This window comes from Streptomyces daghestanicus (assembly GCF_020521275.1).
Lineage (GTDB): Bacteria > Actinomycetota > Actinomycetes > Streptomycetales > Streptomycetaceae > Streptomyces > Streptomyces griseoviridis.
Window position 1 is genome coordinate 1,088,898 of sequence record NZ_BNDX01000016.1, and the last position, 57,106, is coordinate 1,146,003.

51 protein-coding genes, 1 pseudogene and 1 riboswitch (2 of these 53 only partly in view) are annotated in these 57,106 nt (G+C 73.0%); of the genes and pseudogenes, 26 read left to right on the forward strand and 26 right to left on the reverse strand.

From position 1 onward, the window contains the following. The 7 genes from Sdagh_RS31565 to Sdagh_RS31600 all read right to left on the reverse strand — a co-directional run. On the reverse strand, positions 1–189 hold the 5' end (the start) of the coding sequence (locus tag Sdagh_RS31565) for a helix-turn-helix transcriptional regulator (protein WP_190077379.1). Its footprint begins 810 nt before the window's first position; the window shows 189 of its 999 coding nt (coding positions 1–189); the start codon lies at positions 187–189; the stop codon falls past the left edge of the window. A gap of 63 nt (positions 190–252) precedes the next feature. Continuing rightward, positions 253–2,955, reverse strand: a complete 2,703-nt coding sequence (aceE, locus tag Sdagh_RS31570; RefSeq protein ID WP_189413428.1) for a pyruvate dehydrogenase (acetyl-transferring), homodimeric type — start codon at positions 2,953–2,955, stop codon at positions 253–255. Positions 2,956–3,357: 402 nt separating this feature from the next. Next, positions 3,358–3,981 carry a GntR family transcriptional regulator gene (locus Sdagh_RS31580; RefSeq protein ID WP_189413430.1) on the reverse strand — a complete coding sequence of 208 codons (624 nt, stop codon included), beginning with the start codon at positions 3,979–3,981 and terminating at the stop codon, positions 3,358–3,360. Between the two features lie 210 nt (positions 3,982–4,191). Further along, positions 4,192–6,021: a 2-oxoglutarate dehydrogenase, E2 component, dihydrolipoamide succinyltransferase gene (gene sucB, locus Sdagh_RS31585; protein ID WP_190077378.1), complete on the reverse strand. Its 1,830-nt coding sequence runs from the start codon at positions 6,019–6,021 to the stop codon at positions 4,192–4,194. 62 nt (positions 6,022–6,083) lie between these two features. After that, positions 6,084–7,472, reverse strand: coding sequence for a dihydrolipoyl dehydrogenase (gene lpdA, locus Sdagh_RS31590; RefSeq protein WP_189413434.1), 1,389 nt, complete (start codon positions 7,470–7,472; stop codon positions 6,084–6,086). Positions 7,473–7,805: 333 nt separating this feature from the next. Next, positions 7,806–9,353 (reverse strand): leucyl aminopeptidase, encoded by a 1,548-nt coding sequence (locus tag Sdagh_RS31595; protein WP_189413436.1) that lies wholly within the window; start codon positions 9,351–9,353, stop codon positions 7,806–7,808. A 179-nt stretch (positions 9,354–9,532) separates the two neighbouring features. Beyond that, entirely contained in the window at positions 9,533–10,315 is a 783-nt protein-coding gene (locus Sdagh_RS31600; RefSeq protein ID WP_190077377.1) for an adenosylcobinamide-GDP ribazoletransferase, read from the reverse strand. A 60-nt stretch (positions 10,316–10,375) separates the two neighbouring features. On the opposite strand from Sdagh_RS31600, the gene Sdagh_RS31605 reads away from it, so the two are divergent. Beyond that, positions 10,376–11,137: a hypothetical protein gene (locus Sdagh_RS31605; protein ID WP_189413440.1), complete on the forward strand. Its 762-nt coding sequence runs from the start codon at positions 10,376–10,378 to the stop codon at positions 11,135–11,137. 14 nt (positions 11,138–11,151) lie between these two features. Here Sdagh_RS31605 and cobT read toward each other — a convergent pair whose 3' ends face one another. Then, positions 11,152–12,279, reverse strand: coding sequence for a nicotinate-nucleotide--dimethylbenzimidazole phosphoribosyltransferase (gene cobT / locus Sdagh_RS31610; protein WP_190077376.1), 1,128 nt, complete (start codon positions 12,277–12,279; stop codon positions 11,152–11,154). Positions 12,280–12,468: 189 nt separating this feature from the next. On the opposite strand from cobT, the gene Sdagh_RS31615 reads away from it, so the two are divergent. Continuing rightward, positions 12,469–13,194 carry a class I SAM-dependent methyltransferase gene (locus Sdagh_RS31615; protein WP_189413443.1) on the forward strand — a complete coding sequence of 242 codons (726 nt, stop codon included), beginning with the start codon at positions 12,469–12,471 and terminating at the stop codon, positions 13,192–13,194. On the opposite strand, the gene Sdagh_RS31620 is transcribed toward Sdagh_RS31615, so the two are convergent. Further along, positions 13,170–14,369 (reverse strand): bifunctional adenosylcobinamide kinase/adenosylcobinamide-phosphate guanylyltransferase, encoded by a 1,200-nt coding sequence (locus tag Sdagh_RS31620; RefSeq protein WP_190077375.1) that lies wholly within the window; start codon positions 14,367–14,369, stop codon positions 13,170–13,172. The genes Sdagh_RS31615 and Sdagh_RS31620 overlap by 25 nt on opposite strands. A gap of 148 nt (positions 14,370–14,517) precedes the next feature. On the opposite strand from Sdagh_RS31620, the gene Sdagh_RS31625 reads away from it, so the two are divergent. Next, complete coding sequence (locus tag Sdagh_RS31625; protein WP_189413447.1) at positions 14,518–14,730, forward strand: hypothetical protein; 213 nt, start codon at positions 14,518–14,520, stop codon at positions 14,728–14,730. Positions 14,731–14,833: 103 nt separating this feature from the next. On the opposite strand, the pseudogene Sdagh_RS31630 reads toward Sdagh_RS31625, so the two are convergent. The 3 genes and pseudogenes from Sdagh_RS31630 to Sdagh_RS31640 form a co-directional block, all read right to left on the reverse strand. After that, positions 14,834–15,905: pseudogene (locus Sdagh_RS31630) on the reverse strand (S1C family serine protease). Between the two features lie 76 nt (positions 15,906–15,981). After that, positions 15,982–16,737, reverse strand: coding sequence for a class I SAM-dependent methyltransferase (locus Sdagh_RS31635; protein WP_189413451.1), 756 nt, complete (start codon positions 16,735–16,737; stop codon positions 15,982–15,984). 86 nt (positions 16,738–16,823) lie between these two features. After that, on the reverse strand, positions 16,824–17,447 hold the full coding sequence (locus Sdagh_RS31640) for a DUF3043 domain-containing protein (protein WP_189413454.1): 624 nt from the start codon (positions 17,445–17,447) through the stop codon (positions 16,824–16,826). A 270-nt stretch (positions 17,448–17,717) separates the two neighbouring features. Between Sdagh_RS31640 and Sdagh_RS31645 the strand changes: the two genes are divergently transcribed. From Sdagh_RS31645 to Sdagh_RS31665, 5 genes are all read left to right on the forward strand, one after another. Further along, a complete protein-coding gene (locus Sdagh_RS31645; RefSeq protein ID WP_264201202.1) occupies positions 17,718–18,503 on the forward strand; it encodes a PspA/IM30 family protein in 786 nt (261 codons plus the stop codon). A 24-nt stretch (positions 18,504–18,527) separates the two neighbouring features. Beyond that, positions 18,528–18,812 carry a PspA-associated protein PspAA gene (gene pspAA, locus Sdagh_RS31650; protein WP_189413455.1) on the forward strand — a complete coding sequence of 95 codons (285 nt, stop codon included), beginning with the start codon at positions 18,528–18,530 and terminating at the stop codon, positions 18,810–18,812. A gap of 102 nt (positions 18,813–18,914) precedes the next feature. Next, positions 18,915–20,141: a sensor histidine kinase gene (locus Sdagh_RS31655; protein ID WP_189413457.1), complete on the forward strand. Its 1,227-nt coding sequence runs from the start codon at positions 18,915–18,917 to the stop codon at positions 20,139–20,141. Next, complete coding sequence (locus Sdagh_RS31660; RefSeq protein WP_189413458.1) at positions 20,138–20,824, forward strand: response regulator; 687 nt, start codon at positions 20,138–20,140, stop codon at positions 20,822–20,824. The genes Sdagh_RS31655 and Sdagh_RS31660 overlap by 4 nt, the downstream gene beginning before the upstream one ends. Positions 20,825–20,978: 154 nt before the next feature. Further along, entirely contained in the window at positions 20,979–24,098 is a 3,120-nt protein-coding gene (locus Sdagh_RS31665; protein WP_189413460.1) for an efflux RND transporter permease subunit, read from the forward strand. An 88-nt stretch (positions 24,099–24,186) separates the two neighbouring features. Here the strand turns inward: Sdagh_RS31665 and nadA are convergent, their stop codons facing one another. After that, the gene (gene nadA / locus Sdagh_RS31670) at positions 24,187–25,371 is read right to left on the reverse strand and encodes a quinolinate synthase NadA (RefSeq protein WP_189413462.1); all 1,185 of its coding nucleotides are present in this window, start codon (positions 25,369–25,371) and stop codon (positions 24,187–24,189) included. A gap of 292 nt (positions 25,372–25,663) precedes the next feature. On the opposite strand from nadA, the gene Sdagh_RS31675 reads away from it, so the two are divergent. Next, on the forward strand, positions 25,664–26,020 hold the full coding sequence (locus Sdagh_RS31675; protein ID WP_189413463.1) for an iron-sulfur cluster assembly accessory protein: 357 nt from the start codon (positions 25,664–25,666) through the stop codon (positions 26,018–26,020). An 86-nt stretch (positions 26,021–26,106) separates the two neighbouring features. On the opposite strand, the gene Sdagh_RS31680 is transcribed toward Sdagh_RS31675, so the two are convergent. Both Sdagh_RS31680 and Sdagh_RS31685 read right to left on the reverse strand, forming a co-directional pair. Beyond that, positions 26,107–27,501 (reverse strand): hypothetical protein, encoded by a 1,395-nt coding sequence (locus Sdagh_RS31680; RefSeq protein WP_190077374.1) that lies wholly within the window; start codon positions 27,499–27,501, stop codon positions 26,107–26,109. A gap of 82 nt (positions 27,502–27,583) precedes the next feature. Then, entirely contained in the window at positions 27,584–27,769 is a 186-nt protein-coding gene (locus Sdagh_RS31685) for a hypothetical protein (protein ID WP_189413467.1), read from the reverse strand. Between the two features lie 133 nt (positions 27,770–27,902). On the opposite strand from Sdagh_RS31685, the gene Sdagh_RS31690 reads away from it, so the two are divergent. Further along, a complete protein-coding gene (locus tag Sdagh_RS31690; protein WP_189413469.1) occupies positions 27,903–28,877 on the forward strand; it encodes a carbohydrate kinase family protein in 975 nt (324 codons plus the stop codon). Between the two features lie 12 nt (positions 28,878–28,889). Here the strand turns inward: Sdagh_RS31690 and Sdagh_RS31695 are convergent, their stop codons facing one another. Continuing rightward, the gene (locus tag Sdagh_RS31695) at positions 28,890–30,266 is read right to left on the reverse strand and encodes a cysteine desulfurase/sulfurtransferase TusA family protein (protein ID WP_190077373.1); all 1,377 of its coding nucleotides are present in this window, start codon (positions 30,264–30,266) and stop codon (positions 28,890–28,892) included. 259 nt (positions 30,267–30,525) lie between these two features. Between Sdagh_RS31695 and ctaC the strand changes: the two genes are divergently transcribed. The 4 genes from ctaC (at position 30,526) to Sdagh_RS31715 (ending at position 35,004) form a co-directional block, all read left to right on the forward strand. Further along, the gene (gene ctaC, locus Sdagh_RS31700) at positions 30,526–31,485 is read left to right on the forward strand and encodes an aa3-type cytochrome oxidase subunit II (protein ID WP_189413474.1); all 960 of its coding nucleotides are present in this window, start codon (positions 30,526–30,528) and stop codon (positions 31,483–31,485) included. Then, a complete protein-coding gene (gene ctaD, locus Sdagh_RS31705; RefSeq protein WP_189413476.1) occupies positions 31,482–33,215 on the forward strand; it encodes an aa3-type cytochrome oxidase subunit I in 1,734 nt (577 codons plus the stop codon). The genes ctaC and ctaD overlap by 4 nt, the downstream gene beginning before the upstream one ends. Continuing rightward, positions 33,212–33,610 (forward strand): cytochrome c oxidase subunit 4, encoded by a 399-nt coding sequence (locus Sdagh_RS31710; RefSeq protein WP_189413478.1) that lies wholly within the window; start codon positions 33,212–33,214, stop codon positions 33,608–33,610. Before ctaD ends, Sdagh_RS31710 begins: the two co-directional genes overlap by 4 nt. Positions 33,611–33,738: 128 nt before the next feature. Beyond that, positions 33,739–35,004, forward strand: a complete 1,266-nt coding sequence (locus Sdagh_RS31715; protein ID WP_189413480.1) for a L,D-transpeptidase — start codon at positions 33,739–33,741, stop codon at positions 35,002–35,004. Positions 35,005–35,138: 134 nt separating this feature from the next. Here the strand turns inward: Sdagh_RS31715 and Sdagh_RS31720 are convergent, their stop codons facing one another. Next, a complete protein-coding gene (locus Sdagh_RS31720) occupies positions 35,139–35,543 on the reverse strand; it encodes a response regulator (RefSeq protein WP_189413482.1) in 405 nt (134 codons plus the stop codon). A 177-nt stretch (positions 35,544–35,720) separates the two neighbouring features. Between Sdagh_RS31720 and ctaE the strand changes: the two genes are divergently transcribed. From ctaE to Sdagh_RS31750, 6 genes are all read left to right on the forward strand, one after another. Next, positions 35,721–36,341: an aa3-type cytochrome oxidase subunit III gene (gene ctaE / locus Sdagh_RS31725; RefSeq protein WP_189413483.1), complete on the forward strand. Its 621-nt coding sequence runs from the start codon at positions 35,721–35,723 to the stop codon at positions 36,339–36,341. 67 nt (positions 36,342–36,408) lie between these two features. Then, positions 36,409–37,218, forward strand: a complete 810-nt coding sequence (gene qcrC, locus Sdagh_RS31730; protein ID WP_189413485.1) for a cytochrome bc1 complex diheme cytochrome c subunit — start codon at positions 36,409–36,411, stop codon at positions 37,216–37,218. Beyond that, positions 37,215–38,267, forward strand: coding sequence for a cytochrome bc1 complex Rieske iron-sulfur subunit (gene qcrA, locus Sdagh_RS31735; protein ID WP_189413487.1), 1,053 nt, complete (start codon positions 37,215–37,217; stop codon positions 38,265–38,267). Before qcrC ends, qcrA begins: the two co-directional genes overlap by 4 nt. Next, a complete protein-coding gene (gene qcrB / locus Sdagh_RS31740; RefSeq protein WP_189413488.1) occupies positions 38,264–39,901 on the forward strand; it encodes a cytochrome bc1 complex cytochrome b subunit in 1,638 nt (545 codons plus the stop codon). Before qcrA ends, qcrB begins: the two co-directional genes overlap by 4 nt. 130 nt (positions 39,902–40,031) lie before the next feature. Further along, the gene (gene trpD / locus Sdagh_RS31745) at positions 40,032–41,096 is read left to right on the forward strand and encodes an anthranilate phosphoribosyltransferase (protein ID WP_190077372.1); all 1,065 of its coding nucleotides are present in this window, start codon (positions 40,032–40,034) and stop codon (positions 41,094–41,096) included. Positions 41,097–41,195: 99 nt separating this feature from the next. Continuing rightward, positions 41,196–41,312: riboswitch (SAM riboswitch) on the forward strand. Positions 41,313–41,456: 144 nt separating this feature from the next. Then, a complete protein-coding gene (locus tag Sdagh_RS31750; RefSeq protein WP_190077371.1) occupies positions 41,457–42,815 on the forward strand; it encodes an aminotransferase class V-fold PLP-dependent enzyme in 1,359 nt (452 codons plus the stop codon). Here the strand turns inward: Sdagh_RS31750 and Sdagh_RS31755 are convergent. From Sdagh_RS31755 to Sdagh_RS31785, 7 genes are all read right to left on the reverse strand, one after another. Then, positions 42,764–43,975 (reverse strand): glycerate kinase, encoded by a 1,212-nt coding sequence (locus Sdagh_RS31755; RefSeq protein ID WP_190077370.1) that lies wholly within the window; start codon positions 43,973–43,975, stop codon positions 42,764–42,766. The genes Sdagh_RS31750 and Sdagh_RS31755 overlap by 52 nt on opposite strands. Positions 43,976–43,985: 10 nt before the next feature. Next, positions 43,986–45,401, reverse strand: coding sequence for an SLC13 family permease (locus Sdagh_RS31760; protein ID WP_190077369.1), 1,416 nt, complete (start codon positions 45,399–45,401; stop codon positions 43,986–43,988). Between the two features lie 57 nt (positions 45,402–45,458). Continuing rightward, positions 45,459–46,124, reverse strand: a complete 666-nt coding sequence (locus tag Sdagh_RS31765) for a response regulator transcription factor (protein ID WP_189413498.1) — start codon at positions 46,122–46,124, stop codon at positions 45,459–45,461. After that, positions 46,121–47,557, reverse strand: coding sequence for a sensor histidine kinase (locus Sdagh_RS31770; RefSeq protein ID WP_226535999.1), 1,437 nt, complete (start codon positions 47,555–47,557; stop codon positions 46,121–46,123). Before Sdagh_RS31770 ends, Sdagh_RS31765 begins: the two co-directional genes overlap by 4 nt. Next, entirely contained in the window at positions 47,544–47,897 is a 354-nt protein-coding gene (locus tag Sdagh_RS31775; RefSeq protein WP_189413502.1) for a small secreted hydrophilic protein, read from the reverse strand. Before Sdagh_RS31775 ends, Sdagh_RS31770 begins: the two co-directional genes overlap by 14 nt. Before the next feature lie 93 nt (positions 47,898–47,990). After that, on the reverse strand, positions 47,991–48,272 hold the full coding sequence (locus Sdagh_RS31780; RefSeq protein WP_189413504.1) for an Lrp/AsnC family transcriptional regulator: 282 nt from the start codon (positions 48,270–48,272) through the stop codon (positions 47,991–47,993). After that, a complete protein-coding gene (locus tag Sdagh_RS31785; protein ID WP_190077368.1) occupies positions 48,269–49,036 on the reverse strand; it encodes a rhomboid family intramembrane serine protease in 768 nt (255 codons plus the stop codon). Before Sdagh_RS31785 ends, Sdagh_RS31780 begins: the two co-directional genes overlap by 4 nt. 157 nt (positions 49,037–49,193) lie before the next feature. On the opposite strand from Sdagh_RS31785, the gene Sdagh_RS31790 reads away from it, so the two are divergent. The 5 genes from Sdagh_RS31790 (at position 49,194) to Sdagh_RS31810 (ending at position 54,477) form a co-directional block, all read left to right on the forward strand. Beyond that, positions 49,194–49,433 (forward strand): hypothetical protein, encoded by a 240-nt coding sequence (locus Sdagh_RS31790; RefSeq protein WP_189413508.1) that lies wholly within the window; start codon positions 49,194–49,196, stop codon positions 49,431–49,433. A gap of 35 nt (positions 49,434–49,468) precedes the next feature. Then, positions 49,469–50,812 (forward strand): NYN domain-containing protein, encoded by a 1,344-nt coding sequence (locus Sdagh_RS31795; protein ID WP_189413510.1) that lies wholly within the window; start codon positions 49,469–49,471, stop codon positions 50,810–50,812. Between the two features lie 175 nt (positions 50,813–50,987). Continuing rightward, positions 50,988–52,028 carry a C40 family peptidase gene (locus Sdagh_RS31800; protein ID WP_189413512.1) on the forward strand — a complete coding sequence of 347 codons (1,041 nt, stop codon included), beginning with the start codon at positions 50,988–50,990 and terminating at the stop codon, positions 52,026–52,028. A 214-nt stretch (positions 52,029–52,242) separates the two neighbouring features. Next, the gene (locus Sdagh_RS31805; RefSeq protein WP_189413514.1) at positions 52,243–53,256 is read left to right on the forward strand and encodes a C40 family peptidase; all 1,014 of its coding nucleotides are present in this window, start codon (positions 52,243–52,245) and stop codon (positions 53,254–53,256) included. A gap of 33 nt (positions 53,257–53,289) precedes the next feature. After that, on the forward strand, positions 53,290–54,477 hold the full coding sequence (locus tag Sdagh_RS31810) for a hypothetical protein (RefSeq protein WP_190077367.1): 1,188 nt from the start codon (positions 53,290–53,292) through the stop codon (positions 54,475–54,477). A gap of 9 nt (positions 54,478–54,486) precedes the next feature. Here the strand turns inward: Sdagh_RS31810 and Sdagh_RS31815 are convergent, their stop codons facing one another. Continuing rightward, positions 54,487–55,767, reverse strand: a complete 1,281-nt coding sequence (locus tag Sdagh_RS31815) for a glycosyltransferase 87 family protein (protein WP_372478485.1) — start codon at positions 55,765–55,767, stop codon at positions 54,487–54,489. An 80-nt stretch (positions 55,768–55,847) separates the two neighbouring features. On the opposite strand from Sdagh_RS31815, the gene Sdagh_RS31820 reads away from it, so the two are divergent. Continuing rightward, positions 55,848–56,990 carry a glycosyltransferase family 4 protein gene (locus tag Sdagh_RS31820; protein ID WP_190008137.1) on the forward strand — a complete coding sequence of 381 codons (1,143 nt, stop codon included), beginning with the start codon at positions 55,848–55,850 and terminating at the stop codon, positions 56,988–56,990. Between the two features lie 80 nt (positions 56,991–57,070). Here the strand turns inward: Sdagh_RS31820 and Sdagh_RS31825 are convergent, their stop codons facing one another. Further along, a protein-coding gene (locus Sdagh_RS31825; protein WP_189413520.1) for an AMP-dependent synthetase/ligase crosses the window boundary here: on the reverse strand, positions 57,071–57,106 show its 3' end. 1,761 nt of this gene lie beyond the right edge of the window; only the last 36 of its 1,797 coding nucleotides appear in the window; its start codon lies beyond the right edge, outside the window; its stop codon occupies positions 57,071–57,073.

Sequence of the window (57,106 nt, forward strand, 5' to 3'; positions counted from 1 at the left end):
GCCGATCAGCCGGTACCCGCCGGCCCGGCCCCGGTCCGCGTACACCGGCACCCCCGCCTCGGAGAGGGCCGCCGCGTCCCGGGTGACGGTCCGCTCGGACACCTCCAGCTCCCGGGCCAGCTCGGCGGCGGTCATCGAGGGCCGGGACTGGAGCAGCAGGACCATCTTGATGAGGCGGGCGGCACGCATGGCCCCCATCATGCAGGAGCCCCCGCCGGGGAGGGCGGGGGCTCCGGGGAGAACGGGCCGGTCCTACAGGCCGTAGCGCTCGCGCGCCTCCTTCACGGCCGTCGCCTTGACCTCGCCGCGCCGGGCCAGCTGGGCCAGCGCCGCGACGACGACGGACTCGGCGTCCACCCCGAAGTGGCGGCGGGCGCCCTCACGGGTGTCCGACAGACCGAAGCCGTCGGCGCCCAGCGAGGACCAGTCCTGCTCGACCCACTGCGCGATCTGGTCGGGGACCTGGCGCATGTAGTCGGAGACGGCCAGCACCGGACCCTCGGCGCCCTGGAGCGCCTGGCGGACGTACGGCGTCCGCTCCTCGCCGCGCAGCAGCGCGTCGTCGGCCTCCATGGCGTCGCGGCGCAGCTCCGTCCAGGACGTCGCCGACCACACGTCGGCGGCCACGCCCCACTCCTCGGCGAGCATCTTCTGCGCCTTCAGCGTCCAGTGGATCGCCGTACCGGAGGCGAGGAGCTGGAGGCGCGGGGCGTTCGCGACCGGGGTCAGACCGGCCGACTCGGCCGTGTTGAAGCGGTACAGGCCCTTGACGATGCCCTCGTCGATGCCGAGGCCCTGCGGCTTCGCGGGCTGCGGCATCGGCTCGTTGTACACCGTCAGGTAGTAGAAGACGTTCTGGTCCTCGCCCGGCTTGGCCTCGCCGTACATCCGGCGCAGACCCTCGCGGACGATCACGGCGATCTCGTAGGCGAACGCCGGGTCGTACGTCAGCGCCGCCGGGTTGGTCGCGGCGATCACCGGGGTGTGGCCGTCGGCGTGCTGGAGGCCCTCACCGGTGAGCGTGGTGCGGCCGGCCGTGGCGCCCACCAGGAAGCCGCGGCCGAGCTGGTCGCCGAGCTGCCACATCTGGTCGGCCGTGCGCTGCCAGCCGAACATCGAGTAGAAGATGTAGAACGGGATCATCGCCTCGCCGTGCGTCGCGTACGCGGTGGACGCGGCGATGAAGTCGGCCATCGAACCGGCCTCGGTGATCCCCTCGTTGAGGATCTGGCCGTTGGTGGCCTCCTTGTAGTACATCAGCTGGTCACGGTCGACCGGCTCGTACGTCTGGCCCTTGGGGGAGTAGATCCCGAGCGACGGGAACAGGCTCTCCATGCCGAAGGTGCGCGCCTCGTCGGGGACGATCGGCACCCAGCGCTTGCCGGTCTCCTTGTCGCGGACCAGGTCCTTGACCAGGCGGACGAAGGCCATCGTGGTCGCCACGGACTGCGAGCCGGAGCCCTTGTCGAAGGCGGCGAACGCCTTCTCGGCGGGGGCGGGCAGCGCGGGCAGCGGGTGCGTACGGCGGGCCGGGGCGGGGCCGCCCAGGGCCGCGCGGCGCTCCTGGAGGTAACGGACCTCGGGGGAGTCGGCGCCGGGGTGGCCGTAGGGGACCACGCCGTCGACGAAGTCGCTGTCCTTGATCGGCAGACCGAGCAGGTCGCGCATGTCCTTGAACTCGTCCACCGTCAGCTTCTTCATCTGGTGGTTGGCGTTCTTGGACGCGAAGCCCTTGCCGAGGGTGTGGCCCTTGACCGTCTGGGCCAGGACCACGGTCGGCGCGCCCTTGTGGGCGAGCGCGGCCTTGTACGCGGCGTAGACCTTGCGGGCCTCGTGGCCGCCGCGGGAGAAGTGGAAGCACTCCAGGATCTTGTCGTCGCTCAGCAGCTTCGCCATCTCGACGAGCGCCGGGTCCTTGCCGAAGAAGTCCTGGCGGATGTAGGCCGCGTCGCGGGTCTGGTACGTCTGGACCTGCGCGTCGGGTACCTCGCGCAGCCGGCGTACCAGCGCGCCCGTGGTGTCGAGCGCGAACAGCTCGTCCCAGGCGGTGCCCCAGAGCGTCTTGACGACGTTCCAGCCGGAGCCGCGGAAGAGGGCCTCCAGCTCCTGCACGATCTTGAAGTTGGCGCGGACCGGACCGTCGAGGCGCTGCAGGTTGCAGTTGATGACGAAGGTCAGGTTGTCCAGGCCCTCGCGGGCGGCCAGGGTCAGCGCGGAGGTCGACTCCGGCTCGTCCATCTCGCCGTCGCCGAGGAACGCCCAGACGTGCGAGTCGGAGACGTCCTTGATGCCGCGGCTGGTCAGGTAGCGGTTGAACCGCGCCTGGTAGATCGCGGAGATCGGGCCGAGGCCCATGGAGACGGTGGGGAACTCCCACAGCCAGGGCAGGCGCCGCGGGTGCGGGTAGGACGGCAGGCCGTTGCCGCCGGACTCGCGGCGGAAGTTGTCGAGGTGGTCCTCGTTCAGCCGGCCGTCGAGGAAGGCGCGGGCGTAGATGCCGGGGGAGGCGTGGCCCTGGATGTAGAGCTGGTCGCCGGAGCCGTCCCCCTCCTTGCCGCGGAAGAAGTGGTTGAAGCCGGTCTCGTAGAGCCAGGCCGCGGAGGCGAAGGTGGCGATGTGGCCGCCGACGCCGTATTTGCTGCCGCGGGTCACCATCGCCGCCGCGTTCCAGCGGTTCCAGGCGGTGATCCGCTGCTCCATCTCCTCGTCGCCGTCCACAGCGGGCTCGGCGGCGGTGGGGATGGTGTTGACGTAGTCCGTCTCGAGGAGCTTCGGCAGTGCGACGCCGGCTCCCTCGGCACGTTCCAGCGTGCGCCGCATCAGATACGCGGCCCGGTGCGGGCCGGCCGCCTTCGCGACGGCGTCCAGGGAGGCCTGCCACTCGGCGGTCTCCTCCGGGTCCCGGTCCGGGAGCTGGTCGAGCGCGCTCGGCTGGATGGCGTGGGGGTCGGTCATGTCGCCGCCTTCCTCAGTCGAAGGGGGTTCCCTCATCGGTAAGGGTTCGGGGGTGCCCTTGGTCTTTGGCAGGACAGGGCGCGGACCCCGGTGGGAGTCCATCGGTGACTGTAACTCCCTGATCGATGATCGATCAAAGGGTTGAGGGGGAAAACCTCTTGATCACAAGAAAGTCGGCACGGGGTGCCTTCGGCGATGGCACGGGGTGACCCCTCGGGTAGGGGTTCGGTGCAGGTGGGGAGGGGTGCGCCGGAGAGCGGCGGGTGGTTCGGAGGTGCGGCGGCCGCGGGTGCGCCGGGGCTGATCGCGCAGTTCCCCGCGCCCCTTCAGGGGGGCGGGGAACTGCGCGAATCGGGGGGTCCGGGGGCGGGGCGGGTAGGGGCGGCGGGGGCGGAAGAGGGGTCAGGGACGCGGCGCGCAGCCCAGCACATGCGCCTTGACCAGCTCCGCGATGCGGGGATCGCGCCGCTTGAAGGCCGCGACCAGCTCCTCGTGCTCCTCCGCGTAGGACTGCTGCACGGTCCCGAGCCACCGTATCGACAGCGCCGTGAACACCTCGATCCCCAGCCCCTCCCACGTGTGCAGCAGCACCGAGTTCCCCGCCGCCCGCACCAGCTCCCGGTGGAAGCCGACCGTGTGCCGCACCTGAGCCGTCCCGTCCGCGACGCGATCCGCTTCGTACAACGCGCTGACGTGCGGCTCCAGTGCCGAGCAGTCCTCCGCCAGCCGCCCCGCCGCCAGCTCCGCCGCGATCGCCTCCAGGCCGGCCCGGACCGGGTAGCTCTCCTCCAGGTCGGCCGCCGTCAGGTTCCGCACCCGGACGCCCTTGTTCGGCGCCGACTCGATCAGCCGCAGCGACTCCAGCTCGCGCAGCGCCTCCCGCACCGGCGTCTGGCTGACCTCCAGCTCGGTCGCGATCCGCCGCTCCACGATCCGCTCGCCCGGCTGCCAGCGCCCGCTGATGATCCCCTCCAGGATGTGCTCGCGGATCTGCTCGCGGAGCGAGTGGACGACGGGCGCGGTCATGAAGGGCTCCTTAGGGAGGGGCCCGTACTGGCCCCCTGGGGCATTGACGAATAGACAATACGGCCGCCCGCCCCCGCCGGTAGGGCGCATACCGGCGCTTTCACGCAGGTGAGACGAGGCTTACACGCCGGGTGTGACCGGAACGGCGGCGCCCCCCGCCCGGAGACTTCCGGACGGGGGGCGCGGCGCGGACCGTGGGGTCGGGGACGGTCAGAGGCCCAGCTCGACCTCGAACTCGCCCGCCTCCAGGATGGCCTTGACCGCGGTCAGGTAACGCGCGGCGTCGGCACCGTCCACCAGGCGGTGGTCGTAGGACAGGGTCAGGTACGTCATGTCGCGGACGCCGATGACCGTGCCCTCCTCCGTCTCGATCACGGCGGGACGCTTGACCGTCGCGCCGATGCCGAGGATGGCGACCTGGCCCGGCGGCACGATGATCGTGTCGAAGAGCGCGCCGCGCGAACCGGTGTTGGAGATGGTGAAGGTCGCGCCCGACAGCTCGTCCGGCGTGATCTTGCTGGCCCGGACCTTGCCCGCCAGGTCGGCGGTGGCCTTGGCGATACCGGCGATGTTGAGGTCGCCGGCGTTCTTGATGACCGGGGTCATCAGGCCCTTCTCGGAGTCCACCGCGATACCGATGTTCTCGGTGTCGAAGTAGGTGATGGTCCCCTCGGCCTCGTTGATCCGGGCGTTGATCGGCGCGTGCGCCTTCAGCGCCTGGGCCGCGGCCTTGACGAAGAACGGCATCGGGGAGAGCTTGACGCCCTCGCGGGCCGCGAACGCGTCCTTGGCCCGGGCGCGCAGCTTCATCAGACGCGTGACGTCGACCTCGACGACCGAGGACAGCTGCGCCTGCTCGTGCAGCGCCTTGACCATGTTGTCGCCGATGACCTTGCGGATGCGCGGCATCTTGACGGTCTGGCCGCGCAGCGGGGACGCCTCCAGCTTCGGCGCCTTCCTGGCGGCCGGAGCGGCGGCCGGAGCGGCGGCGGGGGCGGCGGCGGCCGGGGCCGGGGCGGCGGCCTTGGCGGCCTCCGCGGCGGCGATGACGTCCTGCTTGCGGATACGGCCGCCGACGCCGGTGCCCGACACGGTGGTCAGGTCGACGCCGTTCTCGGCGGCGAGCTTGCGCACCAGCGGGGTGACGTAGGCGCCGTCGTCCGTCGCCTGGGCGGCGGCGGGGGCCTTCGCGGCCGGAGCCGGGGCGGGCGCGGGGGCCGGGGCGGGCGCGGGGGCGGGCGCCGGAGCGGCCGGGGCCGGCGCGGGCGCCGGAGTCTCCTGCTGCTGCGGGGCCGGGGTGGTCGGCGCCTGCGGGGCCGGGGCGGGCGTCGGCTCGGGCTGCGCCGGGGCCGGGGCGGGCTCGGGCTCCGCCGGGGCGGCGGGGGCGGCCGGGGCCGGGGCGGCGGCGGGTGCGGCACCGGCGGCGCCGATGACGGCGAGCTTGGCGCCGACCTCGGCGGTCTCGTCCTCGCCGACCACGATCTCCAGCAGGGTGCCGGAGGCCGGCGCCGGGATCTCGGTGTCGACCTTGTCCGTCGACACCTCCAGGAGCGGCTCGTCCTCGGTGACCTCCTCGCCGACCTGCTTCAGCCAGCGGGTGACGGTGCCCTCGGTGACGGACTCGCCGAGCGCGGGCAGGACGACGTCCGTGCCCTCGGCGGAACCGCCGCCGGAGGCGGCCTGCGGGGTCGGCGCGGGCGCCGGGGCGGCCTGCTCGGTGGAGGGGGCGGCCGGGGCGGGCTCGGGCGCCGGCTCGGCGACCTGCTCGGCGGCCGGGGCCGGGGCAGCGGCGGGGGCGCCGGTGCCGTCGTCGATCAGGGCCAGCTCGGCGCCGACCTCGACCGTCTCGTCCTCGGCGACCTTGATGGAGGACAGCACGCCGGAGGCGGGGGCCGGGATCTCGGTGTCGACCTTGTCGGTCGAGACCTCGAGCAGCGGCTCGTCGGCCTCGACGCGCTCACCCTCGGCCTTGAGCCAGCGGGTGACGGTGCCCTCGGTGACGCTCTCGCCGAGCGCCGGAAGGGTTACGGAAACCGCCATGGTTTCGGTTGCTCCTTAACGAAGTGCGGAAGTCTGTGTCGTCGCGCCCAGTGACCGAGGGGTCAGTCGTGGGAGTGAAGCGGCTTGCCCGCGAGGGCCAGGTGCGCCTCGCCGAGCGCCTCGTTCTGCGTCGGGTGGGCGTGGATGAGCTGGGCCACCTCGGCCGGCAGTGCCTCCCAGTTGTAGATCAGCTGGGCCTCGCCGACCTGCTCGCCCATGCGGTCGCCGACCATGTGGACGCCGACCACGGCACCGTCCTTGACCTGGACGAGCTTGATCTCGCCCGCGGTCTTGAGGATCTTGCTCTTTCCGTTGCCCGCCAGGTTGTACTTCAGGGCGACGACCTTGTCCGCGCCGTAGATCTCCTTGGCCTTGGCCTCGGAGATGCCCACGGAGGCGACCTCGGGGTGGCAGTACGTCACCCGGGGGACACCGTCGTAGTCGATCGGGACGACCTTGAGACCGGCCAGCCGCTCCGCCACCAGGATGCCCTCGGCGAAGCCGACGTGCGCGAGCTGGAGGGTCGGGACCAGGTCGCCGACGGCGGAGATGGTCGGGACGTTGGTCCGCATGTACTCGTCGACGAGGACGTAGCCGCGGTCCATGGCGACCCCGGCCTCCTCGTAGCCCAGGCCCTGCGAGACCGGGCCGCGGCCGATGGCGACGAGGAGGATCTCGGCCTCGAACTCCTTGCCGTCGGCCAGCGTGACCTTGACACCGTCCTGGGTGTACTCGGCCTTCTCGAAGAAGGTGCCCAGGTTGAACTTGATGCCGCGCTTGCGGAAGGCGCGCTCCAGCAGCTTCGAGCTGTTCTCGTCCTCGACCGGGACGAGGTGCTTCAGGCCCTCGACGATGGTGACGTCGGTGCCGAAGGACTTCCACGCGGAGGCGAACTCGACGCCGATGACGCCGCCGCCCAGCACGATGGCGGACTTCGGCACGCGGTCCAGCTTGAGGGCGTGGTCGGAGGAGATGATCCGGTCGCCGTCGATGTCCAGGCCCGGCAGCGACTTCGGCACGGAGCCGGTCGCCAGCAGGACGTGGCGGCCCTGGACACGCTGACCGTTCACGTCCACCGAGGTCGGGGAGGACAGCCGGCCCTCACCCTCGATGTACGTCACCTTGCGGGAGGCGATCAGCCCCTGCAGGCCCTTGTACAGGCCGGAGATGACCTCGTCCTTGTACTTCTGGACGGCGGGCATGTCGATGCCCTCGAAGGTGGCCTTCACGCCGAATTGCTCGGACTCCCGGGCCTGGTCGGCGATCTCACCGGCGTGCAGCAGCGCCTTGGTGGGGATGCAGCCGACGTGCAGGCAGGTTCCACCGACCTTGTTCTTCTCGATCAGGGCGACGTCCAGGCCCAGCTGCGCCCCGCGCAGGGCCGCGGCGTAACCACCGCTACCACCGCCGAGGATCACTAGGTCGAAAACGGTGCTGGCGTCGTTCGCCACGTCACGTCCTCCATGCATGTGCGCCGTACGCCGGTCGTCGGTGACCGGCAGGCGGCTGGTGTCCGGCCGCTCGTTCTTCGGCCCTTAAGGTGGGGCCCTGTCCTGCCGGGTCCCATCTTCGCACCTGCGGAGGCCGTACGAGACGCGGGGCCGGTGTGTGAGACGCAGCACGTCCGCTTGAGCACGCCGGTGAGGACGTCCCCCTCCGGGGCGCGGAGCCGTGTTCGATCCGTGGCTCCGCGAGCGACCTCAGGGGCGCGGGGAACTGCGCGACCGACCACATCGGACCCGCAGCAGCCCACGCCCCTTCAGTCCCGAGCCCTCAGGCGGACGTCACCCGAGGTCCCCGGCCGCCGCCAGCTCGGCGAGCCGCACCAGCGTCCGCACAGCGGTGCCCGTCCCTCCCTTGGGCGTGTACCCGAACGGCCCGCCCTCGTTGAACGCCGGACCCGCGATGTCGAGGTGCGCCCAGGTGATCCCCTCGCCCACGAACTCGCGCAGGAACAGACCGGCCACCAGCCCGCCGCCCATCCGCTCGCCCATGTTCGCGATGTCGGCCGTGGCGGACTCCATGCCCTTGCGCAGGTGCTCCGGCAGCGGCATCGGCCAGGCCGGCTCGCCGACCTCCTCCGCCGCCTCGTGCAGCGCGGAGCGGAACGCGTCGTCGTTGGCCATGATCCCGAACGTCCGGCTGCCGAGCGCCAGCATCATCGCGCCGGTCAGCGTCGCCACGTCGACGATCGCGTCCGGCTTCTCCTCCGACGCCGCCCACAGCGCGTCGGCCAGTACCAGCCGGCCCTCGGCGTCGGTGTTGAGCACCTCCACCGTCTTGCCGCTGTACATGCGCAGCACGTCACCGGGGCGGACGGCGGAGCCCGACGGCATGTTCTCGGCCAGCGCCAGCCAGCCGGTGACGTTGACCTCCAGACCGAGGCGGGCGGCGGCGACCACGGCCGCGAACACGGCGGCGGCACCGGCCATGTCGCACTTCATCGTCTCGTTGTGCCCGGCCGGCTTCAGCGAGATGCCGCCCGAGTCGTAGGTGATGCCCTTGCCGACGAAGGCGAGGGACTTTTTCGCCTTGGACGAGGTGTACGACAGCTTCACCAGCCGCGGCGTCGACGACGAGCCGGAGCCGACGCCCAGGATGCCGCCGTAGCCGCCCTTGGTGAGCGCCTTCTCGTCGAGCACCTGCACCTTGATGCCGTGCTCCTTGGCCGCGGCCTGCGCGATCGCGGCGAACGCCTCGGGGTTCAGGTCGTTCGGCGGGGTGTTGACCAGGTCGCGGGCGCGGTTCAGCTCCTCGGCGACGGCGGCGGCACGCTCCAGCGCGGCCTTGAACGCCTTGTCGCGGGGCTTGCCGCCGAGCAGCGTGGCCTCGCCCAGCGGCGCCTTGCCGTTCTTGGCCTTCTTGCCCTTGCCGTCGCCGGCGGTGTCCTTGTACGCGTCGAAGGAGTACGCGCCGAGCAGCACGCCCTCGCCGACGGCGGCGGCGTCCGCCGCGTCCGCCAGCGGCAGCGCGAAGGCGGCCTTCCGGGTCCCGGCGAGCGCGCGGGCGGCGGCACCGGCGGCCCTGCGCAGGGCCTCGCCGTCGTAGCCGGCGTCCTTCCCGGGCTCGGCGCCCAGGCCCACCGCCACCACGAGCGGCGCCTTGAAGCCGGCCGGCGCGGGCAGCTTCGTCACCTCGCCCTCGGCACCCGAGGCGCCGAGGGTCTCCAGAACGCCGGCCAGCCTGCCGTCGTACGCCTTGTCCACGGCCTCGGCGCCGGGGGCCACGACCGGGCCCTGGCGGCCGGCCGCCGAACCCTTGGCGACACCGATCACGATCGCGTCGGCCCGCAGGCCGGGCGCCGCGGCGGTGCTGAGAGTGAGAGCAGTCACGGTGGTGAAATCTCGCTTCCGTATGAATCCGGTGAACCGGTGAGTTCCGGTGAAGTCCGGTGTGTGGCCGAATGCGGTGGGTCGACCGGGCCCGAACCCGACCCTAGATCCCTCCTGCGATGCGGTCTCCACCTGGGCGGGGGTGAAACCCCGCACGAGCCTACGCTCGTGGCCGCACGTCAGCCGAGGACCAGGACGACCAGAGCCGTCGTGGCCGCCGTCTCGGCGAGAGCGCCGAAGACGTCGCCGGTGATCCCGCCGAAGCGGCGCAGGCAGTGACGGAGCGTCAGTTCGGCGGCGGCCAGGGCGAGGAGCACGGCCGCGGCGGCGCGGACCGCCCCGGCCGGTCCGAGGGCCGCGCCCGCCGCGGCGGCGGCCACCGTGACGGCGGCGGCCGTCCCCAGCGCCGCGCGCACCGGGACCACACCGGCGACGGCCGCCCCGAGTCCCTCCGGACGGGCGGGCGGTACGCCGGTCCGGGCGGCCAGCGTCAGCGCCAGCCGGGCGACGGCCGCCGGGACGACGGCGGCCAGCGCGCCCCGGCCCCACGAGTCGCCGTACGCCTGCGCCAGCGCGGCCACCTGCGCGGACAGCACCAGCACCAGGGCGATGACGCCGAACGGCCCGATGTCCGACTGCTTCATGATCCGCAGCGCGTCCTCGGCGGGCCGGCCGCTGCCCAGCCCGTCCGCGGTGTCGGCCAGGCCGTCCAGGTGCAGCCCGCGCGTGAGCACGGCCGGCACGGCCACGCCGGCGACGGCGGCGAGCGGCGGCCCCGCGCCGAGCGCCAGCAGGGCGAGCCCCGCGGCGGCGGCGCAGACCCCGACCGCCAGCCCGGCCAGCGGCGCCCCCAGCATGCCGCCGCGCGCGGCCCCCCGGTCCCACCGGGTCACCCGCACCGGGAACACGGTGAGGGTCCCGAAGGCGAAGCGGAGACCGTCGGCGAAGGGGGGCGTGCGCACCGGCGCAGACTACCCGCCGGTCACCGGGGCGCCCGTGCCGGGCGGGGATAAAGTGCGCATATGGGAGATTGGTGGCAGCGGAACATCGCGGAGCCGGGCAAACTGCCGCTGCTGCTCGCCCTCGCCTCCTTCGTCGTCACGTTCGCGGTCACCCGCCTGGTCACGCGGCTGATCAGGGCGGGCAAGGGGCCGTTCGGCAATGTGCGGGCGGGCGGCGTGCACATCCACCACGTGGTGCCCGGAGTGGTGCTCACCGTCGTCGGCGGCTTCGGGTCGGTGGCGGGACACGGGCACGGGTTCGGCTCCGCGGTGTGCGCGGTGGTCTTCGGCGTGGGCGCGGGGCTGGTGCTGGACGAGTTCGCGCTGATCCTGCACCTGGACGACGTCTACTGGACCGAGGCCGGGCGCAAGAGCGTGGAGGCGGTGGTGCTGACGGCGGCCCTCGTCGGCCTGGTGCTCGGCGGGTTCACCCCGTTCGGCGTGGACGGCCTCTCCCGGGACGAGACGCAGGACCGGGCCACCGTCCTCGCCACCGTCGCGGGGAACTTCGTCTTCGCGCTGCTCGCCCTGGTCAAGGGCAAGGCCCGCATGGCGCTCTTCGGCGCGATCGTGCCGGTGGTGGCGCTGGTCGGGGCGGTCCGGCTGGCCCGCCCCGGCTCCCTGTGGGCCCGCCGCTGCTACGGACGCCGGCCGCGCGCCCGCGCGAAGGCCGTACTGCGCGCCTACCGCCACGACCGCCGGTGGGCCGGCCCCCGCCGGGTCGTCCAGGACTGGATCGGCGGCCGCCCGGACCCGGGCCCCCGCCCGGCGGGCCGGCGGTGACACCCGCGCCCCCTTCACTCGGCGCCGGCTTCCTCGCCCTTCTCCGTCCCCTCGCCCTTCTCCGTCCCCTCCGGCTCCTCTGTCTCTTCCGGCTTCTCCGCCTTCTCCGGCAGCTCCGCCGCCAGCGCCGCGGCGGCCTGTACCAGGGGCAGGGCGAGCAGGCCGCCCGCGCCCTCGCCCACCCGTACGCCCTGGGTCAGCACCGGCTCCAGCGCCATCCGGTCCAGCGCCTTCGACTGCCCCGGCTCCCCGCTGTCGTGCGCGGCCAGCCACCAGTCCGGCGCGCGGAACGCGACCCGCTGCCCGACCAGCGCGCAGGCGGCCGTCACCACCCCGTCGAGCAGCACCGGCATCTTCCGCACCGCGCTCTGCAGCAGGAACCCGGTCATCGCCGTGAGGTCGGCCCCGCCCACCGTCGCCAGCAGCCGCAACTGGTCGCCGAGCACCGGCCGGGCCCGCCGCAGCGCGTCCCGGATCGCCGCGCACTTGCGCATCCAGGCCAGGTCGTCGATGGCCAGCCCGCCCCGCCCGGTCACCACCGACGCGTCGGTCCCGCAGAGTGCCGCGATCAGCACGCCCGCCGCCGTGGTCCCGCCCACGCTCACATCGCCGAGGACCACCAGGTCGGTACCGGAGTCGGCCTCCTCGTCGGCCACCGCCATCCCCGCCCGGAACGCGGCCTCCGCCTCCTGGAGGGTCAGCGCGTCCTCGACGTCGACGCGCCCGTTGCCGCGCCGCACCCGGTGCCGTACGACTCCGGCGGGCAGCGACCCGGGGTCGCAGTCCAGCGCCATGTCGACCACCCGCACCGGCACCCCGAGCCGCCGGGCGAGCACCGACACCGGCCGGCCGCCCTCCAGCACCTCGCGCACCAGTGTCCCGGCGCTCCCGGCCGGGCGGGCCGAGACACCCAGCTCGGCCACCTTGTGGTCGCCGGCGAAGAGCACCACCCGCGGCTGTTCGACCGGCCGTACCGGTACGGCGGACTGCGCCGCGGCCAGCCACTCGCCCAGGTCGTCCAGGCGGCCCAGCGCCCCGGGCGGCACGACCTGACGTTCCCGGCGCGCCTCGGCGTCACGGCGTACTCCGCCGTCCGGGCGCTCGATCAGATCGGTGAAGTCGTCGAGATTCAGCGAGCTCATTCGCCAGACAGTACCGGCCCCGATCGGACGCGTCCCAGGGCAGATCACCGCCCGGTCCGAGCGGCGCCTTGGACCCCGGGAACGCCATCCCCTACGTTCCGTTCTGCCACGGAATGCCGTATATCGGAACGCCGTGTTCCCCCAGCCCGTGTCCCCGATGTCCCGCGCCGCCTCACCCGGGAGCCGCCCGTGTCCAGCCCGCCGCCACCGCCCGCCCCGGCCCCCTCCTGCCCGCCGCCCGCCCCGCCGCCGTACGCGCCGCGCCGCGCCGACTGCCCCTGGTGCGGCTCCCGCCGCCTGCGCCCCCGCCCGGCCGGCCGGCCCGCCCTCGTCACCTGCCGGGACTGCCGGCACGCCTTCCGCAACCCGCCGGGACCGGACCGCCCGGCCGGCCCCCTCACCCGGACCGTCACCGGCCTGCGCCACCTCCTGGCCGCCCGCGCGCTGCTGCGCCACTGCCCCGAACCGGAGAGCTGGCTCGATGTCGACACCGGCGACGCCCGCTTCCCGCGCGCCGCGCGCCGGTACTTCCCGTACACCTCCTTCGACGGCCTGGACCCCACCGGCCGGGTGCTGCGCGCCCGCGCCGCCGAGCACCTGGAGGAGGCGTACGTCGGCCGCCTGACGGACCCGCGCCTCGCCGCCCGGCTGCGCGCCCGCTACGACGTGGTCAGCGTCCTGCGCCCGGACCGCGCCCCCGACCCGCGCGCCGAACTCCGCGCCGCCCTCGGCGTCCTGCGCCCCGGCGGCCTGCTCCTCGTCGACCTCGCCGGCCCGCGCGCCCTGCCCCCGCACCCGCCCGCCGACCGCCTCCGCGCCGCCCTGCGCCAGGCGGGCTGCGTCCCGCTGACCCCCGCCGGGGCCCGCCGGGTCATCGCCCGCGCCCCCGCTCAGCCGCGCAGCACCAGCGCCTGACCGGCCACCACCAGCAGCACCTGTTCGCACTCCGCGGCGAACGCGGCGTTGAGACGGCCGAGTTCGTCCCGGTAGCGCCGCCCGGAGGCGGTGGCCGGCACGATCCCCGAGCCCACCTCGTTGGAGACGGCGACGACCGTGCGCCGGGTCGCGCGCACCGCCTCCGTCACCTCCCGGACCCGCTCCCGCAGCGCCCGCTGCCCGCCGTCCGCCCACCCCTCGTCGTCCCACACCCCGACCGCGTCCATCGCGTCCGTCAGCCACAGCGACAGGCAGTCGATGAGCAGCGGCGGGCCGTCCTCGCGCAGCAGCGGCACCAGGTCGCAGGTCTCGGCGGTACGCCACGACCCCGGACGCCGCTCCCGGTGCGTGGCCACCCGCGCCGCCCACTCGGTGTCCCCGCCGCGGGTCCCGCCCGTCGCCACGTACAGCACCCCGGGGAAGGACTCCAGGCGCCGCTCGGCCTCCACCGACTTCCCCGACCGCGCCCCGCCGAGGACCAGCGTCCGGCGCGGCACGTCGGGCACGTCCTCGTAGACGCCCACGGTCAGCGTCGACCCGTCCGGCACCGCCCGCGCGCCCGCCGCCGCCAGCCGCCGCCGCAGCTCCGGCCCCGGCGGCACGTCGTGGTCCAGGTGGACGGCGACGACGTCCGTGGCCGGGCCGGCCGCCCCCACCGCCCGCAGCTTCGCCAGCGCGTCCGGCCGCCCCACGACGTCCGCGAGGACCAGGTCGTAGGAGTAGGCGGGCTCTTCCAGACCGGCCGGCGCCCCGCCCGGCGGCAGATACAGCAGCCGCTCCCCGTCCGGTCCGGTCACCGCGTACCCGGTGCCCGGCGCGTCCATCGCCACCGCCCGCACCCGGTGTCCGGTCAGCAGCGCCAGCTCCCGCCCGTCCGGCACCCGGCCCGGCTGCGGCAGCCCGGCCGGCACCTCCACCGCGGGGCCGTCCGCCGGGTGCGACAGCAGCACCTGGCCCACCCCGGTCAGGGAACGCCCGGACCGGGCGGCGGCGAACACCGCGCCCGGCGTCAGGTCGAGCAGCAGCGCCCCGTCCACCAGCAGCGCGGTCGCCGCGCGCGCGTCCGCGCCCTGGGCGACGGCGCAGGCCGCGCAGGGACAGTCGGGGCGGGGGAGTCCCGCGGGGGCACCGGTGCCGAGCAGAGTCACGTCCACGCACCGATTTTCGCCGGTCGTCCGCCGGCCTGCGCGTCCGAGACCCCTTAAGGGGAATCCCCAGGGAGTACCGAACGCATAGGCTGCGACCGGGAGCCGGACCAAGATCCGGTGACCGCTCGGCAGGTGACACATCTGGGAGGCGTACATGCCGGCATGGACGTGGCGGTTCGAGACGGCCGACGGGGCGGAGGTCCGGCCCTCGGTGGAACCGGAGGAGTTCACGACGCAAGGGGACGCCGAGTCGTGGATCGGCGAGTACTGGAAGGACCTCAAGGAGGGCGGCACGGACCAGGTGCGGCTCTTCGAGGACGGCACCGAGATCTACGGTCCGATGAGCCTGCACGGCGAGGACGCCTAGGGCCGTCGGCGGGGGCGGCCCCGCCCGCCCCGGGCGTCCGCGCGGGGCGCCTGTCCGCCGTACGGCCGTCCGCCGCACGGCCGTACCGGGGGCCGCCCCCGCATCACTGCTCGCCCAGCGTCACCTCGGCGGTGCGTTCGTCGCCGTCGCGGGTGAAGGTCACCTCCGTCCGGTCACCGGGGCTCAGCTCCGCCAGCGCCTCGGCGAGCGAGGTGACCGTCGTGACGCGGTGGCCGCCCACCTCGGTGATGACGTCCCCCGACGCCAGCCCGGCCCGCCGCGCCGCGCCCCCGTCGCGGACCTCGACGACGGCCACCCCGGCGGCCCGGTAGCCGGAGTCCACCACCGTGCGGCCGGTGATGCCGAGCGCCGCCCGGCCCGAGTCGGTCACCTTGCCGTCCCGCACGATCTGCCCGGCGATCGTCCGCACCGTGGACGCCGGGATGGCGAACCCGATGCCGGGCGCCGCGCTGTCCCCGAGGGCCGGGTCGGTCGCGGCAAGCGTGGGGATGCCGATCACCCGCCCGTCCAGGCCGACCAGGGCGCCGCCGCTGTTGCCGGGGTTGATCGCCGCCGAGGTCTGCACCATGTTCGCCAGCGTCGCGCCCGTGCCGCCGCCCGAGCCGCCCTCGGTGACGGTCCGCCCGGTCGCGGAGACGATGCCCTGCGTCACGCTGGAGGACAGCCCGAGCGGCGAGCCCATCGCCAGCACGATCTGTCCGACCGACGACCTTCGAGGAGTCCCCGAAGGAGGCCGCCTTCAGCCCGTCCGGCACCCGGTCCAGCTTCACCACCGCGAGGTCCTGCTCGGGGTAGGAGAAGACCAGCCGGGCGGGCAGCGGCTCCTCGCTGTGCGCGGTGGTCACCCGGAAGGCCCGCTGGTCCCCGACGACGTGCGCGTTGGTGACGACGTGCCCCGCGCCGTCGTAGACCACGCCCGAGCCCAGGCCGTCGGCGCCCTGGATCTGCACCACCGACGGCAGGACGTCGTCGATGACCCGCCGGTAGTCGCTCTCCAGTCCGTCCGCCGCGCGCGGCGCGGCGGCCCGCGCCACCGGTTCCCGCCGCGCCCCGGACGCGCCGCTCCCGTCCGCCCCCGTGCATCCGGTGAGGACGGCGGCCGGGCAGAGCAGGGCGGTCAGCAGGGCGGCGGCGCGGCGGGGGGAGACGTCCATGCCCCGAGTCTCACCAGCGGGCCGCCGCACGGCCCGCGGGGGACACCCGAACGGGCTTCGCGCGAGCGGTGGCCGGTCAGCCCCGTACGCCGCACAGGTGCAGCAGCGCCGCGACCCCGCGGTACGGGTCCGTGCGCCCCGCGCGCTCCTCCACGGCCAGCAGCGTCTCCAAGCCGTCCGGGAGCGCCGCGCCGTCGGCCGCCGGGTCCGTGGCGCCCGCCGTGTCCGTGAAGACCCGTACGCCGTACCAGGCGTGCAGCGGGGCGCCGATGCCCGCGAGGGTCGCGGTCAGCGCGGCCCGCCGGTCGGCGCGGACGGTGGCACCCGCCCGGAGCGGCGGCTCCTCGTCCGGGTCGGTGCGGGAGCGGGGGACCTGCGCGGCGGGCTCCAGGGCCGCCAGCGCGTCGGCCCAGCGGCCGGTGAGCCCCGGCCGCATGGCGAGCGCGTCGCCGTTGCGGACCAGCAGCGACAGCAGCCCGCCCGGGGCGAGCACCCGCGCCAGCCCGGCCAGCAGCGGGTCGGGCTCCTCGACGTACATCAGCACCCCGTGGCAGAGCACCACGTCGAAGCTGCCCGGCAGGAAGTGCACCCCGGTGTCCCGGCTGTCGCCCTCGATGATCCGCATCCGGTCCTGGATGCCCGGCGGCTGCCCGGCCAGCGCCTCGCGGGCCGCGCCGATGAGCACGGCGTCCTGCTCCAGACCGGTCACCTGGTGCCCGGCCCTGGCCAGCCGCAGCGCCTGGACACCCCGCCCCATGCCGACGTCCAGCACCCGCAGCCGCCGCCCGACCGGGAACCGCCCGATGAGCTGCTCGTCGAGCTGCCGGGCCACCAGCTCCTGCCGTACGGCCTCCCGCAGCCCGTCCCCCGGACCGGCCGGGCAGGACAGCGCCCGGTCCCCGGCGAACGGAACGCCGCTCAGGGCCGCTCCCCGCGCTTGACCTGCGGCTTCGGCAGCCGGAGCCGGCGCATCTGGAGGGAGCGCATCAGGGCGTAGGCGACCGCGCCGCGCCTGTTCTCGTCGGGGAAGCGCTCCCCGAGGGCCTTCTTCAGGCGGAAGCCGGTGACGGCCGAGTCGAGCACGATCAGCACGATCACGACCAGCCACAGCAGCAGCGCGATGTTCTGCAGCGACGCCACCCGGATCATGCTCAGCACCAGGATGACCACGGCCATCGGCAGGAAGTACTCGGCGATGTTGAACCGCGAGTCGATCCAGTTCCGGGCGAACTTGCGGACCGGGCCCTTGTCACGGGCCGGCAGGTACCGCTCGTCGCCGCTGGCGAGCGCCTGGCGCTGGCGCTCCAGCGCGGTGCGGCGCTCCTCGCGCTGCCGCTTGGCGGCCTCCTTGCGCGTCGTCGGCGTACTCGCGACGCTGCGGCGCTGGCTCTGGGCCTGGCTGCGCTTGGGCGTCGGACGGCCCTTGGGGGCCTGCGGGTCGCGGGGCTGCTTGGAGTCGGTCGGCGACCCTACGGTCGCGGCCTTCTCTTCCTTGGCACGGCTACGGAACACAAAACCCAAGGGTAAGCGCTCGTGGCGCATGGACGTCGGTCCGGTGGGGAACGATCCGGCAACACCGTTCGTCCTCAAGGGGACAAGAGGGACGGTAGTGCCCACCCCGGAAGCACGGGGTACCAGGGCACCACCTACTCCTCACGCCGGATCAGGAGCGCACGCAGTCGTCCTCGGGGATGAGCGCATCCGACCTCGAACAGTGCGGTAATGGATGCAGGGCCCGTACTGTGGGTTCTGTTGCAGTCGCTGGAGCTGGAGTCCGTCAGAAGGGGGCGCGCGAAGCCCATGAGCGGTGTCATGAAGCGTATGGGGATGATCTTCCGCGCGAAGGCGAACAAGGCCCTTGACCGGGCCGAGGACCCGCGCGAGACCCTCGACTACTCGTACCAGAAGCAGCTGGAGCTGCTCCAGAAGGTGCGCCGCGGTGTCGCCGACGTGGCGACCAGCCGCAAGCGCCTGGAGCTCCAGCTCAACCAGCTCCAGTCGCAGTCCTCGAAGCTGGAGGACCAGGGCCGCAAGGCGCTCGCGCTGGGCCGGGAGGACCTCGCCCGCGAGGCGCTCTCCCGCCGCGCCGCCCTCCAGCAGCAGGTGACCGACCTGGAGACGCAGCACGCCACGCTCCAGGGCGAGGAGGAGAAGCTCACCCTGGCGGCCCAGCGGCTCCAGGCCAAGGTCGACGCCTTCCGCACGAAGAAGGAGACGATCAAGGCGACCTACACCGCCGCGCAGGCGCAGACCCGGATCGGCGAGGCGTTCTCCGGCATCTCCGAGGAGATGGGCGACGTCGGCCTGGCCATCCAGCGCGCCGAGGACAAGACCGCCCAGCTCCAGGCCCGCGCCGGCGCCATCGACGAACTGCTCGCCTCGGGCGCCCTGGACGACCCCTCCGGCATGCACAAGGACGACATCCAGGCCGAGCTGGACCGGCTCTCCGGTGGTACGGATGTAGAGCTGGAGCTCCAGCGGATGAAGGCCGAGCTGGCCGGTGGCAGCAGCGGTGGCCAGCAGGCCATCGAGGGCGGCGCCGGTGAGCAGCAGGCGGCGCAGCAGCCGCAGGACACCCCGCGCTTCGACAAGCAGTAGCCCGCGCACGCCGAGGAGGGCGACATGATCGTACGGATCATGGGGGAGGGGCAGGTGAGGCTGGCCGACAGCCACCTCACCGAGCTGAACAAGCTGGACGACGAACTGCTGGCCGAGCTGGACCACGGCGACGGCCCCGGCTTCCGCCGCACCCTCACCGCCCTGCTCGCCAAGGTCCGCGAACTGGGCACCCCCCTCCCGGACGACTCCCTGGAACCGTCCGAGCTGATCCTCCCGGCCGAGGACGCGACCCTGGAGGACGTCCGCGACCTGCTCGGCGACGACGGACTGATCCCGGACGGGCCCTGACACCCGTTTCGCACCGCGCGTGCGGCGCGCTCGACCGGGCGGCCCCCGGTACGACGCCGGAAGCGGAGGAAACCGGCGTTCACCCGGATACCGTAGACATCCGTGAGCACACTCGCCCGCACCCGCTGCCGCCTGGGCGCCCACCCCGCCGCCACGGACGCCTGCCTCGCCGCCGCCGTCCTGGTGTGCATGGTGGCCGGCTCCTTCACCGACCCGCACGGCCCCGACGGCGTGAGCTGGGGCGTCCGCACCCCCGACCCGCTCAGCCTGGTCCTCATGGCCGTCGGCGCCGCCGCCCTCGTCCTGCGCCGCCGCGCCCCCCTCGCCGTCCTCGCGCTCACCGGCGGCGTCTCCGTCGTCGAGAGCGTCACCGGCGACCCCCGCGCGCCGGTCGTGATGTCGGCCGTCGTCGCCCTCTACACCGTCGCCGCCACCACCGACCGCTCCACCACCTGGCGCACCGGCCTGCTCACCAGCGCCGTGCTCACCGGCGCCGCCATGCTCGCCGGCCCCCAGCCGTGGTACGCCCAGGAGAACCTCGCCGTCCTCGCCTGGACCGGCATCGGCGCCACCGCCGGGGACGCGGTCCGCAGCCGCCGCGCCTTCGTCCAGGCCATCCGGGACCGCGCCGAGAAGGCGGAGCGCACCCGCGAGGAGGAGGCCCGCCGCCGTGTCGCCGAGGAGCGGCTGCGGATCGCCCGCGACCTGCACGACGTCGTCGCCCACCACATCGCCCTGGTCAACGTGCAGGCCGGGGTCGCCGCGCACGTCATGGACAAGCGGCCCGACCAGGCCAAGGAGGCCCTCGCCCACGTACGGCGGGCCGGCCGCTCCGCGCTCGACGAACTCCGCGTCACCGTCGGCCTGCTCCGCCAGTCCGGCGACCCGGAGGCCCCCACCGAGCCCGCCCCCGGTCTGGACCGCCTCGACGAACTCGTCGGCACCTTCCGCAGCGCCGGTCTGCGCGTCGAGACCGCCCGCGCCGACCCGGACACCGAGTTGCCCACCGCCGTCGGCCTCGCCGCGTACCGGGTCGTCCAGGAGGCCCTGACCAATGTGCAAAAGCACGCGGGACCCGGGGCGAAGGCCGAGGTCAGCGTCGTCCGGGTGGGCGCGGACATCGAGATCACCGTCCTCGACGACGGCACCGGCGCTCCCAGGGCGGCCGGCCCCGGCGGCGGCCACGGGCTGCTCGGCATGCGGGAGCGGGTCACCGCGGTGGGCGGCGCCCTCACCACCGGTCCCCGCCCCTCCGGCGGTTTCCGCGTCCATGCGATCCTTCCGGTCGGGAACCGTAGAGACACCGCCGCCGCGAAGGGCCCCGCATGACGATCCGTGTCCTGCTCGCCGACGACCAGGCGCTGCTGCGCAGTGCCTTCCGGGTGCTGGTCGACTCCGAGCCCGACATGGAGGTGGTGGGCGAGGCGTCCGACGGCGCCCAGGCCGTGCGGCTGGCCACCGAGCACCGCCCCGACGTCGTCCTGATGGACATCCGGATGCCCGGCACCGACGGGCTCGCCGCGACCCGCATGATCAGCGCCGACCCGCGGCTCGCCGCCGTCCGCGTGGTCATCCTGACCACCTTCGAGGTGGACGACTACGTGGTGCAGTCGCTGCGCGCCGGCGCCTCCGGCTTCCTCGGCAAGGGCTCCGAACCCGAGGAGCTGCTCAGCGCCATACGGGTCGCCGCGGGCGGCGAGGCGCTGCTGTCGCCGGTCGCCACCAAGGGCCTGATCGCCCGCTTCCTCGCCCAGGACGGCGCCGGGGCGTACGAGGAGCGCGACCCCGCCCGCTCCGAGCGGCTCGCCTCGCTCACCGGACGGGAGCGGGAGGTGCTGGTGCAGGTCGCCGGCGGGCACTCCAACGACGAGATCGCCGAGCGGCTCGCGGTCAGCCCGCTCACCGTGAAGACGCACGTCAACCGGGCCATGGGCAAGCTGGGCGCCCGCGACCGGGCCCAGCTGGTGGTCATCGCCTACGAGTCGGGGCTGGTCCGTCCGAGGGTGGAGTGACGTACACCCGGGCGTACTGCGGCCGGAGTAGGCGCGCCGTGCGGAAATGGACCTGGGGCTTACGGAACGGGCCCGTCCGTGGCCCAAGGTGGTGAGGTGGGCGCCCGCATGTGCCCGTCCCTCCGCTCGGCCACAGAAGAGAGACCCTTAACCCATGTCCTGGCTGTCGAGATTCAGCCTCGCGCAACGGGCCCTGATAGGGCTGATGTCGATCATCGCGCTCGTCTTCGGGGCGATCGCGATCCCCCAGCTCAAGCAGCAGCTGCTGCCCACCATCGAACTGCCCATGGTGTCCGTGGTGGCGCCGTACCAGGGTGCCTCGCCGGACGTGGTCGAGAAGCAGGTCGTCGAGCCGATCGAGAACAACCTCGAAGCGGTGGACGGCATTTCGGGCGTCACCTCCACGGCGAGCGAGGGCAGCGCCGTCATCATGGCGTCCTTCGACTACGGCCCCGACACCCAGCAGCTCGTCGCCGACGTGCAGCAGGCCGTCAACCGGGCCCGCGCCACCCTGCCGGACGACGTCGACCCGCAGGTGGTGGCCGGTTCCACCGACGACCTGCCGGCCGTGGTGCTGTCGGTCTCCTCCGACAAGGACCAGCAGGCCCTCGCCGACCAGCTCGACAAGACGGTCGTGCCCGCGCTGGAGGACATCGACGGCGTCGGCCAGGTCACCGTCGACGGCGTCCGCGACCTCCAGGTCACCGTCACCCCCGACGACGCGAAGCTCGCCGAGGCCGGTGTCACCGCCCAGGCCCTGGCCACCTCCCTCCAGTCCGGCGGGGCCACCGTCCCCGCGGGCTCCTTCGACGAGGGCGGCGCCAACCGCACCGTCCAGGTCGGCACCGGCTTCACCTCGCTGGCCCAGATCGAGGACCTGATGGTCACCGGCGAGGGCGTGAAGAAGCCGGTGCGCCTCGGTGACGTGGCGAAGGTCGAGGAGAAGGAGGCCAAGGCCGACTCCCTCACCCGCACCAACGGCAAGCCCAGCCTCGCCGTCGCCGTCACCATGGACCGGGACGGCAGCGCGGTCGCCATCTCCGAGGCCGTCGAGGAGAAGCTGTCCGACCTGCGCGCGCAGCTCGGCTCCGGCGCGGAGCTGACCGTCGTCAGCGACCAGGGCCCCGCGGTCTCCAAGGCCATCGAGGGCCTGACCACGGAGGGTGCCCTCGGTCTGCTCTTCGCGGTCATCGTCATCCTGGTCTTCCTGGCGTCGATCCGCTCCACCCTGGTCACCGCGGTCTCCATCCCGCTGTCGGTGGTGCTGGCGCTGATCGTGCTGTGGACCCGCGACCTGTCCCTGAACATGCTCACGCTCGGCGCGCTGACCATCGCCATCGGCCGGGTCGTCGACGACTCGATCGTGGTCCTGGAGAACATCAAGCGCCACCTCGGCTACGGCGAGGAACGCCAGGAGGCCATCCTCAAGGCGGTCCGCGAGGTCGCCGGCGCGGTCACCTCCTCCACCCTCACCACGGTCGCCGTCTTCCTGCCGATCGGCCTGGTCGGCGGCATGGTCGGTGAACTCTTCGGCTCCTTCAGCCTCACCGTCACCGCGGCGCTCCTCGCGTCCCTGCTGGTGTCGCTGACGGTCGTACCGGTCCTGTCGTACTGGTTCCTGCGCGCCCCCAAGGGCACCCCCGAGGACGCCGAGGAGGCCCGCCGCCTGGCGGAGGAGAAGGAGGCCAGGTCCCGGCTCCAGCGCTTCTACGTCCCGGTCCTGCGGTTCGCGACCCGGCGCCGCCTCACCAGTGTGGGCATCGCGGTCGTCGTCCTGCTCGGCACCTTCGGCATGGCGCCGCTGCTGAAGACCAACTTCTTCGACCAGGGCGAGCAGCAGGTCCTCAGCGTCAAGCAGGAGCTGGAGCCGGGCACCAGCCTGGCCGCCACCGACGCCCGGGCGAAGAAGGTCGAGAAGCTCATCCAGGGCACCGAGGGCGTCAAGGACTTCCAGGTGACCATCGGTTCGTCCGGTTTCATGGCGGCCTTCGGCGGCGGTACGGACACCAACCAGGCGTCGTACCAGATCATGCTGGAGGACTCGGCCTCCGCCGAGGACGTCCAGGACCACCTGGAGGACGGGCTCGCGAAGCTCGACGGGATCGGCACCACCACGATCGCCGCCGGTGACGGCTTCGGCAGCCAGGACCTCAGCGTCGTGGTGAAGGCGTCCGACGCCGACGCGCTGCGCAAGGCCGCCGAGGAGGTCCGCGAGGCGGTCGCCTCCCTGGACGACGTCACCGACGTCACCAGCGACCTGTCGCAGAGCGTGCCCCGTGTCTCGGTCAAGGCCGACGACCGTGCCGCCGCGGCCGGTTTCACCGACCAGACCCTCGGCGCGGCCGTCGGCCAGGCGGTCCGCGGCACCACCGCCGCCAAGGCGGTGCTGGACGACACCGAGCGGGACGTCGTCATCACCTCGGCGCACCCCGCCGAGACCCTCGCCGAGCTGAAGGCGCTGCCGCTCGGCCCGGTGAAGCTCGGTGACATCGCCACCGTGAAGCTGGTCGACGGCCCGGTCTCGATGACCCGGATCGACGGCCAGCGCGCGGCGACCATCACCGCCCGGCCGACCGGTGACAACACCGGAGCGGTCAGCGCCGACCTGACCGCGAAGATCAACGGCCTGGACCTGCCGGCCGGCGTCACCGCCGAGATCGGCGGCGTCTCCGCCGACCAGGACGAGGCGTTCGTCAACCTCGGCCTGGCGATGCTCGCGGCCGTCGCGATCGTCTTCATGCTGCTGGTCGGCACGTTCCGGTCGCTGGCCCAGCCGCTGATCCTGCTGGTCTCCATCCCGTTCGCGGCGACCGGCGCGCTCGGCCTGCTGATCGTCACCGGCACCCCGATGGGCGTCCCGGCGATGATCGGCATGCTGATGCTGATCGGCATCGTGGTCACCAACGCGATCGTGCTGATCGATCTGATCAACCAGTACCGCAAGCAGGGCTACGGGGTCGTCGAGGCGGTCGTCGAGGGCGGCCGGCACCGGCTGCGCCCCATCCTGATGACGGCGCTGGCGACCATCTTCGCCCTGCTCCCGATGGCCCTCGGCGTCACCGGCCAGGGCGGCTTCATCGCCCAGCCGCTCGCGGTGGTCGTGATCGGCGGCCTGGTCACGTCGACCCTGCTCACCCTGCTCCTGGTCCCGACGCTCTACGCGATGCTGGAGCTGCGCAAGGAGCGCCGCGCGAAGAAGAAGGCGGCGAAGCGGGGCGGCGACGTACCGCCGCGGCCGGCCGCGGCCGACGAGCCGGAGCCGGCGAAGGTCTGAGGCACCCGGAAACGGCGAGGGCCCCGCACGGCACCGGAGGTGACCGTGCGGGGCCCTCGCCATGAGAGGCGGCGGGCGGGCGCGCCCTTTACGGCAGCGCCAGCATCCGCTCCAGCGCCAGCTTCGCGAACGCCTCCGTCTCCTTGTCGACCTCGATCCGGTTGACCAGCGTCCCCTCGGCCAGGGACTCCAGCGCCCACACCAGATGCGGCAGGTCGATCCGGTTCATGGTCGAGCAGAAGCAGACCGTCCTGTCGAGGAAGACGATCTCCTTCCCCTCGGGGGCGAAACGGTTCGCCAGCCGTCGTACGAGGTTCAGCTCCGTCCCGATGGCCCACTTGGACCCGGCCGGCGCCGCCTCCAGCGCCTTGATGATGTACTCGGTCGACCCGACGTGATCCGCCGCCGCGACGACCTCGTGCCGGCACTCGGGGTGCACGAGCACGTTGACGCCGGGGATGCGGGCGCGCACGTCCTCCACCGACTCCAGGCTGAACCGCCCGTGCACCGAGCAGTGCCCGCGCCACAGGATCATCTTCGCGTCCCGCAGCTGCCCGGCGGTCAGCCCGCCGTTCGGCTTGTGCGGGTTGTAGACGACGCAGTCCTCCAGGGACATGCCCAGGTCACGGACGGCGGTGTTCCGCCCGAGGTGCTGGTCGGGCAGGAACAGGACCTTCTCGCCCTGTTCGAACGCCCAGTTCAGCGCGCGCTCGGCGTTGGACGACGTACAGATCGTCCCGCCGTGCTTGCCGGTGAACGCCTTGATGTCGGCGGAGGAGTTCATGTACGACACCGGCACGACCTGCTCGGCGACGCCCGCCTCGGTCAGCACGTCCCAGCACTCGGCGACCTGCTCGGCCGTGGCCATGTCGGCCATCGAGCACCCGGCGGCGAGGTCGGGCAGCACGACCTTCTGGTCGTCCGAGGTCAGGATGTCCGCGGACTCCGCCATGAAGTGCACACCGCAGAACACGATGTACTCGGCCTCCGGGCGCGCGGCGGCGTCCCGGGCCAGCTTGAAGGAGTCACCCGTGACATCGGCGAACTGGATGACCTCGTCGCGCTGGTAGTGGTGACCGAGCACGAAGACCTTGTCCCCGAGCTTCTCCTTGGCCGCGCGGGCGCGGGCGACCAGGTCGGGGTCGGAGGGCGAGGGCAGGTCGCCCGGGCACTCCACGCCGCGCTCGCTCCTCGGGTCGGCCTCGCGGCCGAGCAGCAGCAGGGCGAGAGGCGTCGGCTGAACGTCGAGCTCCTGGGCTTGGGCGGTGGTCACGACACGCACCCTTTCTACTTTTCGTCTAATTGACGCTATCCATCATATCCGCTTCACGTCAGTTTGACGATGCCGATTGTGTCGGTGTGACGTGAATCCCGAAGCCGGAGCCGCGGCCGGACCGGAGCCCCCGAAGCCGGGTGCCGGAGCCGCTGTTCGCGTTCCGGGCCGTGTGCGAGCATGAAGGGACGACCCGAGGGGAGATGCCTCGGGTCCGGCCCGGAATGAATCCGGGGTCCCGTCGGTTGGAACCGTCGGCAAGCAGTCTCCGTACAACCCGGGAGAGATGTAGATGTCCGTATCGGACGAGACCACCACCGTCACCGACGGCATCGTCCTGACCGACGCCGCCGCGGCCAAGGTCAAGGCCCTGCTCGACCAGGAAGGCCGTGACGATCTGGCGCTCCGCGTCGCCGTCCAGCCCGGCGGCTGCTCCGGCCTGCGCTACCAGCTCTTCTTCGACGAGCGGTCCCTCGACGGCGACGTCGTCAAGGACTTCGGCGGCGTGAAGGTCACCACCGACCGGATGAGCGCCCCGTACCTGGGCGGTGCCACCATCGACTTCGTCGACACCATCGAGAAGCAGGGCTTCACGATCGACAACCCGAACGCGACCGGTTCCTGCGCCTGCGGCGACTCCTTCAGCTGAGCCGCGGCCGGCCTGACGAGGGCGGCGGCCCGGGACTCCTCCCGGGCCGCCGCCCTCGTACGTGACCGGCCGCCGCCCGCGTCACCTCACCGGCCGCCGTCCGGCGCCGGCAGCCGTGCGCCGTCCCTGGCGAGCGGGACCCGCTCGCCGTCCGAGCCGACCACGGCCCGCCCGCCCAGCGGCTCGTCCAGCCGCACGGGCAGTTCGTACTCCTTGGCGATCAGGACGCACACCCGCTCCGGGTCGGACCTCTCGGTCACGGTGACCGTCACCTTCCCGGACCCCTCCCGCGCCCGCGCGTCGTACGCCGCGCACACCCCGCCGGTGAAGCGCACGGTCAGCTCGGTGCCCTCGGCGGTGTACCCGGTCACCGCCACGTCCCGCTCCGCGCGCTCACCGGACGGCCGGGGCGAGGCAGCCGTCAGATACGCGGGGTCGACCGCCGGATACGCCACCCTGACCGCGTCCGCCGCCCCCGGCTCCCGCACGTCGAACAGCCAGGACGGCACCAGCGCGTCCCGCCCGTCCACCGGCCGCGCGGCCAGCCCGAACACCGCCCGCTCGACGGTGGCCGCCGCCCGGCCGGCCCCCGCCCCGCACGCCCCCGCCCCGCCCTCCAGCGGTACGGCGCTGGCGCAGCCGCCCGGCACCGCCGGCGCCCGCTCCAGCCGGGCGAGGGTCCGCTCCGCGTCCAGCACGGGATACGTCTCCCCCTTCACCGGGGCCGAGACCCGCCCGCTGCCGCCGACCACCTCACCGCCCGCGCCGACGATCACCCCGGTCGTCCAGCCGTCCGTGGGCAGCCCCCCGATCTCCGGCTCGGCGTTGACGGCCCGGCGCGCGCCCAGCACCTGGCCGGCGTCCAGATCGGCGCGGTGCTGTCCCACCGCGGCCAGGACCGGCGCCGCCGCCTTCTCCGCCGCCGCCTCGCTCACCGGACCGGTGTCCGCCGGGGCGTTCGCGCAGACGGTGTCCTTCCTCCCGCAGTCGTCGCCGGTCGCCGCGGACCGCTGGAACGTCCAGTTCCCCGGCGCCTCGCGCGCCACCCGCAGCACCGGACCCGACCCGTCCGCCGCCGTCCCGACCGTCCAGGAGGCGCCCCGGACCACCGGTTCCCCGTCCAGGCCGAGCGCCTCGGCCAGCCGCCGCACCTGCTCCTCGGTGACCCGGCCCGCGGCCCGGTACACGGGGGCCGCGTCCGGCCCGTCCGGCAGCGGTCCCGCGGTCCGGTAGGCGGTGGCGCCGTCGGCGGCGGGGGAGTCCAGGGCCAGCGGCGGGGGAGTGGCACCGGAGGACGTACGGCCGTCGGAGCCGCCGGACGCGGTCACCGCGAGATACGCCCCACCGCCCCCGGCCAGCAGCACGGCCGCCGCGACCGCGGCGGTCAGCACCCCGCGGCGCCGGTGCCGTGCCCCACGGGTCCCGTCGCTCCCGGTGCCGTCGTGGCCGGTGCCGTCATGGTCGGGTCGCTCGTTGTTCACCGCATCGCTCCTTCGGCCGCCGCCGGGACGCCGATGGGACGCGGCACGGCGGACTCCGGTTCCCCGGCATCCGCCGGACGGCTCAGTCGCCGTACTCCGCCATCGCCTCCAGCAGCCGCGCCGACGCCGGGGGCACGGACACCCCGTGGATCAGCGACGGCGGCACCGGCCGGACGGCGACCCGCTCGGCGGGCGGCCAGTGCGGCGCCATCCGGGCGCAGTCGCCCCGCAGCGCGGCCAGGTCCTCACGCTCTTCGGTGTTCGTCATGACGGCACCGTAAGCACGTCCGAAGCCGCGAAGAAAGATCTACTATCGGGTAGTTCCGGCTGCTTCAACGGCGTCCCGGCGACCGGGTAGCGTGAACCGTCAACCCACCTCCCCTCAGGAGAGAGTTCACGCCGTGCGCATCGCAGTCACCGGCTCCATCGCCACCGACCACCTCATGACCTTCCCCGGCCGCTTCGCCGACCAGCTCGTCGCGGACCAGTTGCACACGGTCTCGCTCTCCTTCCTGGTCGACAAGCTCGACGTCCGCCGGGGCGGCGTCGGCGCGAACATCGCCTTCGGCATGGGCCAGCTCGGCACCCGCCCGATCCTGGTCGGCGCGGCCGGCCCGGACTTCGACGAGTACCGCGCCTGGCTGGACCGGCACGGCGTCGACACCGAGTCCGTGCGCATCTCCGAGACGCTGCACACCGCCCGTTTCGTATGCACCACCGACGCCGACCACAACCAGATCGGCTCCTTCTACACCGGCGCGATGAGCGAGGCCCGCCTCATCGAGCTGAAGACCGTCGCCGACCGGGTCGGCGGCCTCGACCTGGTCTCCATCGGCGCCGACGACCCCGAGGCGATGCTCCGCCACACCGAGGAGTGCCGCGCCCGGGACATCCCGTTCGCCGCCGACTTCTCCCAGCAGATCGCCCGGATGAACGGCGACGAGATCCGGATACTGCTCGACGGGGCGACGTACCTCTTCTCCAACGAGTACGAGAAGGGCCTCATCGAGTCCAAGACCGGCTGGAGCGACGAGGAGATCCTCGGCCGGGTCGGCCACCGGGTGACCACCCTCGGCGCGCGCGGCGTCCGCATCGAGCGGGCCGGCGAGCCGGTCATCGAGGTCGGCGTCCCCGACGAGGAGCGCAAGGCCGACCCGACGGGCGTCGGCGACGCGTTCCGGGCCGGGTTCCTGTCCGGCCTCGCCTGGGGCGTCGGCCTGGAGCGGGCCGCCCAGGTCGGCTGCATGCTGGCGACGCTCGTCATCGAGACGGTGGGGACGCAGGAGTACCAGCTGCGGCGGGGCCACTTCATGGAGCGCTTCACCAAGGCCTACGGGGACACCGCCGCGGCGGAGGTCCAGGGGCACCTGGGGTAGCCCCGGGGGCCTTCATCTGATCCGGCGGACCACGTAGGCGGTCCCCTTCTCCGCCGGTTCCTCCCCCACGTACTCCTGTTCCCGCATCGCGCACCACGCCGGGATGTCCAGGCGGGCGGCCTCGTCGTCCGCCAGGACCCGTACCGTGCCGCCGACCGGGACGTCGCCGATCACCTTGGCCAGCTCGATGACCGGGACCGGGCACAGCTTGCCCACCGCGTCCACCACCAGCGCGTCCCCCTCGGTCACGGTGGCCGGTGCGGGCGCCCCCAGCTTCGCCCGCACCCCCGCCACCGCCCCCGGCAGCACCTCCAGGAACCGCTCCACGTCCGCCTCCGCCGCCCCGAACGGCAGCGACACCCGGACGTTGCCCTCGCTGAGCACGCCCATCGCCCTCAGCACATGACTCGGCGTCAGCGTGCTGCTCGTGCAGGACGACCCGGAGGAGACCGAGAAGCCCGCGCGGTCCAGCTCGTGCAGCAGGGTCTCCCCGTCGACATAGAGACAGGAGAAGGTGATGATTCCGGGCAGCCGCCGCACCGGGTCGCCGACCACCTCCACGTCCGGCACCAGCTCCGGCAGCCGCGCCCGGAGGCGGTCCGTCAGCTCCCGCAGCCGCGCCGCCTCCCGCGCCGCCTCGGCGCGGACCGCCCGCAGCGACGCCACCGCGGCCACGATCGCCGGGATGTTCTCGAACCCGGCGGCCCGCCCCGCCTCCCGCTCGTCGGCCGGCCCCGCCACCGCGAACCGCACGCCCTTGCGCACCACCAGCAGCCCGACCCCCGCCGGCCCGCCCCACTTGTGCGCGCTGCCCGTCAGCAGCGACCACTCCCCGTCCACCGGCCCCCACGCCAGCGACTGGGCCGCGTCCACCAGCAGCGGCACCCCGGCCGCCCGGCACACCTCGGCCACCCGGGCCACCGGCTGCTCGGTGCCCACCTCGTGGTTGGCCGACTGGAGGCACGCCAGCGCGGTGCCGTCCCGCAGCGCGGCGCCGAACGCCCCGGGATCGACCGCGCCGGTACGGTCCACGGGCACCTCGGTGACCGTGCCGCCCTCCCGCGCGTGCGCCTCACCCGCGTGGAGCACCGACGAGTGTTCGACCGCTGACACGACCAGGTGACGCCCGGCCCGCCGCCGCCCGGCCAACGCCCCCGCCACACCCGTGTGCACGGCCCGTGTCCCGGACGCCGTGAACACCACCTCGTCCGCCCGGCACCCCACCGCCTCCGCGGCCGCCTCCCGCGCCGCGTCCAGCAGCATCCGCGCCCGCCGCCCTTCCCGGTACAACCGCGAAGGATCGGCCCACCCCTCGTCCAAGGAGGCCAACAACGCCTGACGCGCCACAGGATGAAGGGGAGCGGCGGAGGCCGCGTCGAAGTAGGACATACGGCAACGCTAGACGCAGGCTCACCCGGACGCCCGAAAGGGGCGCGGGGAACTGCGCGAACGATCACGACGCGTCCCGCGCCCGCCAAACCAGCGAACCACCCCCCTCACTAGGCACCCCTCCCCGCGAACCCCCGGAGGGCGTCGGCTAGGGTTTGGTCCGCATAAACATCCAAACCCCTGCCCGACGCAGGGCGGCGACCGACCAGCGAGAAGGCCGCAGCCGACAGCGCGGGCGAGACTCTCGGGAAGGCGCTACGTGAGTCCCAACGGCTCCGACCGCTCGCCGCGGCGCCCGATGCGGCGGAAGCTGCTGCAGGCACTGACCGCGGGCCTGGTCCTGGCGACCGCCACCGGTTGCACATGGGAGGACTTCCCCCGCCTTGGTATGCCCACCCCCACCACGGAAGAGGCTCCGCGGATCCTCTCCCTCTGGCAGGGTTCCTGGGCTGCCGCGCTCGCCGTCGGCGTGCTGGTGTGGGGCCTGATCCTGTGGAGTGCTTTCTTCCACCGGCGCAGCCGCACCAAGGTCGAGGTACCTCCGCAGACCCGGTACAACATGCCCATCGAGGCGTTGTACACCGTGGTTCCGCTCGTCATCGTCTCGGTGCTCTTCTACTTCACCGCCCGCGACGAGTCCGAACTGCTCAAGCTCGACAAGAAGCCCGCCGTCACCGTCAACGTGGTCGGCTTCCAGTGGAGCTGGTGCTTCAACTACGTCGAGAGCGTCGACGGTTCCACCGGTGACGCCAAGACGGCCAAGGAACTGGACGCGATCCCGGACCGCTACAAGGACCAGTTCCCGGCGAACGCCGGCGGTGTCTACGACTGCGGCACCCCGGGCACCCGCAACGAGCAGACGAACAACCCCGGCCCCACCCTGTGGCTGCCCGAGGGCCAGCGCGTCCGCTTCGTCCTGACCTCCCGCGATGTCATCCACTCCTTCTGGGTGGTGCCGTTCCTGATGAAGCAGGACGTCATCCCGGGCCACACCAACGCCTTCGAGGTGACCCCCAACAAGGAGGGCACCTTCCTGGGCAAGTGCGCCGAGCTCTGCGGCGTCGACCACTCCCGGATGCTGTTCAACGTCAAGGTCGTCTCCCAGGAGCGCTACGAGCAGCACCTGAAGGACCTCGTCAAGAAGGGGCAGACCGGTTACGTGCCCGCGGGCATCGCCCAGACGGACCACGAGAAGAACCGGGAGACGAACAACCTGTGAGCATCCTCAACGAACCCCAGGGTGCCGCGGCAGGGTCCCACTACGCGGACGAGCTGCCGGTGCGGCGCCAGCGGCGCGGCGAAGTCGTCGTCAAGTGGCTGACCACCACGGACCACAAGACGATCGGCACGCTGTACCTGGCCACGTCCTTCGCGTTCTTCTGCATCGGCGGCGTCATGGCGCTGCTCATGCGCGCCGAGCTGGCCCGTCCGGGCCTGCAGATCGTGTCGAACGAGCAGTTCAACCAGGCGTTCACGATGCACGGCACGATCATGCTGCTGATGTTCGCGACGCCGCTGTTCTCCGGTTTCGCGAACTGGATCATGCCGCTGCAGATCGGCGCGCCCGACGTGGCGTTCCCGCGGCTGAACATGTTCGCCTACTGGCTTTACCTCTTCGGCTCGCTGATCGCGGTGGCCGGCTTCCTCACCCCGCAGGGCGCGGCCGACTTCGGCTGGTTCGCGTACTCCCCGCTGTCCGACGCGGTGCACTCGCCCGGCATCGGCGGCGACCTGTGGATCATGGGTCTGGCCTTCTCCGGCTTCGGCACGATCCTCGGCTCGGTCAACTTCATCACCACGATCATCTGCATGCGCGCGCCGGGCATGACCATGTTCCGCATGCCGATCTTCACCTGGAACGTGCTGCTGACCGGTGTCCTGGTCCTGCTCGCCTTCCCGGTGCTGGCCGCGGCCCTGTTCGCCCTGGAGGCGGACCGCAAGTTCGGTGCCCATGTCTTCGACGCGGCCAATGGCGGCGCGTTGCTGTGGCAACACCTGTTCTGGTTCTTCGGGCATCCAGAGGTGTACATCATCGCGTTGCCGTTCTTCGGCATCGTCAGTGAGATCATCCCGGTCTTCTCCCGCAAGCCGATCTTCGGCTACATGGGCCTGATCGGCGCCACGATCGCCATCGCCGGTCTGTCGGTCACGGTGTGGGCGCACCACATGTACGTCACCGGTGGCGTGCTGCTCCCGTTCTTCTCCTTCATGACCTTCCTGATCGCGGTTCCGACCGGTGTGAAGTTCTTCAACTGGGTCGGCACCATGTGGAAGGGCTCACTGTCCTTCGAGACCCCGATGCTGTGGTCGACCGGCTTCCTGATCACCTTCCTCTTCGGTGGTCTGACCGGTGTCCTCCTCGCGGCCCCGCCGCTGGACTTCCACGTCTCGGACTCGTACTTCGTGGTGGCCCACTTCCACTACGTGGTGTTCGGCACCGTCGTCTTCGCGATGTTCGCCGGCTTCCACTTCTGGTGGCCGAAGTGGACCGGTAAGATGCTGGACGAGCGCCTCGGCAAGATCACCTTCTGGACGCTGTTCATCGGCTTCCACGGCACCTTCCTGGTCCAGCACTGGCTGGGCGCCGAGGGCATGCCGCGCCGGTACGCCGACTACCTGGCGGCCGACGGCTTCACCGCCCTGAACACGGTCTCGACGATCAGCTCGTTCCTGCTCGGCATGTCGATCCTGCCGTTCTTCTACAACGTCTGGAAGACCGCCAAGTACGGCAAGCCCGTCGAGGTGGACGACCCGTGGGGCTACGGCCGCTCCCTGGAGTGGGCGACCTCCTGCCCGCCGCCGCGGCACAACTTCCTCACGCTGCCGCGCATCCGCTCCGAATCCCCGGCCTTCGACCTGCACCACCCGGAGATCTCCGCGCTCGACGCGCTGGAGAACACCGGCCACGGTGACAAGGCCCTCGCTGGCGGCAAGGAGGCCGGCAAGTGAAGATCCAGGGCAAGATGTTCATCTGGCTGAGCGTCTTCATCCTCGTCATGGCGATCGTCTATGGCGTGTGGTCGAAGGAGCCGGCCGGTACCACGGCGCTCTTCCTGGCCTTCGGGCTCTCGATCATGATCGGCTTCTACCTCGGCTTCACGGCCAAGCGGGTCGACGCGGGTGCCCAGGACAACAAGGAGGCGGACGTCGCGGACGACGCCGGCGAGGTCGGGTTCTTCAGCCCGCACAGCTGGCAGCCGCTCTCCCTGGCCGTCGGTGGCGCGTTCGCGTTCACCAGCGTGGCGATCGGCTGGTGGCTGATGTACTTCTCGGCCCCGCTGCTCCTCATCGGCCTCTTCGGCTGGGTCTTCGAGTACTACCGCGGTGAGAACCGCACCCAGTAGCACGCCCGGCCGCCCGAAGGGCCCGGACACTCCGCCAGGAGAGTCCGGGCTCCTTCTTTTGGCCCAGCGCGCCACCCGTCCGGCTTACCCACCGCGCCGCACCCGCCCAGGCTTCCTACGTTGAGGCCATGAGCCACTCCGTTCACTCCCAGGCACGCGGGCGCCGCACCGCCGTCGGCTGCACCCTGCTGGTGATCGCCCTGGGGGCGGGCGCCACCGCGTGCAGCGGCGGCGACGACGACCCGCTGGCCGCCGCACCCTACGACGCGGCCGACCACATCTCCTTCAACGCCCCCGCGGGCGCCGGGAAGAAAGCCGACCCCGACAAGCCCCTGGAGGTCGTGGCCGAGGGCTCCGACGGGCGCATCACGGACGTCACGGCCGTGGACGCCGCCGGCCGCTACGTGGCGGGCGAGCTCTCCGCCGACGGCGCCCGCTGGCACAGCACCTCACCGCTGGCCGCCGACGCCTCCTACACGGTCCGGGTGAGCACCGAGAACGCGGACGGGGCGCCCGGCCGCAAGGTCCTCACCTTCGGCACGGGCAAGCCCACCACCAAGAAGCGCCTCGACATCACCTTCGGTCCCGGCGACGGCACGTACGGCGTCGGCCAGCCCCTCACCGCCGAGCTGAGCCGGCCGGTCAAGGACCCGGCCCAGCGGATGACCGTCGAGCGCGCCCTGAAGGTGGAGTCCACGCCCGCGGTGGAGGGTGCCTGGCACTGGGTGGACGACAAGGAACTGCACTACCGCCCCAAGGACTACTGGCCCGCCCACGCCACCGTCCGGGCCCGCTCCACCCTGGAGGGCATCAAGCTCGGCGACCGGCTCTGGGGCGGCCGGGCCAAGGAGCTGAAGCTCACCACCGGCGACCGCGTCATCGCCGTGACGGACGCCTCCTCGCACACGATGACCGTGTACCGCGACGGCGAGGAGATCAAGCAGATCCCGGTCACCACCGGCAAGCCCGGTTTCGAGACCCGCAACGGCGTCAAGGTCGTGCTCGGCAAGGAACCCTTCGTCCGGATGCGCAGCACCACCGTCGGCATCGCCGAGGGCTCCTCGGAGTCGTACGACCTGCCCGTGCACTGGGCCACCCGGGTGACCTGGAGCGGCGAGTACGTGCACGCCGCCCCCTGGTCGGTCGGCTCCCAGGGCTCCGCCAACGTCAGCCACGGCTGCACCGGCATGAGCACCGCCAACGCGGAGTGGTTCTTCGACACGGTCCGCGAGGGCGACGTCGTCGAGGTCGTCAACTCCTACGGCGACACGATGGAGACCTTCGGCAACGGCTTCGGCGACTGGAACCTCGACTGGAGGAAATGGCGTGCCGGCAGCGCCCTGACCGCCGGCCACCAGCCGGAGAACACAGCGCGCCTCAGCCCGAGCCTCTAGTGCCTGTCGTTCGGATCACGCCGGTGAGCGGGGCAGCCGATCCCCCGCGACCTGATCCGAACGACAGGCCCCAGGGGCACGGGGAACCGCGTGACCAGCCACCGCGCACCCGCCGCCCCACGGGCCGTACCGGGCTACGAGGCGCTCTGCAACTTCCGCTGCCGCAGCAGGGACGCCAGCGCAGAGGCGAACTCCACCGGCTCGACCGGCAGGGTCACGGCCGCGTCCGCCCGGCTCCACGTGGCCAGCCAGGCGTCCTGCGGGCGCCCGATGAGCAGCAGCACCGGAGGACAGGCGAACACCTCGTCCTTGATCTGCCGGCACACCCCCATGCCCCCCATCGGCACCGCCTCGCCGTCCAGGACGCACACGTCGACGCCGCCCCGGTCCAGTTCCTTGACGACGGCGGCGGGTGTCGCGCACTCCACGAACTCCACGACCGGCACGTCCGGAGCCGGCCTGCGACCCGTCGCGAGCCGCACCTGCTCCCTCGTGGTGGAGTCGTCGCTGTAGACCAGCACCGTGACGGTCGGCTGCATGCTTCCTCCGAAAGGTCGTGTCCCGTTGCGCGGGATGCTACTCCCTCCCACACCCCGTCAACACCGGGCGAAACACGACTTCCCCGGACCCCTCGCTGGGCCATACGGGCAGTCCGGACGGGGTGAACACTCCGAACGGCACCCCCGGGAGTGAGGGCGGGATAAGCGACCGACATAATGTCGGTCGTGGCGACAGCAACGACAGTAGATACCGGGCACGCGCACCCGTCGGTCAACCGGCCGAACCTCACCAGCGTCGGAACCATCATCTGGCTGAGTTCCGAGCTGATGTTCTTCGCGGCCCTCTTCGCGATGTACTTCACCCTGCGTTCGGTGACGGGTGCCGATCACTGGAAGGAAATGGCGCACGCGCTGAACCTTCCGTTCTCGGCGACCAACACCACGATCCTGGTGCTCTCCTCCCTCACCTGCCAGCTCGGCGTGTTCGCCGCCGAGCGCGGCGACGTGAAGAAGCTCAGGATGTGGTTCATCGTCACCTTCATCATGGGTGCGATCTTCATCGGCGGGCAGGTGTACGAGTACACCGAGCTGGTCAAGAAGGACGGCCTCTCGCTGTCCTCGGACCCGTACGGCTCGGTGTTCTACCTGACCACCGGCTTCCACGGCCTGCACGTGACGGGTGGTCTCATCGCCTTCCTGCTGGTCCTCGGCCGTACCTACGCGGCCAGGAGGTTCACCCACGAGCAGGCGACCGCCGCCATCGTCGTGTCCTACTACTGGCACTTCGTCGATGTCGTCTGGATCGGCCTCTTCGCCACGATCTATTTGATCAAGTAGGCGCGGACCGCTCCCGCGCACACATCCAGAAGCATCGACGCAGAAGATCCTGACACCGGGGTAATCCGTGAAAAAGCTCTCCGCACGACGACGCCACCCGTTGGCGGCGATCGTCGTCCTACTCCTCGCGCTGGCATGCACCGGGGGGCTCTACGCCGTGTTCGCGCCCGCGGACAAGGCGCAGGCCGATGAAACGGCCCAGTCCCTCGCCATCGACGAGGGCAAGAAGCTCTACGCCGTCGGCTGCGCCAGCTGTCACGGCACCGGTGGCGAGGGCACCACCGACGGCCCCAGCCTGGTCGGCGTGGGCGCCGCGGCCGTGGACTTCCAGGTGGGCACCGGGCGCATGCCGGCCCAGCAGCCGGGCGCGCAGGTCCAGAAGAAGAAGAACATCTACTCGCAGGCCGAGATCGACCAGCTCGCGGCCTACATCGCCTCGCTCGGCGCCGGTCCGTCGATCCCCACCGAGGAGAAGTACCGCGACGAGGGCGCGGACATCGCCAAGGGCGGCGACCTGTTCCGCACCAACTGCGCGCAGTGCCACAACTTCACCGGCAAGGGCGGCGCGCTGACGCACGGCAAGTTCGCTCCGTCCCTGGAGGGCGTCTCCGCGAAGCACATCTACGAGGCCATGCAGACCGGCCCGCAGAACATGCCTTCCTTCCCTGACACCACGCTGACGGAGCAGAACAAGAAGGACATCATCGCGTACCTGAACGCGGTCAACGGGGACGAGACCGTGGACCCGGGCGGTCTTTCGCTGGGCGGCCTCGGGCCGGTCAGTGAGGGACTCTTCGGCTGGATCTTCGGGCTCGGCTCCCTCATCGCCGTCGCCGTGTGGGTCGCCGCTCGGACCGCAAAGGCCAAGAAGTCATGAGTAGCCAAGACATTCCAGAAGAGAACCTGCCCGCAGCGCAGGACCACGCCCACGGCGAGGTGGCGGACGAGCAGCACCCGTTCGCCGACCCGGGGCTGCCGCCCCACGAGCACCGCGTCCAGGACATCGACGAGAAGGCCGCGAAGCGCTCCGAGCGCGCCGTCGCCTTCCTGTTCACGCTGTCGATGCTGGCCACCGTCGGCTTCATCGCCGCGTTCGTCGCGATCGACCACGACAAGTCGGTCTACGTCTTCCCGATCGGCCACATCAACGCGCTGAACTTCGCCCTCGGCCTCACCCTGGGCGTGGCGCTGTTCTGCATCGGCGCGGGCGCGGTCCACTGGGCCCGCACCCTGATGTCCGACGTGGAGGTCGCCGACGAGCGCCACCCGATCGAGGCGTCCCCCGAGGTCCGTGCCAAGGTGCACGCCGACTTCAAGCAGGGTGCCAAGGAGTCCGCGATCGGCCGCCGCAAGCTGATCCGGAACACCATGTTCGGCGCCGTCGCCCTGGTGCCCCTCTCCGGCGTCGTGCTGCTGCGCGACCTCGGCCCGCTGCCCGAGGACAAGCTGCGCCACACGCTGTGGAACAAGGGCAAGCTGCTCGTCAACATGAACACCAACGAGCCGCTGCGTCCCTCCGACGTCGCGGTGGGCTCCCTCACCTTCGCCAAGCCCGAGGGCCTGGAGGAGCACGACGAGGAGTTCCAGAACGAGATCGCCAAGGCCGCCCTGATGATCGTCCGCATCCAGCCGGACAACATCAAGGACAAGCGCGAGCTCGAGTGGTCGCACGAGGGCATCGTGGCGTACTCGAAGATCTGCACCCACGTCGGTTGCCCGATCTCGCTGTACGAGCAGCAGACGCACCACGTGCTCTGCCCCTGCCACCAGTCCACCTTCGACCTCTCCGACGGCGCCCGGGTCATCTTCGGTCCCGCCGGCCACGCCCTGCCGCAGCTGCGCATCGGCGTGAACGACGAGGGCTACCTCGAAGCGCTCGGCGACTTCGAAGAGCCCGTCGGTCCTGCATTCTGGGAGCGCGGATGAGCACACACGAGAGCACCACGGCCCGCTCCCGCGGGAAGGCGCCGGCCGGCGAGCGCGTCGCCGACTGGGCCGACGGCCGGCTGGGGATCTACTCCCTGGCCAAGGCCAACATGCGCAAGATCTTCCCGGACCACTGGTCCTTCATGCTGGGCGAGGTCTGCCTCTACAGCTTCCTCATCATCATCCTCACGGGTGTGTACCTGACGCTGTTCTTCCACCCGTCGATGAACGAGGTGGAGTACCACGGCAGCTACGTGCCCCTGCAGGGCCAGCTGATGAGCGAGGCGTACAAGTCGACGCTCGACATCAGCTTCGACGTGCGCGGCGGTCTGCTGATCCGGCAGATCCACCACTGGGCGGCGATCATCTTCCTCGCCGGCATGTTCGTGCACATGATGCGCGTCTTCTTCACCGGCGCGTTCCGCAAGCCGCGTGAGATCAACTGGCTGTTCGGCTTCCTGCTGTTCGTCCTCGGCATGTTCACCGGCTTCACCGGTTACTCGCTCCCGGACGACCTGCTCTCCGGCACCGGTGTCCGCTTCACGCAGGGCGCGATCCTGTCCGTGCCGATCGTCGGTACGTACATCTCGATGTTCCTGTTCGGCGGGGAGTTCCCGGGGCACGACTTCGTCGCCCGGTTCTACTCGATCCACATCCTGCTGCTGCCGGGCATCATGCTCGGGCTCGTGGTCGGCCACCTGATCCTGGTCTTCTACCACAAGCACACCCAGTTCGCGGGCCCCGGCAAGACCAACAAGAACGTCGTCGGCATGCCGCTGCTGCCGGTCTACATGGCCAAGGCCGGAGGCTTCTTCTTCCTGGTCTTCGGTGTCATCGCGGCCATCGCCGGCATCGCCTCGGTCAACCCGATCTGGTCCATCGGCCCCTACCGTCCGGACCAGGTGTCCACCGGCGCCCAGCCCGACTGGTACATGGGCTTCGCCGAGGGCCTGGTCCGCGCCATGCCGGGCTGGGAGATCAACTTCTGGGGCCACACGCTGGTCCTGGGCGTCTTCGTCCCGCTGGTGATCTTCGGGATCTTCCTCGTGGCGATCGCCGTGTACCCGTTCATCGAGTCCTGGGTCACCGGGGACAAGCGCGAGCACCACATCCTGGACCGCCCGCGCAACGCCCCGACCCGCACGGCCTTCGGTGTCGCCTGGGTCACCGCGTACATGATCATGCTGATCGGTGGTGGCAACGACATCTTCGCCACCCACTTCCACCTGTCGATCAACGCGGTCACCTGGTTCGTCCGGGTCAGCTTCTTCGTCGGACCGGTCATCGCCTTCGTGATCACCAAGCGGATCTGCCTGGGCCTCCAGCGCCGCGACAAGGACAAGGTGCTGCACGGCCGGGAGTCGGGCATCATCAAGCGCCTGCCGCACGGTGAGTTCATCGAGGTGCACGAGCCGCTCAGCCAGGAGCAGCTCTACACCCTCACCGCGCACGAGCAGTACAAGCCGGCCGAGATCGGTCCGGCGGTCGACGAGAACGGCGTCGAGCGCAAGGCGAAGAGCACCGAGAAGCTCCGCGCCAAGCTCAGCAAGTCCTACTACGGCGAGGAGTCGCAGATTCCGAAGCCGACCGTCGAGGAGTACCGGGAGATCACCAGCGGCCACGGCCACCACTGATCCCCCAGCGTCGCCACGCCACGGCGAAGGGCCCCGTCCGGTGTTCGGACGGGGCCCTTCGCCGTGCCGCCGGGCTGGATAGGGTGGACCCGGTTCTTCCCTGATCCACTCACTCTCACAGGAGCGGCTGATGAGCGCTGTGACCCCCGCTGGAGGCGACACCGCGGCGGGCCGCTCCTGGCCCGTGCTGCTGAACGGACTGCTCGGCGGCCGGGACCTGACCGCCGACGAGACCGCCTGGGCGATGGACACGATCATGCGCGGCGAGGCGACCGACGCGCAGATCGCCGGCTTCGCCGTGGCCCTGCGGGCCAAGGGCGAGACGGTCGCGGAGATCACCGGGCTGGTGCGGGCGATGTACGAGCACGCCCATGTGATCGAGGTGCCCGGCGACACCGTCGACATCGTCGGCACCGGCGGCGACGGCGCCAAGACCGTCAACATCTCCACCATGTCCGCGATCGTCGTCGCCGGCACCGGGGCGAAGGTCGTCAAGCACGGCAGCCGCGCCGCCTCCTCGGCCTCCGGCGCCTCCGACGTCCTGGAGAAGCTCGGCGTCAATCTGGAACTGACCCCGAAGCGGGTCGCCCAGGTCGCGGACGAGGCCGGGATCACCTTCTGCTTCGCCGTGAAGTTCCACCCGGCGCTGCGCCATGTGGCCGTCGCCCGTGGCCAGTTGGGCATCCGGACGGTCTTCAACTTCCTCGGGCCGCTGACCAACCCGGCCAAGGTCCGCTCCCAGGCGGTCGGCGTCGCCGACGCCCGGATGGCGCCGATCATCGCCGGGGTCTTCGCCGAGCGCGGCAACTCCGCGCTGGTCTTCCGCGGTGACGACGGCCTGGACGAGCTGACCACGACGGCCACCTCCCGGGTGTGGACCGTACGGGACGGCAAGGTCACCGAGGAGGTCTTCGACCCGCGGGACGTCGGCATCGAGATCGTGCCGGTCGAGGCGCTGCGCGGCGCCGACGCCTCGTACAACGCGGACGTGGCCCGCCGGCTGCTGAACGGGGAGAGGGGCCCCGTACGGGACGCCGTGCTGCTCAACGCGGCGGCGGCCCTGGTGGCCCTGGAGCCCGGCGCGGGGCCGCTGACGGACCGTATCCGGGCCGGGATGGAGCGGGCCGCCGAGTCGGTCGACTCCGGGGCGGCGCGGCGGGTGCTGGAGCGCTGGGTGGCCGCCAGCCACACCTGAGCGGCTCCCGGGCGGCATCTGAGCGTGCCGTGTGACGTGCGTCCCGCGATCCGGACACGGGTTGCGGGACCACGATCGTTTCGCCTACTTTCTGAGCCAGGTCATGAGTGACAGTCATGAGGCCCCGGCCGACTGTCCGGCAACCCTCCGTCCGTGGCGGGGTGCCCCGGGTGAAGACCAGGCCGTGGACAGCAAGGTCCGCGGCAAGCGCGGACCCCTCGCGAGCACCAGGGGTCCTGGGTCGTCCGAGGGAGTCTCCCGTGAACCAGCGAATGCGCTAGGGCCGCAGAGCCCCGCCTCCGCACACCTTTCCTCACCTTCACCGCGCCGTGCCGCGTGCTGTTCCCACGGGAGTCCGCCATGTCCGTACCCACCGCTGTCGCCGCCCCGCTGCCCGTCCTCGGCCGTGACGTCACCGTCCCGCTGGTCACCGGCGGCGAGGTCACCTACGCCGCGCTCGACTACGCCGCCAGCGCCCCCGCCCTCCAGCGGGTCTGGGACGACGTGGCCGCCTACGCCCCGTACTACGGCAGCGTGCACCGCGGCGCCGGGTACCTGTCGCAGCTCTCCACCGACCTGTTCGAGAACGCCCGGCGGACCGTCGCCGAGTTCCTGGACTGCCGGGACGAGGACCAGGTGGTCTTCACCCGGTCCACCACCGACTCCCTCAACCTGCTCGCCGCGGCCCTGCCCGCCGGCTGCCGGGTCTTCGTCTTCGAGACCGAGCACCACGCCTCCCTGCTGCCGTGGCGCGACGCCGAGGTGACCTGCCTGGACGCCCCGCGCACCCCCGCGCAGGCCGTCGCCACCCTGGAGCGGGCCCTCGCCGCCCGGGAACCGCACGGCCCCGCCCTGGTCTGCGTGACCGGCGCCTCCAACGTCACCGGCGAACTGTGGCCGGTACGGGAGCTGGCCGCCGTCGCCCACGCGCACGGCGCCCGGATCGTCCTGGACGCCGCCCAGCTCGCCCCCCACCACCCGGTCAGCGTCCAGGACCTGGACGTCGACTGGGTCGCCTTCTCCGGACACAAGCTGTACGCCCCCTTCGGCTCCGGGGTGCTGGCCGGCCGGGCCGACTGGCTGCGCGCGGCCGAGCCCTACCTCGCGGGCGGCGGCGCCAGCCGCAAGGTCGCCCGGCGCGCGGACGGCGGAGTGGACGTCGAGTGGCACGACAGCGCCGCCCGCCACGAGGCCGGCTCGCCCAACGTCATCGGCGCCTACGCCATCGCCTCCGCCTGCAAGGCGCTCACCGAGGTTGGGTTCGACACGCTGGTCGCGCGGGAGCGGCACCTGATCGAGAAGGTGCGGGACGGGCTCGCCGGGGTGCCCGAGGTGCGGGTGCTGTCGCTGTTCGGGGACGACGCGCCGCGGGTCGGGGTGCTCTCCTTCGTCGTCGACGGCTGGAACAGCTCCCACTTCGCCGCCGCGCTCTCCGCCGAGTACGGCATCGGCGTCCGCGACGGCCTGTTCTGCGCCCACCCGCTGGTGCGCACCCTGCTCGGCGGCGACCCGCAGAGCCAGGGCGAGTGCGGGGCGCCCGAGGCCGCGCCCGGCGAGAAGTCCCTCAACGCCATCCGGGTCAGCTTCGGCGCGGGCACCCCCGACGAGCACGTGGAGCGGTTCGTGACCGCCGTCGGGGAACTGGTGCGCGACGGCGCCGCCTGGCGCTACCGCACCGAGGACGGCCGCTGCGTGCCCGACACCTCCGCCGCCGCGTGAGCCGGTAGCCGGGAGCCCAGCAGGATCAGCCGCAGCGCCCGCTCGGTGGCGTCCGTCAGCAGCTCCGCGCCGCGCGTCAGCGCCTCCGCCAGCGCCATCGGCGCGGGCAGGATGCCATGGCAGGCGTCCACCCCCGGCACCTCGTGCGCGCCCTCGCCGAGGGTGCCCGCCAGCGCCAGCACCGGACGCCCGTACAGCTTGGCGCGGCGGGCCACCTCGGCCGGGATCTTGCCGCGCGGCGTCTGGTGGTCCAGGGCGCCCTCGGCGGTGAGCACCAGGTCGGCACGGGCCAGCCGGGCGTCCAGGCCGACCTGGTCCCACAGCACGTCGAAGCGGGGGAGCAGCCGCGCGCCGAGCGCCGCCAGGCCGGCGCCGAGCCCGCCGGAGGCACCGGTGCCGGGGCCGGTGCGCAGGTCGGGGACGGGCGGGCGGAGGTCGCGGGTGAGGACGTAGGCCCAGTTCTCCAGGGCCGCCGAGAGGTGCTCGACCTGGGCCGGGGTCGCGCCCTTCTGGGGGCCGAAGACCCGGGCGACGCCGCGCTCGCCGCACAGCACGTTGAACGGGTTGCAGGCGACGAGCAGGTCGGCGTCCCGCAGCCGGGGGTCCAGGCCGGACGGGTCGATCCGGGCGAGCCGGGTCAGCTCCCGGCCGCCGGGCGGCAGCGCGAACCCGTCCGCGTCGAGCAGCCGGGCGCCGAGCGCCTGGAGCGCGCCCGCGCCCCCGTCCGAGGTGCCCGAGTCGCCGCAGCCGACCAGGACGCGCCGCGCCCCGGTGTCCAGCGCGGCGCGGATCAGCTCCCCGACGCCGTACGTGGTGGTGGCGCCGGGGTCGCGCAGGGCGCGGGGTACCAGGGCGAGTCCGGCCACCGCGGCCATCTCCACCACCGCCGTGTCCCGGGCGCCGAGCAGCGCGAAGTGGGTGCCGACCGGCTCGCCCAGCGGACCGGTCGCGGCCAGCGCCACCAGCCGGCCGCCGGTCGCCGCGGCCAGTTCCACGGCGGTGCCCTCGCCGCCGTCCACCAGCGGCACCCGGTCGATCGCGGCGTCCGGCAGCACCCGGCGGACCCCGGCCGCGATGGCGTCGGCGGCGGCCCGCGCGGAGAGCGACTCCTTGAAGCCGCTGGGGGCGACGACGACTCGGTTCAGGACGGGGTGCGGCACGGCGGGCTCCTCAGCGGGTCAGGGGGACGCCGAGCAGCGGCCAGACCGCGGCGGCGAAGAACAGGACGAGCGCGGCGGTCAGCGGCGCCAGCACGGCGGAGAGCCGCAGCAGGTCGCGCGGGGCGTAGGTGGGGACGCCGGGGACCTCGGCGAAGAGGGTGACCGGTTTCGCGGAGGCCGGCAGGGTGTGGCAGAAACCGGCCGCGGCGGTGGAGGCGAGGGCGGCGGAGACCGGATTGACCCCGGCCCCGGCGGCAGCGGCGATCACGAGCGGCACCAGCACCGAGGAGCGCGCCGAACGGGACTGCAGGACCAGGTGGGCGGCGGTGCTGACGACGACCACGACGGTGAGGAAGACGGCCGGTCCGAGGTCCGGGGGCAGCCCGGACACCAGCCAGGCCGCGGCGCCCGAGTCGGCCAGCGCCACGCCCATCGCCATGGTCGCCGCCATGAACAGCAGCAGCGACCAGGGCACCGTCCGCAGGGCGTCCTTGAGGCGTACGGTGCCCAGCGCCGGGGAGGCGGCGACGACCGCGCCGATCAGAGCCACGACGGCCGGCGGCACCCCGTGCAGGGGCTCGCCGCACCACAGGGCGACCACCGTGGCCAGCAGCAGGGCGCAGCGCTTCTCGCCCTGCGTCCAGGGGCCGGTCACGGGGGAGTCCGCGTGCCGTTGGATCTCCTTCGGGGTGACGCGTACCGGACCCTTGCGGTCCGCCCGCCGGGTCGAGGTGAGCAGCACCGCCTCGGCGGCCAGGTGGGAGGAGACCACCGCCAGCGGCAGGCCCGGCAGCAGCCACTCGGTGAAACCGATCCGGTCCCCGGTGGCCTCCCACAGCACCGATACGGTGATCAGATGAGCGCCCGCGCCGATCAGGGTCGCCACCGCCGACAGAAGGATCACGGTCGGGAACAGCAGTGCCAGCATCACGACCAGTCGCTCCCGGTCGGCCAGGGCGTGGGCGAGGGCGAGGAACACCGGCAGCGCGAGCGCCGCCCGGCCCGAGGTGGCCGGGACCGCGAACGCCGTCACGACCAGCGCGGCCGTGACCAGGTGCGCCAACTGCCGTACCGAGCGCGCCCCGCCGACCAGGAAGACCGCCGCCCGGCCCGCGAGGCCCGTCCGGGTCACCGCCGCCGCCAGCACGAAGGCGCAGATCAGCAGCCACACGGTCGGCTCGCCCAGGGCGCCGAACAGGGTGTCACTGCTGATCACCCCGGTGACGGTCAGGGCGAGTCCGGCGCCGAGCGCGATGTACGTGTCGTCGACCGGGGTGCCGATCCAGGCGCAGGTGGCCAGCGCGAACACGGCCAGGGTGAGCCGCGCGTCGCCGCCGAGCGAGGGGAGGGCGCCGGGCACCGCCAGCACGGCGCACAGCGACAGGGCCGCGCACAGGACCGCGGTCGGTCGGAGGTTCGCCGTCACGTCATCGAGGGTTCTCCCGGGCGGTGAGCCGCCGATGAGCCGTACATGAAGGAGAGTTCACCGGGCCGGCAGCCGGTACCCCATGCCGCGGACCGTCTCCACCGCCTGCGCCCCCAGCTTCTTGCGCAGCGCCCGCACGTACACGTCCACGATGTTGGAACCGGGGTCGAAGTCGTAGCCCCACACATGGGAGAGGATCTGCTCGCGGGAGAGCACCTGCCCCGGATGCCGCAGGAACAGCTCCAGGAGCACGAACTCACGGGCAGTCAGATCGACCGTGCGGTCACCGGACCGGGCCCGCCGGGTGCGCAGGTCCAGGCCGACCGGCCCCGACCTCAGCACCGTCACCTCCGGCGCGCGGGCCGCCGTGCGCAGCCGGAGCCGGACCCGGGCGAGGAGTTCCTCGAAGCGGAACGGCTTGGTCATCCAGTCGTCGGCGCCGCCCTCCAGGCCGGCCACCGTGTCCCGGACCGAGTCCCGGGCGGTCAGCACGATCACCGGGGTGGTGACCCGGGCCTCGCGCAGCTCGCGCAGGACCGTGAAGCCGTCCCGGCCGGGCAGCCCGATGTCCAGGACGACCAGGTCGAAGCCGCCGGTCAGGGCGTACGCGCTGCCGCTCTCGCCGTCCGCGACGGCGGTGGTGGTGAAGCCGTTGGCGCGCAGGCCCTTGGTGACGAAGGACGCGATGCGTTCCTCGTCCTCGACGATGAGGATGCGGTTCATGGGCGTGTCTCCTCCAGGGAGAGGGTGAAGGTGGCGCCGCCGCCGTCGGTGTCGCGCAGCAGGACCCGGCCGCCGTGGCCCTCCGCGATCGCCTTGACGATCGACAGCCCGAGCCCGGCGCCCGAGCCGCGCGCCCCGCGCCGGGCGGTGCCGCGCCGGAAGCGTTCGAAGATGACGCCGGCGTCCTGCGGCCGGACGCCGGTGCCGGAGTCGGCGACGTACAGCTCGACGCGTCCCCCGGCGAGCCGGGAGCCGATGCGGACGCGCTGGCCGGGGGCGGTGTGCTGCACCGCGTTCTGCGCGAGCTGCACCATGGCCTGGGTGACGCGCTGGGGGTCCAGCAGGGCTTCCCCCTCGGCGACCTCGGCCAGCACCCAGTCGCGGGCGCCGAGGGTGCGGGCCTTGACGTAGACGTCGGCGGTGAGTTCGGCGAGCTGGACCGGCTCGGGGGCGACGAAGTCCGGGCGTTCGGCCTTGGCGAGCAGCAGCAGGTCCTCGACGATGCGGCTCATCCGGTCCAGTTCGTCGGTGACCAGCCGGACCGTCTCCTCCCGCTCGGCCGGGTCGTCGCCCATCAGCTCCAGGTGGCCGCGGACGATGGTGATCGGGGTGCGCAGTTCGTGCCCGGCGTCGTCGACGAACTCGCGCTGCGCGGCGAACGCCCGCTCCAGCCGGTCCAGCATCGCGTTGAACGTCCCGGCGAGCGCGGCCACGTCGTCGCGGCCGCGCACCGGGATACGGCGGGTCAGGTCCTGCTCGGTGAGCTGGGCCGCGGTGGTGCGCACCAGGCGGACGGGGGCGAGGATGCGGCCGGCGACCACCCAGGCGATGCCGGTGGTCATCAGCAGGGCGACGCCGGAGATGGCGAGCAGCACCCGGAAGACCTCGTCGGCGCGGGCCTTCTCCCGGCCGGGGTGGAAGGCGACCACGAACGCGGCGGCCGGCTCCCCGCCGTAGCGGGCGACGGTGACCTTGGCCCAGCGGATCTCGCCCTCGGGCCGGGCGAGGGTGCCGGTGGCGTGCCAGGAGCCGAAGATGTGCCGGCGGGCGTCGGGGTCCTTGTGCAGGGGCAGGCCGACGGGGATGTCGCGCTGCTGGATGATCTGCGCGGGGTCGGTGCCGGGGGCGCCGACCAGGCCGACGAGTTCCTCGTCCAGATCGGCGTACTGCCGTTGCAGGAAGACCCGCAGCAGCCGGTCCGGTTCGGTGAACGGGCGGCCGGTGGCCGGGTCGAAGCCCTGCTCCTCGAAGTTGGCGAACTCACCGGCCTCCTGCGCCAGCAGGCTGCCGATCCGCCGGTCGGTGTCGCGCAGCAGGATCGACCGGGTGGTCGCGGCGACCGAGCCGAGCGCGACGGCCATCACCAGCAGCAGCCAGAGCAGGATGCGGACCCGCGCGGAGACCCGCCGGGGCTCCCGGTCAGCCGTCGTCACCGGCGCCGTCGTCGCCCGCCGGGCCGTCCCCGTCGCCGCGGCCGGGGGAGTCGTCGTCATCGTCGTCGTCCGGGGGGCTGTCGGTCACCGGGGGCCGGGAGACCACCTCGTCGCCCGGGGCCGGCCCGGAACCGGTGGCGGAGGCGGACGGGGACCCGGTGGCCGGCGGGGGCGTGGCGGTGGGGGCGGGGGTCGGCGGCGGGGAGCCGCTCTCCAGCTCCACCGACGAGGGCGCCCCGGGCTCCCGGGGGCGGTCGGTGAGCGCGAAACTGGTCGCGGCGATGCCGAGGGGGATCAGCACGACGGCGGCCAGGGCCGCCATCCGGCGAGTGAAGACCATGGCCGGGATCGTGCCCCCGCCGCCCGGCGGCCCGGATGAGGCCCGGATGAAGAACTCCTCATCCCGGGCGGCGCGACCGCGCGGCCCCGGGCGTCAGCTGTCCAGGCCGATGGCGAACGCCGCCTCCAGGTCGTGCTGCGAGTACGTGCGGAACGCCACGTGCGTGTCCGTGCCCTCCACCCCCGGGATCTTGCTGATCCGCCCGGGGATGACCTCGGCCAGCTCCTCGTGCTCGCGGACCCGGACCATGGCGATCAGGTCGTAGGTGCCGGTGACGGAGAAGACCTCGCTGACGCTCTCCAGCGCGGCGATCCGCTCCGCGATCTCGGGAATCCGGTCCACGCTGGTCTTGATGAGGACGATCGCGGTGATCACGGCTGGTTCTCTCCCTCGGGGGCGGGCGTAGGGGCGGACTTCACTCTAGCCCGCCGCCCGTGCGCCACCCACGCGCAGAGGAAGCCCAGGCCGAAGCCGACCAGGTGCGCCAGGTAGGCCACCCCCGGACCGTCCCCGGCCCGCCACGCCGACAGCCATTGCAGCGCCGCCCAGAAGGGCAGCACCACCCATGCCGGGAAGCGCAGCGGCATGAACAACAGGAACGGCAGGAGACTGGTCACCCGCGCCCGGGGGAACAGGTACAGGAACGCGCCGAGCACCGCCGAGATCGCCCCGGAGGCGCCGACCAGGGACTGCCGGGAGTCGTCGTTGGCGATCGCGTACCCGAGCAGCGCCAGACAGCCGCAGCCGAGGAAGAACAGCAGGAACCGGACGCGGCCCATCCGCTCCTCGGTCATCGCCCCGAAGACGTAGAGGAACAGCATGTTGCCGAGCAGGTGCACCCAGCTCCCGTGCACGAACAGGGCCGTGACCGGGGCCAGCAGGGCGCGCGGCGACCCGTCGAACAGCTCCGCGGGGATCACGCCCCAGTGCCGGAAGTAGGCGCGCTGCGCGGCGAGCAGTTCGTCGCCGGAGCCGTTCGACGGGTCCAGGCCCGCGGCGGGAGAGACCAGGAAGAGCAGACAGCACAGGACGATCAGCCCGTGCGTCACCGGCGCGGAGCCGCGGGCCGGGCGGCGGTTTCCGGCCGTCCGCGCCGCTCGCGGTGTCCGGCCCGCGGACGAGTCCCAGTTGCGGATCATGGGAACAGAGCATGGCGTAACGGGACACGGGCGGACGGATCGCCTCGCCGCCGTGGACGGACGGGCGGCCGGTACCCGCCAGGCCGTAGGGTTACGAGCCACACGCACCGGGGAGTCCGGCGCGTCGGGCGACACTGGAAGAGAGCGAACAGCCACGATGACGGTTCCCCAGCCGACCGGCACGACGCGGTGGCGCTGCACCCTCTGCGGCAACCTCACCCGTTTCGACGTGACCCGCGCCTCCAAGGTCGTGGAGTACGTCCACCTCGACCTGGCCGGTGAGCCGACGGTCGAGGAACGCGAGGTGCTCAGTGAGACCATCGAGTCGGTGCGGTGCCGCTGGTGCAACGCCGTGGACCAGGTGGAACTCGTGGACAGGCCGGGTGCCGGCTCCTGAGGGGAGCGGGCCCCGCACAGGCATTGGGGTGACGGATGGCGGAGACACACGGCGGGGGGCCGGGCGACGGCGCCGCTGAGGTGCTCGACCGTCCGCTGCCCGACGGGGTGCGGCGCAGGGTCGTGCAGATCGCCGCGGACGGCTTCGGCGGCCTGACCCTCGCGGAACTCCCCGCGCAGCTGCGGCAGTACGCCCGGTTCACACCGAGCCGCCGGGCCAAGTTCGCGGGCAACGCGATGGCCGCGGCGCTGGAGACGGACGCGCTGTTCCGCCAGCGCATCGGCGAGAAGCTCAGGGAGACCCAGGCCGAACTGGCCGAGGCCCTGGAATCCGGGTCCCCGCCCCCGGCCGCGGACCCGCTCGACGTGGCCGCCGCCGCCTACGTGCTGCGTCCGGCCGGCTGGGTGAAGCTGGTGGCCGCCGCCGGCGAGGAGGCCCAGCGGGCCGACGCCGAGCGCGCCGACGAGGAGACCCGCGCCGAGCTGGACCGGCTCCGCGCGGAACTGGAGCGCGCCCGGGGGCACGGCCGCGAGGAGACCGAGCGGCTGCGCGGCGAGCTGGACGCCGCCCGGAAGGAGGCGGAGTCGCTCCACCGCAAGCTGCGCGGCGCGCTGAGCGACGTCAAGCGCGGCGAGGCGGCGGTGCGCAAGATGCGCGCCGAGCTGGACGCCGTACGGGCCGAGGGGCAGACCCGGGTGTCCGCCGCCGAGAGCGAGACGCGGCGGCTCAAGGCCCGGCTCGGGGAGGCCGAGGCCGCGCTGGAGGCCACCCGCAAGGCCGCCCGCGAGGGCCGCAGTGTCGAGGACATGCGGGTACGGCTGCTGCTCGACACCCTGCTGGAAGCGGCGCAGGGGCTGCGCCGGGAACTGGCGCTGCCGCCGGTCTCCGTGCGCCCCGCCGAGACCGTGGACGCCGTGGAGCCCGGCCGGATGACCCCGAAGGACATCGCCGCCCGCGCGCTGTCCGAGCACGACCCGGCCGTCCTCGACCAGTTGCTCGCGCTGCCCCAGGCCCATCTGGTCGTCGACGGCTACAACGTCACCAAGACCGGCTATCCGCAGATGCCCCTGGAGAAGCAGCGGCTGCGGCTGCTCGGCCAGCTCTCCCAGCTCGCCGCGCAGACCGGCGCCGAGGTGACCTGCGTCTTCGACGGGGCCGAGCTGGTCGCGCCGGTGCTGCTCGCGCCGCCGCGCGGGGTCCGGGTGCTGTTCTCGAAGCCGGGGGTCACCGCCGACGAGCTGATCCGCCAGCTGGTGCGGGCCGAACCGCCGGGCCGGCCGGTCATCGTCGCCTCCACCGACCGCGAGGTCGCCGACGGGGTGGCCCGCGCGGGGGCCCGCCCGGTCGCCTCGGCGATGCTGCTGAAGCGGCTCGCCTGACCCGTGGCCTGACACAGGGTCAACCAGGCGTCACCACCGGTGAGTCCGAGGTAAAAGATGCGGTCGGTGACCGGGTTTTTCCCGGGAAGGATTTGAACTGATCACGGATGGGTCACTAGGGTCTCGCTTCGAACCCTAGAACGGGTGATCACTCACACGAAGGAGTTCGCCTCCCGTGGCGTCCCACCGTCGACCCAAGCAGCCCAGCCGCGCGCGCGTCACCGTGCTCACCACCGCAGCCGCCGCCGCTGTCGTGCTCAGCTCCCAGGCCGCCAACGCCGCTCCCAGCGAGAAGCAGAGCAAGGACGAGGTCAAGGCCAAGGTCGACAAGCTCTACGAAGAGGCCGAGCAGGCCACCGAGAAGTACAACGGGGCCAAGGAGAAGCAGGAGAAGCTCCAGAAGGAGATCTCCACCCTCCAGGACAACGTCGCCCGCGGCCAGGAGGAGCTGAACGAGCTGCGCGACGGCCTCGGCACGATGGCCAGCGCCCAGTACCGCACCGGCGGCATCGACCCCTCGGTGCAGCTGTTCCTCTCCGCGGACCCGGACGACTACCTCGACAAGGCGTCCACGCTGGACCAGTTGAGCGCCCAGCAGGTCGACGCGCTCAAGGAGATCCAGGAGAAGCAGCGCGACCTCGCCCAGCAGCGCGAGGAGGCCGCCGAGAAGCTCAAGGACCTCTCCGCCACCCGCACCGAGCTGGGCAGGAAGAAGCAGGAAGTCCAGAGCAAGCTCTCCTCGGCGCAGAAGCTGCTCAACAGCCTCACCGCCGCCGAGAAGGCCGCCCTGGCGCAGGAGGAGCAGCGCGCCACCCGCAGCAGCGAGCGCGAGGCCCTCTCCGGCTCCACGGCCTCCGCCTCCGGCCGCGCCGGCGCCGCCTTCGCCGCCGCCCAGCGGATGATCGGCACCCCGTACGTCTACGGCGCCACCGGCCCCTCCAGCTTCGACTGCTCCGGCCTGACCTCCTGGGCCTACGCCCAGGCCGACGTCTCCATACCGCGGACCTCCGAGGCCCAGTCACAGATCGGCACCCGCATCACCAGCGTCAGCCAGCTCCAGGTCGGCGACCTCGTCTTCTTCTTCAACGACCTGCACCACGTCGGCCTCTACGCCGGCAACGGCCAGGTCCTGCACGCCCCGCGCACCGGCACCGTCGTGCGGTACGAGTCGATGAGCACCATCGGCGGTCCCTTCATGTGGGGCGTCCGGGTCTGATCCGTGGGACGGGTCCGCCCGTCCCGATCAACCCGACATGCCGCCCGAACGGGCGAATCACCGCACCGTGTTGTGACCCGGCGCCCCGCCGCTGACCTGCGTCAGCGGCGGGGCGCCGGGCCGCGCGGACGCCGAGGTCGTTGGTGGGTGCCCCGCCGCGGGACTACTGTCTGCCGCGTTTCCCCGTCCGCCAGCGGAAGGAGTGCGGCTTCCCGTGGGGTCCCATCGCCGCCTTGCACCGACCGGTCTCGACCGGGGCGCCACCGCCGTCGCCGGTCTGCTGTCCGCCGCCGCCGCGGTCCTCGGCGCCGTACCGGCGTCCGCCGCGCCGCTCGACGACACCCGTGCCGCGGTGGACCGCCTGCACCGCGAGGCCGAGCAGGCGACCGAGGCCTACAACGAGGCCGACGAGCGCACCGACGCCCTGCGCCGGCGGGTCGCCGCCGTCCAGGAGAGCATCGCCCGCGGGCAGCAGCGCATCAACTCCATGCGGGACGCGCTCGGTTCGCTGGCCGGCGCCCAGTACCGCACCGGCGGACTCGACCCGTCCGTCGCGCTGCTGCTCTCCGCCGACCCGGAGGACTACCTCGACAAGGCCGCGACCCTCGACCGGATCGGCGCCCACCACGCGGGCGAACTGCGCAGGCTCCAGGGCGCCATGCGCCGGCTCGCCCAGGACCGCGCCGAGGCCGGCCGCACGCTGGACCGGCTGAACAAGGGGCTGCGCGCCGTCTCCGCCCACAAGAAGACCGTCGAGCGCAAGCTCGCCGAGGCCCGCCGCCTGCTCAACTCCCTCCCGGACGCCGAGCGCGACGCCTACGGCCGCTCCTCCCGCTCCGGCCGCGCGGACCTCACCGGCCCGGAGCACACCGTCCCCGCCTCGGGCCGCGCCGCGTCCGCCGTCGCCGCCGCCCGGTCCGCCGTCGGCAAGCCCTACGTCTGGGGCGCCAACGGCCCCTCCGCCTTCGACTGCTCGGGCCTGACCCAGTGGTCGTACGCGCAGGCCGGGGTCGCCCTGCCGCGCACCTCGCAGGCGCAGGCCGGCGCCGGGCAGCGGGTCTCCCTCGCCCAGGCGCGCCCCGGGGACCTGGTCGCCTACCGGAACGACGCCAGCCACATCGGGATGTACGTGGGCGACGGGCAGGTCGTCCACGCGCCCTACCCGGGGGCCCCGGTGCGCTACGACCCGGTCGGCATGATGCCGATCTCCTCCGTCACCCGGCCCTGACGGCCGCCGCCCCGCGCCCCGTACCCTCGGAAGGTGGCTGGTCGCGGGCGGGACGTACGGGATTCCTCGGTGGTGGTGCTCTGCCTGCTGCTGCTCGTCGCGCTGACCGGCTGCGGCGGCGGAACGGACACCGCCTCCCTGCGGGCCGACGTCCAGCGGGTGCTGGACCGGCGGGCGGCGGCCCTGCTCGGCCGGGACGCCGCCGCGTACGCCGCGACCGGCACCCGGACCGGCTTCGACCGGGTGGCCGAGGTTCCGCTGGCCGACTGGACCTACCGCGTCACCGGCCTGGAGCGCACCGGCTCCACGGCCACCGCCGACGTCGACCTGCGCTACCGCCTCGCCGGCTATGACGCCGGGGCCCTCCGCGCCCGCCGCACCGTCCGCCTGACCCGCGCGGACGGCGCCTGGCGGGTCACCGCCGACCGGCCCGCGCCCAAGGCCCCCCGCCAGCCCTGGGACCAGGGCACGGTCCAGGCCGTCCGCGGCGCGCACAGCCTGGTCCTCGGCATCGGCCGGGCGGACGCGGCGCTGCGCGCCTACGCCGGGCTCGCCGACCGCGCGGTGCCGGCCGTCTCCGCCGCCTGGGACGGCGACTGGCCCCGGCGGGTCGTGGTGATCGTGCCCGGGTCGCTCGCGGCGATGGCGGAACTGCTCGGCTCGCCCGCCTCCTCGTACCAGGGCATCGCGGCCGTCACCACCGGCGAGTCCGGCGCCGGCGCCCCCGCCGACCGGATCGTGGTCAACCCGGAGGCGTACGGGCTGCTCGGCACGGTCGGCAAGCAGGTGGTGCTCACCCACGAGACCACCCATGTCGCCACCCGTGCCCACACCGGCGCCGCCACCCCCCTCTGGCTGTCCGAGGGGTACGCCGACTGGGTCGGCTACCGCGGCACCGGGCGCGCCCCCGCCCGGATCGCGCCGGAACTGGCCCGCGCGGTGGCCGAGGGCCGGGTGCCCGACGCGCTCCCGGCCGACGACGACTTCGGTTTCACCGGCGACGCCACCGAACTGGCGCGGGCGTACGAGGGCGGCTGGGCGGCCTGCCGGCTGATCGCCGAGGAGTGGGGCGAGGACCGGCTCGACGCGTTCTACCGGGCCGTGGGCGCGCACGGGCGGCGGGACGGGGCGGTGGCGGACGCGATGCGCCGGGTCCTCGGGACGACGCCGGAGGACTTCACCCTGCGCTGGCAGGCCCGGCTGCGGACGGAGCTGTCCTAGGGCCGGGGCTCAGGGCGGGACGGGCGTCCCGTCGGCGTGGGCCGGGGGCCGCTCGGGCAGCGGCGCGGGCGCCGGACGCGGCACCGTCTGCCGCCACAGCACCCGGGCCGCGCAGACCGCCGCCGCCACCAGCAGGCCGTTGCGCAGGAACATCAGGGTCAGGCCGAGCGCGTCGCTGGCCACCACGTGCGCGAACCACAGCGGGAACTCCAGCACCGTCACCGCGCTCGCCGCCAGCACCAGCGCGACCGGCACCCCCATCCGGCTCGCCCGGAAGCAGAGGCAGACGGCGCCGATCCCGATCAGCCACACCATGTACTGCGGGCTGATCACCCGGCTGGTCACCGTGAACAGCAGCACCGCCACGAAGGCCGCGTCCGCCGCCGTGCGCGGCTCGAACCGCGTCGCCCGCAGCCGCCACAGCAGCAGCCAGCCGAAGGCCATCCCGGTCAGCGTCAGCGCGGCCGTGCTCACCCAGTCGACGTACGGGCCGAGGAACTCCACCGAGCCGTAGTTGAGCAGGACCTGCCCCTCCCAGCCGTGGTTGCGGGCGACGTGGAAGACCAGCGCGCCCAGCGACTCCACCTCGGTGCCCCGGTCCCGCTGGAACGTCAGGAACGCGAACGCCCCCGGCATCGCCAGCGCGAACGCGCCCGCGAGGGCCACGCCGGTGACCACCGCGGCGGCCCAGGCGGAGCGCCGCCGGACGCCGAGCAGCACCAGGGCCGGCCACACCTTCAGCAGCGCGCCGAGGGCCGCGAGCGCCCCCGCCACCCGGGGGTGCCGGGCGGCGGCCACCAGCGCGGCCACGGCGACCGCGGTGACCATCAGGTCGTAGCGGGCGTACACCGTCGGGCCGAGCAGCGGGACGCCCGCCACCCACACCCAGGGGCCGCGCAGCGTGCCGCCCGTCCGCAGGCCCGCGCGCAGCAGCAGGCCCAGCACCGCCAGGTCGGCCACGCAGACCAGGACGAAGAAGGCGGTCGCGTAGTCCAGGAAGGGCAGCAGGGCGGGGGAGAGGATCGCCGTCGCGGCGGCGGGCGGGTACTGCCAGGTGACGTCGTTCAGCGGAAACGTTCCGCTGCGCAGGACGTCGTACCAGCCCCGGTAGATCACCGATACGTCGCTGGTCACGTCGGGACCGGGGAAGACCCATACCTTCAGGACCCACAGGAGCAACACCAGCCGGGTCGCGCACCAGGCCACCGGAAGCCATGCCAGGGACCGCCCGGCGTTCGACGTCTCCACGAATCCCCTGCCCGCCCGCTCGCTGCCGTCCGACGATCTCATGATGTCCCGAACTGCTGTGTGTCTGCCACACGCCCAGCCGGAGGCTGCTGTGAACGGGGGCTTCGATAGGGTCTCGGGCGATGCACAAGACCTTGATCGTGACGAACGACTTCCCGCCCCGCCCCGGCGGCATCCAGGCGTTCCTGCACAACATGGCCCTGCGCCTGGACCCCGAGCGGGTCGTCGTCTACGCCTCCACCTGGAAGCGCACCCGCGAGGGGGCCGAGGCCACCGCCGCCTTCGACGCCGAGCAGCCCTTCACCGTCGTACGGGACCGTACGACCATGCTGCTGCCGACGCCGGGGGCGACCCGGCGGGCGGTCGGGCTGCTGCGGGAGCACGGCTGCACCTCGGTGTGGTTCGGAGCGGCGGCACCGCTCGGGCTGATGGCCCCGGCCCTGCGCCGGGCGGGCGCCCGGCGGATCGTCGCCACCACCCACGGGCACGAGGCCGGCTGGGCCCAGCTCCCCGCGGCCCGGCAGCTGCTGCGCCGGATCGGGGAGGCGACGGACACGGTCACGTACCTGGGGGAGTACACGCGCTCCCGCATCGCGGACGCGCTGACCCCGCAGGCCGCCGCGCGGATGACGCAGCTGCCGCCGGGCGTCGACGAGAAGACCTTCCACCCGGGCAGCGGCGGGGACGGGGTCCGCGCCCGGCTCGGGCTGACCGACCGCCCGGTCGTCGTCTGCGTCTCCCGGCTCGTCCCGCGCAAGGGCCAGGACACCCTGATCAGGGCCATGCCCCGGGTCCTGGCCGCCGAGCCCGACGCCGTGCTGCTGATCGTCGGCGGCGGCCCCTACGAGAAGGACCTGCGCCGCCTCGCCGACGACACGGGCGTCGCCGCGTCCGTCCGCTTCACCGGCTCCGTCCCCTGGTCCGAGCTGCCCGCCCACTACGGCGCCGGCGACGTCTTCGCGATGCCCTGCCGGACGCGCCGCGGCGGCCTCGACGTGGAGGGACTCGGCATCGTCTACCTGGAGGCGTCGGCGACGGGCCTGCCGGTGGTCGCGGGGGACTCGGGCGGCGCGCCGGACGCGGTGCTCGACGGGGAGACGGGCTGGGTCGTACGCGGTACCTCGGTCGAGGACACCGCCGACCGCCTGGTCACCCTCCTCGCCGACCCGGAGCTGCGCCGCCGGATGGGCGAGCGGGGCAGGCGGTGGGTCGAGGAGAGGTGGCGCTGGGACCTGCTGGCGGAACGGCTGAGGACGCTGCTGTAGGTCGACGGCCCGGGGGGCGAGGGGAACCGCGCGGCCGGCCGCGCCCGGCGGAGGGCCGTGCACCGGCCGCACCCCGCGCCCTACTTCGCGTAGATCGCCTCGATATCGGCCGAGTA

Bases quoted from the DNA above. Each gene is read 5' to 3' on its own strand.
- aceE (WP_189413428.1), bottom strand. From the start codon at position 2,955: ATGACCGACCCCCACGCCATCCAGCCGAGCGCGCTCGACCAGCTCCCG.
- Sdagh_RS31580 (WP_189413430.1), bottom strand. From the start codon at position 3,981: ATGACCGCGCCCGTCGTCCACTCGCTCCGCGAGCAGATCCGCGAGCAC.
- sucB (WP_190077378.1), bottom strand. From the start codon at position 6,021: ATGGCGGTTTCCGTAACCCTTCCGGCGCTCGGCGAGAGCGTCACCGAG.
- Sdagh_RS31605 (WP_189413440.1), top strand. From the start codon at position 10,376: ATGGGAGATTGGTGGCAGCGGAACATCGCGGAGCCGGGCAAACTGCCG.
- cobT (WP_190077376.1), bottom strand. From the start codon at position 12,279: ATGAGCTCGCTGAATCTCGACGACTTCACCGATCTGATCGAGCGCCCG.
- Sdagh_RS31625 (WP_189413447.1), top strand. From the start codon at position 14,518: ATGCCGGCATGGACGTGGCGGTTCGAGACGGCCGACGGGGCGGAGGTC.
- Sdagh_RS31640 (WP_189413454.1), bottom strand. From the start codon at position 17,447: ATGCGCCACGAGCGCTTACCCTTGGGTTTTGTGTTCCGTAGCCGTGCC.
- Sdagh_RS31645 (WP_264201202.1), top strand. From the start codon at position 17,718: ATGAAGCGTATGGGGATGATCTTCCGCGCGAAGGCGAACAAGGCCCTT.
- pspAA (WP_189413455.1), top strand. From the start codon at position 18,528: ATGATCGTACGGATCATGGGGGAGGGGCAGGTGAGGCTGGCCGACAGC.
- Sdagh_RS31660 (WP_189413458.1), top strand. From the start codon at position 20,138: ATGACGATCCGTGTCCTGCTCGCCGACGACCAGGCGCTGCTGCGCAGT.
- Sdagh_RS31665 (WP_189413460.1), top strand. From the start codon at position 20,979: ATGTCCTGGCTGTCGAGATTCAGCCTCGCGCAACGGGCCCTGATAGGG.
- Sdagh_RS31675 (WP_189413463.1), top strand. From the start codon at position 25,664: ATGTCCGTATCGGACGAGACCACCACCGTCACCGACGGCATCGTCCTG.
- Sdagh_RS31685 (WP_189413467.1), bottom strand. From the start codon at position 27,769: ATGACGAACACCGAAGAGCGTGAGGACCTGGCCGCGCTGCGGGGCGAC.
- Sdagh_RS31695 (WP_190077373.1), bottom strand. From the start codon at position 30,266: ATGTCCTACTTCGACGCGGCCTCCGCCGCTCCCCTTCATCCTGTGGCG.
- Sdagh_RS31715 (WP_189413480.1), top strand. From the start codon at position 33,739: ATGAGCCACTCCGTTCACTCCCAGGCACGCGGGCGCCGCACCGCCGTC.
- Sdagh_RS31720 (WP_189413482.1), bottom strand. From the start codon at position 35,543: ATGCAGCCGACCGTCACGGTGCTGGTCTACAGCGACGACTCCACCACG.
- ctaE (WP_189413483.1), top strand. From the start codon at position 35,721: ATGTCGGTCGTGGCGACAGCAACGACAGTAGATACCGGGCACGCGCAC.
- qcrA (WP_189413487.1), top strand. From the start codon at position 37,215: ATGAGTAGCCAAGACATTCCAGAAGAGAACCTGCCCGCAGCGCAGGAC.
- qcrB (WP_189413488.1), top strand. From the start codon at position 38,264: ATGAGCACACACGAGAGCACCACGGCCCGCTCCCGCGGGAAGGCGCCG.
- trpD (WP_190077372.1), top strand. From the start codon at position 40,032: ATGAGCGCTGTGACCCCCGCTGGAGGCGACACCGCGGCGGGCCGCTCC.
- Sdagh_RS31750 (WP_190077371.1), top strand. From the start codon at position 41,457: ATGTCCGTACCCACCGCTGTCGCCGCCCCGCTGCCCGTCCTCGGCCGT.
- Sdagh_RS31765 (WP_189413498.1), bottom strand. From the start codon at position 46,124: ATGAACCGCATCCTCATCGTCGAGGACGAGGAACGCATCGCGTCCTTC.
- Sdagh_RS31775 (WP_189413502.1), bottom strand. From the start codon at position 47,897: ATGGTCTTCACTCGCCGGATGGCGGCCCTGGCCGCCGTCGTGCTGATC.
- Sdagh_RS31785 (WP_190077368.1), bottom strand. From the start codon at position 49,036: ATGATCCGCAACTGGGACTCGTCCGCGGGCCGGACACCGCGAGCGGCG.
- Sdagh_RS31790 (WP_189413508.1), top strand. From the start codon at position 49,194: ATGACGGTTCCCCAGCCGACCGGCACGACGCGGTGGCGCTGCACCCTC.
- Sdagh_RS31795 (WP_189413510.1), top strand. From the start codon at position 49,469: ATGGCGGAGACACACGGCGGGGGGCCGGGCGACGGCGCCGCTGAGGTG.
- Sdagh_RS31815 (WP_372478485.1), bottom strand. From the start codon at position 55,767: ATGAGATCGTCGGACGGCAGCGAGCGGGCGGGCAGGGGATTCGTGGAG.
- Sdagh_RS31820 (WP_190008137.1), top strand. From the start codon at position 55,848: ATGCACAAGACCTTGATCGTGACGAACGACTTCCCGCCCCGCCCCGGC.